At 57.0% G+C, this 57,671-nt stretch carries 54 protein-coding genes (2 of these 54 cut by a window edge); 38 read left to right on the forward strand and 16 right to left on the reverse strand.

Features of this window, described 5'->3' with window-relative positions; translation table 11 throughout:
- The 7 genes from ACP7BE_RS14960 to ACP7BE_RS14990 all read left to right on the forward strand — a co-directional run.
- On the forward strand, positions 1-253 hold the 3' portion of the coding sequence (locus ACP7BE_RS14960) for a peroxiredoxin (RefSeq protein WP_083369699.1). Its footprint begins 386 nt before the window's first position; the window shows 253 of its 639 coding nt (coding positions 387-639); the start codon falls outside the window, past its left edge; the stop codon is at positions 251-253.
- Between the two features lie 310 nt (positions 254-563).
- On the forward strand, positions 564-1,157 hold the full coding sequence (gene ssuE / locus ACP7BE_RS14965) for an NADPH-dependent FMN reductase (RefSeq protein ID WP_094999605.1): 594 nt from the start codon (positions 564-566) through the stop codon (positions 1,155-1,157).
- A 101-nt stretch (positions 1,158-1,258) separates the two neighbouring features.
- On the forward strand, positions 1,259-2,224 hold the full coding sequence (locus ACP7BE_RS14970) for a sulfonate ABC transporter substrate-binding protein (protein WP_095017915.1): 966 nt from the start codon (positions 1,259-1,261) through the stop codon (positions 2,222-2,224).
- 31 nt (positions 2,225-2,255) lie between these two features.
- Complete coding sequence (gene ssuD / locus ACP7BE_RS14975; RefSeq protein WP_016782830.1) at positions 2,256-3,404, forward strand: FMNH2-dependent alkanesulfonate monooxygenase; 1,149 nt, start codon at positions 2,256-2,258, stop codon at positions 3,402-3,404.
- A gap of 7 nt (positions 3,405-3,411) precedes the next feature.
- Positions 3,412-4,218 (forward strand): aliphatic sulfonate ABC transporter permease SsuC, encoded by an 807-nt coding sequence (gene ssuC, locus ACP7BE_RS14980; protein ID WP_016782831.1) that lies wholly within the window; start codon positions 3,412-3,414, stop codon positions 4,216-4,218.
- On the forward strand, positions 4,215-5,021 hold the full coding sequence (gene ssuB, locus ACP7BE_RS14985; protein WP_095017916.1) for an aliphatic sulfonates ABC transporter ATP-binding protein: 807 nt from the start codon (positions 4,215-4,217) through the stop codon (positions 5,019-5,021). The genes ssuC and ssuB overlap by 4 nt, the downstream gene beginning before the upstream one ends.
- A 34-nt stretch (positions 5,022-5,055) precedes the next feature.
- Complete coding sequence (locus ACP7BE_RS14990) at positions 5,056-5,271, forward strand: TOBE domain-containing protein (RefSeq protein ID WP_003444581.1); 216 nt, start codon at positions 5,056-5,058, stop codon at positions 5,269-5,271.
- A 723-nt stretch (positions 5,272-5,994) separates the two neighbouring features.
- Here the strand turns inward: ACP7BE_RS14990 and betT are convergent.
- From betT to hemF, 6 genes are all read right to left on the reverse strand, one after another.
- Positions 5,995-7,992, reverse strand: a complete 1,998-nt coding sequence (gene betT, locus ACP7BE_RS14995) for a choline transporter BetT (protein ID WP_094999601.1) — start codon at positions 7,990-7,992, stop codon at positions 5,995-5,997.
- 637 nt (positions 7,993-8,629) lie between these two features.
- A complete protein-coding gene (locus ACP7BE_RS15000; RefSeq protein WP_426106350.1) occupies positions 8,630-10,126 on the reverse strand; it encodes a hypothetical protein in 1,497 nt (498 codons plus the stop codon).
- A gap of 12 nt (positions 10,127-10,138) precedes the next feature.
- Positions 10,139-10,675, reverse strand: a complete 537-nt coding sequence (locus ACP7BE_RS15005) for a hypothetical protein (protein WP_141228134.1) — start codon at positions 10,673-10,675, stop codon at positions 10,139-10,141.
- Positions 10,676-10,961: 286 nt separating this feature from the next.
- Positions 10,962-11,288, reverse strand: a complete 327-nt coding sequence (locus tag ACP7BE_RS15010; RefSeq protein WP_426106353.1) for a DOPA 4,5-dioxygenase family protein — start codon at positions 11,286-11,288, stop codon at positions 10,962-10,964.
- A gap of 49 nt (positions 11,289-11,337) precedes the next feature.
- Positions 11,338-12,159 carry a shikimate dehydrogenase gene (gene aroE / locus ACP7BE_RS15015; RefSeq protein ID WP_095017918.1) on the reverse strand — a complete coding sequence of 274 codons (822 nt, stop codon included), beginning with the start codon at positions 12,157-12,159 and terminating at the stop codon, positions 11,338-11,340.
- 22 nt (positions 12,160-12,181) lie between these two features.
- Complete coding sequence (gene hemF, locus ACP7BE_RS15020; RefSeq protein WP_426106355.1) at positions 12,182-13,096, reverse strand: oxygen-dependent coproporphyrinogen oxidase; 915 nt, start codon at positions 13,094-13,096, stop codon at positions 12,182-12,184.
- Between the two features lie 152 nt (positions 13,097-13,248).
- Here hemF and ACP7BE_RS15025 point away from each other — a divergent pair, with 152 nt between their 5' ends.
- Positions 13,249-14,226, forward strand: a complete 978-nt coding sequence (locus ACP7BE_RS15025) for a quinone oxidoreductase family protein (RefSeq protein WP_095017919.1) — start codon at positions 13,249-13,251, stop codon at positions 14,224-14,226.
- A gap of 177 nt (positions 14,227-14,403) precedes the next feature.
- On the opposite strand, the gene ACP7BE_RS15030 is transcribed toward ACP7BE_RS15025, so the two are convergent.
- Both ACP7BE_RS15030 and dprA read right to left on the reverse strand, forming a co-directional pair.
- Positions 14,404-14,961 (reverse strand): L-threonylcarbamoyladenylate synthase, encoded by a 558-nt coding sequence (locus ACP7BE_RS15030; RefSeq protein WP_094999595.1) that lies wholly within the window; start codon positions 14,959-14,961, stop codon positions 14,404-14,406.
- 35 nt (positions 14,962-14,996) lie between these two features.
- A complete protein-coding gene (gene dprA / locus ACP7BE_RS15035) occupies positions 14,997-16,094 on the reverse strand; it encodes a DNA-processing protein DprA (protein ID WP_426106358.1) in 1,098 nt (365 codons plus the stop codon).
- A gap of 381 nt (positions 16,095-16,475) precedes the next feature.
- On the opposite strand from dprA, the gene def reads away from it, so the two are divergent.
- From def to ACP7BE_RS15060, 5 genes are all read left to right on the forward strand, one after another.
- Positions 16,476-16,982: a peptide deformylase gene (gene def, locus ACP7BE_RS15040; protein WP_016782844.1), complete on the forward strand. Its 507-nt coding sequence runs from the start codon at positions 16,476-16,478 to the stop codon at positions 16,980-16,982.
- Positions 16,983-17,189: 207 nt separating this feature from the next.
- Positions 17,190-18,140, forward strand: coding sequence for a methionyl-tRNA formyltransferase (fmt, locus tag ACP7BE_RS15045; RefSeq protein WP_094999593.1), 951 nt, complete (start codon positions 17,190-17,192; stop codon positions 18,138-18,140).
- Positions 18,137-19,447, forward strand: a complete 1,311-nt coding sequence (gene rsmB, locus ACP7BE_RS15050) for a 16S rRNA (cytosine(967)-C(5))-methyltransferase RsmB (protein WP_095017920.1) — start codon at positions 18,137-18,139, stop codon at positions 19,445-19,447. The genes fmt and rsmB overlap by 4 nt, the downstream gene beginning before the upstream one ends.
- A gap of 20 nt (positions 19,448-19,467) precedes the next feature.
- The gene (gene trkA, locus ACP7BE_RS15055; protein WP_094999591.1) at positions 19,468-20,844 is read left to right on the forward strand and encodes a Trk system potassium transporter TrkA; all 1,377 of its coding nucleotides are present in this window, start codon (positions 19,468-19,470) and stop codon (positions 20,842-20,844) included.
- Between the two features lie 10 nt (positions 20,845-20,854).
- Positions 20,855-21,166 (forward strand): tetratricopeptide repeat protein, encoded by a 312-nt coding sequence (locus tag ACP7BE_RS15060; RefSeq protein WP_094999590.1) that lies wholly within the window; start codon positions 20,855-20,857, stop codon positions 21,164-21,166.
- Between the two features lie 122 nt (positions 21,167-21,288).
- Here ACP7BE_RS15060 and ACP7BE_RS15065 read toward each other — a convergent pair whose 3' ends face one another.
- Together ACP7BE_RS15065 and ACP7BE_RS15070 are read right to left on the reverse strand one after the other, a co-directional pair.
- Complete coding sequence (locus ACP7BE_RS15065; RefSeq protein ID WP_094999589.1) at positions 21,289-22,176, reverse strand: lysophospholipid acyltransferase; 888 nt, start codon at positions 22,174-22,176, stop codon at positions 21,289-21,291.
- 183 nt (positions 22,177-22,359) lie between these two features.
- Entirely contained in the window at positions 22,360-22,917 is a 558-nt protein-coding gene (locus tag ACP7BE_RS15070) for a DNA-3-methyladenine glycosylase I (protein WP_095020604.1), read from the reverse strand.
- A gap of 81 nt (positions 22,918-22,998) precedes the next feature.
- On the opposite strand from ACP7BE_RS15070, the gene glyQ reads away from it, so the two are divergent.
- The 4 genes from glyQ (at position 22,999) to ACP7BE_RS15090 (ending at position 27,395) form a co-directional block, all read left to right on the forward strand.
- On the forward strand, positions 22,999-23,952 hold the full coding sequence (glyQ, locus tag ACP7BE_RS15075; protein ID WP_003437964.1) for a glycine--tRNA ligase subunit alpha: 954 nt from the start codon (positions 22,999-23,001) through the stop codon (positions 23,950-23,952).
- Positions 23,949-26,003, forward strand: coding sequence for a glycine--tRNA ligase subunit beta (gene glyS / locus ACP7BE_RS15080; RefSeq protein WP_426106364.1), 2,055 nt, complete (start codon positions 23,949-23,951; stop codon positions 26,001-26,003). The genes glyQ and glyS overlap by 4 nt, the downstream gene beginning before the upstream one ends.
- A gap of 4 nt (positions 26,004-26,007) precedes the next feature.
- Positions 26,008-26,547 carry a D-glycero-beta-D-manno-heptose 1,7-bisphosphate 7-phosphatase gene (gene gmhB / locus ACP7BE_RS15085; protein ID WP_165446529.1) on the forward strand — a complete coding sequence of 180 codons (540 nt, stop codon included), beginning with the start codon at positions 26,008-26,010 and terminating at the stop codon, positions 26,545-26,547.
- A 77-nt stretch (positions 26,548-26,624) separates the two neighbouring features.
- Complete coding sequence (locus ACP7BE_RS15090) at positions 26,625-27,395, forward strand: lysophospholipid acyltransferase family protein (RefSeq protein WP_094999585.1); 771 nt, start codon at positions 26,625-26,627, stop codon at positions 27,393-27,395.
- A gap of 190 nt (positions 27,396-27,585) precedes the next feature.
- On the opposite strand, the gene ACP7BE_RS15095 is transcribed toward ACP7BE_RS15090, so the two are convergent.
- A complete protein-coding gene (locus ACP7BE_RS15095; RefSeq protein ID WP_133144142.1) occupies positions 27,586-29,208 on the reverse strand; it encodes an MFS transporter in 1,623 nt (540 codons plus the stop codon).
- Positions 29,209-29,298: 90 nt separating this feature from the next.
- Entirely contained in the window at positions 29,299-30,960 is a 1,662-nt protein-coding gene (locus ACP7BE_RS15100; protein ID WP_095017924.1) for a GMC family oxidoreductase, read from the reverse strand.
- 151 nt (positions 30,961-31,111) lie between these two features.
- Here ACP7BE_RS15100 and ACP7BE_RS15105 point away from each other — a divergent pair, with 151 nt between their 5' ends.
- The gene (locus ACP7BE_RS15105; protein WP_094999582.1) at positions 31,112-31,999 is read left to right on the forward strand and encodes a LysR family transcriptional regulator; all 888 of its coding nucleotides are present in this window, start codon (positions 31,112-31,114) and stop codon (positions 31,997-31,999) included.
- 71 nt (positions 32,000-32,070) lie between these two features.
- Here ACP7BE_RS15105 and gyrB read toward each other — a convergent pair whose 3' ends face one another.
- The 4 genes from gyrB to dnaA are packed head-to-tail and all read right to left on the reverse strand — an operon-like array spanning position 32,071 to position 38,260.
- Positions 32,071-34,488, reverse strand: a complete 2,418-nt coding sequence (gyrB, locus tag ACP7BE_RS15110) for a DNA topoisomerase (ATP-hydrolyzing) subunit B (RefSeq protein ID WP_016782862.1) — start codon at positions 34,486-34,488, stop codon at positions 32,071-32,073.
- Between the two features lie 5 nt (positions 34,489-34,493).
- A complete protein-coding gene (gene recF / locus ACP7BE_RS15115) occupies positions 34,494-35,597 on the reverse strand; it encodes a DNA replication/repair protein RecF (protein ID WP_094999581.1) in 1,104 nt (367 codons plus the stop codon).
- Positions 35,598-35,618: 21 nt separating this feature from the next.
- Positions 35,619-36,722 carry a DNA polymerase III subunit beta gene (dnaN, locus tag ACP7BE_RS15120; protein WP_016782864.1) on the reverse strand — a complete coding sequence of 368 codons (1,104 nt, stop codon included), beginning with the start codon at positions 36,720-36,722 and terminating at the stop codon, positions 35,619-35,621.
- Between the two features lie 38 nt (positions 36,723-36,760).
- Positions 36,761-38,260 (reverse strand): chromosomal replication initiator protein DnaA, encoded by a 1,500-nt coding sequence (gene dnaA / locus ACP7BE_RS15125; RefSeq protein ID WP_095031564.1) that lies wholly within the window; start codon positions 38,258-38,260, stop codon positions 36,761-36,763.
- 563 nt (positions 38,261-38,823) lie between these two features.
- On the opposite strand from dnaA, the gene rpmH reads away from it, so the two are divergent.
- The 20 genes from rpmH to glmU form a co-directional block, all read left to right on the forward strand.
- Positions 38,824-38,958 carry a 50S ribosomal protein L34 gene (gene rpmH, locus ACP7BE_RS15130; protein ID WP_003213577.1) on the forward strand — a complete coding sequence of 45 codons (135 nt, stop codon included), beginning with the start codon at positions 38,824-38,826 and terminating at the stop codon, positions 38,956-38,958.
- 16 nt (positions 38,959-38,974) lie between these two features.
- Positions 38,975-39,376 carry a ribonuclease P protein component gene (rnpA, locus tag ACP7BE_RS15135; protein WP_019828646.1) on the forward strand — a complete coding sequence of 134 codons (402 nt, stop codon included), beginning with the start codon at positions 38,975-38,977 and terminating at the stop codon, positions 39,374-39,376.
- Positions 39,369-39,602 carry a membrane protein insertion efficiency factor YidD gene (yidD, locus tag ACP7BE_RS15140; RefSeq protein WP_019828647.1) on the forward strand — a complete coding sequence of 78 codons (234 nt, stop codon included), beginning with the start codon at positions 39,369-39,371 and terminating at the stop codon, positions 39,600-39,602. Before rnpA ends, yidD begins: the two co-directional genes overlap by 8 nt.
- Positions 39,603-39,615: 13 nt before the next feature.
- On the forward strand, positions 39,616-41,298 hold the full coding sequence (gene yidC, locus ACP7BE_RS15145; protein ID WP_094999579.1) for a membrane protein insertase YidC: 1,683 nt from the start codon (positions 39,616-39,618) through the stop codon (positions 41,296-41,298).
- Positions 41,299-41,378: 80 nt separating this feature from the next.
- Positions 41,379-42,746, forward strand: a complete 1,368-nt coding sequence (gene mnmE, locus ACP7BE_RS15150; protein WP_094999578.1) for a tRNA uridine-5-carboxymethylaminomethyl(34) synthesis GTPase MnmE — start codon at positions 41,379-41,381, stop codon at positions 42,744-42,746.
- 269 nt (positions 42,747-43,015) lie between these two features.
- A complete protein-coding gene (locus ACP7BE_RS15155) occupies positions 43,016-44,632 on the forward strand; it encodes an ABC-F family ATP-binding cassette domain-containing protein (RefSeq protein WP_426106372.1) in 1,617 nt (538 codons plus the stop codon).
- Positions 44,633-45,136: 504 nt separating this feature from the next.
- Positions 45,137-47,029, forward strand: a complete 1,893-nt coding sequence (mnmG, locus tag ACP7BE_RS15160; protein WP_426106374.1) for a tRNA uridine-5-carboxymethylaminomethyl(34) synthesis enzyme MnmG — start codon at positions 45,137-45,139, stop codon at positions 47,027-47,029.
- A complete protein-coding gene (rsmG, locus tag ACP7BE_RS15165) occupies positions 47,026-47,670 on the forward strand; it encodes a 16S rRNA (guanine(527)-N(7))-methyltransferase RsmG (RefSeq protein WP_094999576.1) in 645 nt (214 codons plus the stop codon). Before mnmG ends, rsmG begins: the two co-directional genes overlap by 4 nt.
- 18 nt (positions 47,671-47,688) lie before the next feature.
- Complete coding sequence (locus ACP7BE_RS15170; RefSeq protein ID WP_094999575.1) at positions 47,689-48,480, forward strand: ParA family protein; 792 nt, start codon at positions 47,689-47,691, stop codon at positions 48,478-48,480.
- 9 nt (positions 48,481-48,489) lie between these two features.
- Positions 48,490-49,362 carry a ParB/RepB/Spo0J family partition protein gene (locus ACP7BE_RS15175; protein WP_094999574.1) on the forward strand — a complete coding sequence of 291 codons (873 nt, stop codon included), beginning with the start codon at positions 48,490-48,492 and terminating at the stop codon, positions 49,360-49,362.
- A gap of 148 nt (positions 49,363-49,510) precedes the next feature.
- The gene (locus tag ACP7BE_RS15180; protein WP_003437994.1) at positions 49,511-49,918 is read left to right on the forward strand and encodes a F0F1 ATP synthase subunit I; all 408 of its coding nucleotides are present in this window, start codon (positions 49,511-49,513) and stop codon (positions 49,916-49,918) included.
- A gap of 16 nt (positions 49,919-49,934) precedes the next feature.
- Positions 49,935-50,804, forward strand: coding sequence for a F0F1 ATP synthase subunit A (gene atpB / locus ACP7BE_RS15185; protein WP_086799500.1), 870 nt, complete (start codon positions 49,935-49,937; stop codon positions 50,802-50,804).
- Between the two features lie 122 nt (positions 50,805-50,926).
- A complete protein-coding gene (gene atpE / locus ACP7BE_RS15190) occupies positions 50,927-51,184 on the forward strand; it encodes a F0F1 ATP synthase subunit C (protein ID WP_002555987.1) in 258 nt (85 codons plus the stop codon).
- 57 nt (positions 51,185-51,241) lie between these two features.
- Positions 51,242-51,712 carry a F0F1 ATP synthase subunit B gene (locus tag ACP7BE_RS15195; protein WP_094999573.1) on the forward strand — a complete coding sequence of 157 codons (471 nt, stop codon included), beginning with the start codon at positions 51,242-51,244 and terminating at the stop codon, positions 51,710-51,712.
- Between the two features lie 12 nt (positions 51,713-51,724).
- Positions 51,725-52,261, forward strand: a complete 537-nt coding sequence (locus tag ACP7BE_RS15200; protein ID WP_426106378.1) for a F0F1 ATP synthase subunit delta — start codon at positions 51,725-51,727, stop codon at positions 52,259-52,261.
- Between the two features lie 21 nt (positions 52,262-52,282).
- A complete protein-coding gene (gene atpA, locus ACP7BE_RS15205) occupies positions 52,283-53,827 on the forward strand; it encodes a F0F1 ATP synthase subunit alpha (RefSeq protein WP_086799496.1) in 1,545 nt (514 codons plus the stop codon).
- A gap of 50 nt (positions 53,828-53,877) precedes the next feature.
- On the forward strand, positions 53,878-54,738 hold the full coding sequence (atpG, locus tag ACP7BE_RS15210; RefSeq protein WP_003438003.1) for a F0F1 ATP synthase subunit gamma: 861 nt from the start codon (positions 53,878-53,880) through the stop codon (positions 54,736-54,738).
- 27 nt (positions 54,739-54,765) lie between these two features.
- Positions 54,766-56,145 (forward strand): F0F1 ATP synthase subunit beta, encoded by a 1,380-nt coding sequence (gene atpD, locus ACP7BE_RS15215; RefSeq protein ID WP_016782877.1) that lies wholly within the window; start codon positions 54,766-54,768, stop codon positions 56,143-56,145.
- Positions 56,146-56,201: 56 nt separating this feature from the next.
- Complete coding sequence (locus ACP7BE_RS15220) at positions 56,202-56,621, forward strand: F0F1 ATP synthase subunit epsilon (RefSeq protein ID WP_029611653.1); 420 nt, start codon at positions 56,202-56,204, stop codon at positions 56,619-56,621.
- 115 nt (positions 56,622-56,736) lie between these two features.
- A protein-coding gene (gene glmU / locus ACP7BE_RS15225; protein ID WP_094999572.1) for a bifunctional UDP-N-acetylglucosamine diphosphorylase/glucosamine-1-phosphate N-acetyltransferase GlmU crosses the window boundary here: on the forward strand, positions 56,737-57,671 show its 5' portion. The gene runs 433 nt beyond the window's last position; 935 of the gene's 1,368 nt are visible here — the first part of the coding sequence; it begins with the start codon at positions 56,737-56,739; its stop codon lies off the right edge, out of view.

Below are 57,671 nucleotides of genomic sequence, written 5' to 3' on the forward strand. Positions count from 1 at the left end.
GAACAAAAAAATCCGCCTGACCATTACCTACCCGGCCAGCACCGGGCGCAACTTCAACGAAATTTTGCGGGTGATCGACTCGTTGCAACTGACCGACAGCCACAAAGTGGCCACCCCGGCCAACTGGCAGGACGGTGACGAGGTCGTGATCGTGCCGTCGCTCAAGGACGAAGACGAAATCAAGCGTCGCTTCCCCAAGGGCTACCGCGCCGTGAAGCCCTACCTGCGCCTGACGCCGCAGCCGAACAAGTAAAACCAACCTCATACCCTGTGGGAGCGGGCTTGCTCGCGATGATGGCGCCGCGTTTTTTTCTGATACACCGCGCCGATCCCATCGCGAGCAAGCCCGCTCCCACAAGCATGCAACCGTGTCTTCAACAGGGTTTTTGGCCGTTTCGACGGCCTTTTTTTTGCTTTCGATTTAACAAAAAGGCATATGCATTATAAGAATAAACAAATGAATAAATATGATTTATAGATATATAAATCACCTGTTATGGTCTGTTCACTCAAGCGAAAACGCTGACAGCGAATTGCACATATTCATTCAAGGAAACGTCTAGATGCTGGTCGTGACACTCGGAGGAAGCCCAAGCCAACGTTCCCGCTCAGGAGTGTTGCTGGACCACGCCAAACGCTGGCTCAACCAGCAAGGCGTTGAAGTGGTGAGCTATCAGGTACGCGACTTTCCGGCCGAGGACTTGCTGCACGCACGCTTCGACAGCCCGAAAATCATCGACCTGTTGCAACAGATCGAAAACGCCGATGGCCTGGTGATTGCCACCCCGGTGTACAAAGCCTCGTTCAGCGGCGCGCTGAAAACCGTGCTCGACCTGCTGCCCGAACGCGCCCTGAGCCACAAAGTGGTACTGCCTATCGCCACCGGTGGCAGCATCGCCCACATGCTGGCCGTGGACTACGCCCTAAAGCCAGTACTGTCGGCACTCAAGGCCCAGGAAATGCTTCAGGGCATTTTTGCCGAAGACAGCCAGATTGCTTACGGCGAAGGCGGCGCACAAGCGCAACTGGTGCCGATTCTGGAACAGCGCCTGCAAGAGTCACTCGAACAGTTCTACAGCGCCCTGGCGCGACGCCCCAAGCCTCTGGACCCGAGCATCCTCAACGAGCGTCTGGTGACGGCTCGCTGGAGTATCTGAAACAGCATTTTTCCCACCGATAAAAGCTCCACCACCTTACTGATCCGCTAACGGCCCAGCAGGTGCTACCCGAATCCCGAACAACAAAAAAGGAGAGCGCCATGCGCCCTGTCATTTTGCGTCGTGGTCTGGTCGCACTCTTAGCTGCGGCTGTGTCCTTCGGTGCTGTTACCCAGGCCCAAGCCGATACCCTGCGCATCGGCTATCAGAAATACGGCACGCTGATGCTGCTCAAGGCCAAAGGCACGCTGGACAAGCGCCTGGCCGAGCAGGGCGTTGACGTGCAATGGACCGAATTCCCCGGTGGCCCGCAATTGCTTGAAGGCCTGAACGTGGGCTCCATCGACTTCGGCGTGACCGGCGAAACCCCGCCCGTGTTCGCCCAGGCCGCCGGCGCCGACTTGCTCTACGTCGCCTACGAGCCACCAGCCCCCACCAGCGAAGCGATTCTGGTGCCCAAGGATTCGACCATCACCTCGGTCAAAGACCTCAAAGGCAAAAAAGTCGTCCTCAACAAAGGCTCCAACGTGCACTACCTGCTGGTGCGCGCCCTTGAAGACGCCGGCCTTAAATACACCGATATCCAGACCGTGTTCCTGCCCCCCGCCGATGCCCGTGCTGCCTTTGAACGCGGCAGTGTCGATGCCTGGGTAATCTGGGACCCGTACCAGGCTGCCGCCGAACAACAGCTGCAAGCGCGCACCCTGCGTGACGCCAGTGGCATCGCTGATAATCATCAGTTCTATCTGGCTACCAAGCCTTATGCCGAACAGCACCCCAAGGTGATCGAAACCCTGGTCGATGAAGTACGCACTATTGGCGAATGGGCCAAGGCCCACCCCGAGGACGTGACAAAACAAGTCGCACCACTGCTGGGCCTGTCTCCTGAGATCACCCTCACGGCGGTCAAGCGCCAAGGCTACGGCGCACAGTTTCTGACCCCGGAAGTGGTCAACGCGCAGCAAAAAATCGCCGACAGTTTTTACCAGCTCAAGCTGATCCCCAAGCCGCTGGTTGTGAAAGACGTGATCTGGACGCCCCCGGCCAATCTGGCCAAAGCCAACTAACGCTTGCTGCCCCTAATTAGGAGACCACTCCATGAGCCTCAATATTTTCTGGTTCCTGCCTACCCACGGTGATGGCCATTACCTTGGCACCTCCGAAGGCGCCCGCGCCGTTGACTACGGTTACCTGCAACAAGTCGCGCAGGCTGCTGACCGCCTGGGCTTTGGCGGGGTACTGATTCCTACAGGTCGTTCGTGCGAAGACTCATGGCTGGTGGCGGCATCGCTGATTCCGGTAACCCAGCGCCTGAAATTTCTCGTAGCCCTGCGCCCGGGCATTGTGTCGCCCACCGTTGCAGCGCGTCAGGCCGCGACCCTGGACCGTTTGTCCGGTGGCCGCGCCCTGTTCAACCTGGTCACCGGCGGCGACCCGGAAGAGCTGGCCGGTGATGGTTTGTTCCTCAGCCACGAAGAGCGTTATCAGGCCTCGGTAGAGTTCACCCGCATCTGGCGCCGTGTGCTTGAAGGCGAAACCGTGGACTACGATGGTGAACACATCACCGTCAAAGGCGCCAAGCTGCTTTACCCGCCGATTCAGCAACCGCGTCCACCGCTGTATTTCGGCGGGTCTTCGGAAGCCGCACAGGATCTGGCCGCCGAACAAGTGGAAATGGTTCTGACCTGGGGCGAGCCACCGGCTGCCGTTGCAGAAAAAATCGAACAGGTGCGCGCCAAGGCCGCCAAATTGGGCCGCACCGTACGTTTCGGCATTCGTTTGCACGTAATTGTGCGTGAAACCAACGAGGAGGCTTGGAAGGCCGCCGACAAACTGATCTCGCATCTGGACGACGACACCATCGCCCGTGCCCAGGCCTCGCTGTCGCGCTTTGACTCGGTGGGCCAGCAGCGTATGGCCGCCCTGCACGGCGGCAGCCGCGACAACCTCGAAGTCAGCCCTAACCTGTGGGCAGGCGTGGGCCTGGTACGGGGCGGCGCTGGTACGGCGCTGGTCGGGGATGGTCCGACCGTGGCCGCACGGGTTCAGGAATACGCCGACCTGGGCATCGACACCTTTATTTTCTCCGGTTACCCGCACCTGGAAGAGTCCTACCGTGTGGCCGAGTTGTTGTTCCCGCACCTGGATATCGAACGCCCGGAACTGCCAAAAAGTGCAGGCTACGTGAGCCCGTTTGGCGAAATGGTCGCCAATGACATCCTCCCTAAAGCCGCGTCGCAGAGCTGAGGTCGCCATGAGTTCAGGCAAGGCCTCGGGCCTCAAAAATATCGGTCACACCCTGGCGCCCTGGGCCTTGCCGGTCTTGCTGCTGGCAGTGTGGCAGCTGTCCGTGTCAGCGGGCTGGCTGTCGACACGCATCCTGCCCGCCCCCAGTGCCGTGATCACGGCCGGCGTCGAGCTGGTGCGCAGTGGCGAAATCTGGAAACACCTGGCCATCAGCGGCTGGCGCGCCGGGCTCGGCTTTGTGATCGGTGGCAGCATCGGTCTGGCGCTGGGCTTTATCACCGGCCTGTCGAAATGGGGTGAACGCCTGCTCGACAGCTCGGTGCAAATGATCCGCAACGTGCCGCATCTGGCGCTGATTCCGCTGGTCATCCTGTGGTTCGGCATCGACGAGTCAGCGAAGATTTTTCTGGTGGCGCTGGGGACTTTATTCCCGATCTACCTCAACACTTACCACGGCATCCGCAACGTTGACCCGGCGCTGGTGGAAATGGCGCGCAACTATGGCCTGTCCGGTTTCAGCCTGTTCTGGCAGGTGATCTTGCCGGGCGCGCTGCCGTCGATCCTGGTGGGTGTGCGCTTTGCCCTGGGCTTTATGTGGCTGACCTTGATCGTGGCCGAAACCATCTCCGCCAGCTCCGGCATTGGCTACCTGGCGATGAACGCCCGGGAGTTCCTGCAAACCGACGTGGTGGTGCTGGCGATTGTTTTGTACGCAGTGCTCGGCAAACTGGCCGACACCGCAGCCCGGGGGCTGGAGCGCATCTGGTTGCGCTGGCACCCGGCGTATCAAGTGGTTAAAGGCGGTGCAGCATGACAGCTCAACAACCTCCACGTTTGCGCCAGGGCATACCGTTGGCCATCAACGGCTTGCAGAAGGCCTTCGGTGAGCGCCTGGTGCTACGTGATATCAACCTGCATATTCCGGCAGGGCAGTTTGTCGCCATCGTAGGCCGCAGCGGGTGCGGCAAAAGCACCCTGATGCGTTTGCTGGCCGGCCTGGATCAGCCCACTGCAGGCCAGTTGCTGGCCGGTAGTGCGCCCCTGCAAGAGGCCCGTGAAGACACGCGCCTGATGTTTCAGGAAGCGCGTTTACTGCCCTGGAAAAAAGTCATCGACAACGTGGGCCTGGGCCTTAAAGGCGACTGGCGGCCAAAGGCGCTCAAGGCACTGGAAGAAGTCGGCCTGGCCGAGCGCGCCAATGAATGGCCGGCAGCACTCTCGGGCGGTCAGAAGCAGCGCGTGGCCCTGGCCCGCGCCCTGATCCACCAACCGCGCCTGCTGCTGCTTGACGAGCCGCTGGGCGCGCTGGATGCCCTGACCCGCATCGAAATGCAGCAACTGATTGAACGCCTGTGGCGCCAGCATGGTTTTACCGTATTGCTGGTGACCCATGACGTGAGCGAAGCCGTTGCGATTGCCGACCGTGTCATTTTGATTGAAGAAGGCCAGGTAGGGCTGGACCTCACGGTCGACCTGCAACGCCCACGGCTACGCGGCTCGCATCGCCTGGCGGCACTGGAAACCGAAGTACTGAACCGTGTTCTTGCACTGCCTGGCTCGCCACCTGAGCCGGAACCCGTTGCACCGCTGCCTACGCAACTGCGCTGGGCGCAATAAACCCACTTTCTATCCCAAGACAGGAATCGACACCATGACCATTAAAGCCATCAACGTTCGCAACCAGTTCAAAGGCCACATCAAGGAAATCGTACTGGGCGACGTGCTGTCGGAAATCGACGTACAAACGGCGTCGGGCATCGTGACTTCGGTGATCACCACCCGCTCGGTCAAGGAGCTGGAGCTGGTGGTCGGTAGCGAAGTGATCGCGTTCGTAAAGTCCACTGAAGTGTCCATCGCCAAGTTGTAAATCATGGGTGATTCACAGCCCCGAACGGCGTAAGCCCTTCGGGGTTTTTTGTGCCTGAAAATCGCCCTCAAATCCTGGGGGTCATGGCTGTGGCCGCTCATCAGCGATAAACAGCGCAACAAATTCTTGGCCGCCTGAGTGCGCTGCTCGGCACAGGCCAGCAGGGCAGATACAGAGGCGCGGGGATCGATCAATAAAACGTGGGAACCGACGGGATTGTCGGTTTGGGGAACGTACTGGGACATGCTTTAACTCCTAAGAAAAGGAGCCACCTCAATCAGCTTGCACGCAGAAAGAGGGTAGCAATTGTGCGCGGGTGTGCAAGACCGGTCCCAGATAACCCGGCAGACCCGAAGATCTCCCGCGCACAACCGCCATAACGCCGATTGCAGGCGCAAAGCCTACCAAGCGAAATGAAAAGTTGGAAATCTGAGAGTCAGGCTTGCACGCCTGATCGCTGATGTTCAGCGATGGAGCGGACTATAGGCAGCCCGCCTGGGGCATCACAATAGGGTAACGCGGGTGAAAGCCCGATCCCACATAAGTGCGCGAAAGGTCTGTAGAAATCGCAGCGCCTGCATCGCGAGCAAGCCCGCTCCCACAGGTTTGACGAGCATCCACACATGGTGAGAACACCCAAAACCTGTGGGAGCGGGCTTGCTCGCGATGGCATCAGCCCGGTGACTCAGGCCATCACAGCAGCCTGAATCACCACCAAACCAATCAGCGCACCAAATGCAAGAACTGCAGATGGCGTTCGTACTGGTCGAGGATGTCGTTGATGATCTGCTCTTTGGTGTAGCCCGTCAGGTCGTAGTCCTGGCTGCCTTCGGCCAGATGCACTTCAGCACGGTAGTAACGGCGATTACGCAGTTGCTCCTTTTTGCCGAAGCCACCCCGGGCGAAGGACGGCGTGAAGTAGCCACGCATCTGCACCTGGTAGATAAACGGATGTTCATCCCCATGACCGATTTCCAGGCTCACGTTGTCGTTGGCCGGGTCTGGCTGGGTGACAACGTTAAGGCCTTTCTCCCGGAACACAGCGCTCACTTCTTCAATCGCCGGGCGCACGGTGGTGTCCATAAAGCGGTACACCTCGTCCCGCGACGGGAAGTGCACGGCCTGGCTCAAGCGCTGGCGCCAGCCACCACGACGCGAGTGCGAAACGGGTGCCAGGGAGTGGGTCTGCGCAATCTTCTTCTGCGACTCAAGGTAGAACGCCTTGTGCAGGCCCCACATCATCAGCAGCAAAATCAGCGAGAACGGTAACGAGGTCAGTACTACCGCTGACTTGAGCGCATCGATACTGCCTGAGAACAGCAGCGCACTGGTGACCAGCGCAGTCATCGCGCCCCAGAACACCCGCAGCCATTTCGGGCCGTCTTCGTCCGCGTTATTGCCACGGGCCGAGAGGGTGGACAGCACCACAGTACCGGAGTCAGCCGAGGTCACGAAGAACACGAAGCTGATAAACACCGTCACCGCGATAACGGTCTTGCTCCACGGGTAGGTCTCAAGCAGCAGGTACAGCGTACGCGACGGGTCATCGATAGCCGACTGGCCGAGGGCAACCATACCGTGGTTGAGCACCTGGTCGATGGCGCTGTTGCCGAAAATAGACATCCACGCCAGGGTGAAGCCCAGTGGAATCAGCAGCACGCCGAACACGAACTCGCGGATGGTCCGGCCACGGGAAATACGCGCAATAAACAGGCCTACAAAGGGCGACCATGCGATCCACCAGGCCCAATAGAACACGGTCCAGCCGCCCAACCAGTCACTTGGCTTGTCGTAGGCATACACATCGAAACTCTTGGTGGGCAGTGCACCCAGGTAGTCACCGATGTTCTGCACCAGAGTGTTGAGCAAGTGCTGGGTGGGGCCGGCGAACAACACAAACAGCAGCAGGGCACAGGCCAGCAGCATGTTGATGTCGGACATCACCCGCACGCCCTTGTCGACACCGGCAATGGCCACCAGAATCGCGGCGCCCATCATCAACGTGATGAGGCCCACTTGCACCCATTGGGTATGGGGCATGCCGAACAGGTAGTCGAGGCCGGAATTGAGATGCAGCACCCCAAAGCCCATGTCGGCGCCCAGGCCGAACACCGTGGCGATAATGCCGAAACCATCCACCGCATAACCGATGGGGCCGTTGATGCGCTTGCCGATCAGCGGGTAGAGCGCCGAGCGCAGCGCCAGCGGCAGGTTATGCCGGTAGGCGAAGTAGGCCAGCGCCATGCCGACGAACGCGAACACACCCCAACCGTGCAGACCCCAGTGCAGGAACAGCAGCTGCATGCCCTGGCGCGCAGCCTCGGCATTGCCGGCCGGGCCCTGCGGCGGGTTGAGCATATGGGTGAGGGGTTCGGACACACAGAAGAAAAATAGCGTGATGCTGATCCCGGCGGCGAACAACATGCCCGCCCAGGACAGGTAACTGAACTCGGGTTCGTCGTGGTCGGCACCGAGCTTGATCTTGCCGTAGCCGGACAAGGCGGTGACGACCACGAAGATCAGATACAGGGTCATCGCTAACATGTAGTACCAGCCGACCGTGTTGGCCGCCCAGTTTTGTGCGGCCAGCAGCCATTCGCCGGCAGCGGCAGGCATGGCGATGACCACCACACCGAAGATCAGGATAAACGCGGCGGCAAAGTAGAACACCGGCGGGTTCATGCGGATCGAGGACGTCTCGGACGTGATCGGTACACTCATTGGATGTGCACCTTATAGAGGTAAAACGGGATCAAAAAGAGCGGATTCGGCAAGGGTTAGCCTCCTGTTGTGAGCGGGCAGCGGACCACCGGTTTAACTTGAACAAGCATTCAAGTTAAACATGGATGGCCTTTCAGCACTAATCGCTGCCCGCAGCTGCACGCCTGATACGTTAGCTCATGGCAAGGTATGACACATGGCCATGATCATCGTTCAGCCTTTATAGCGTGGGGCTATCAGGGGGGAGAGGCGGCAAAAGAAAACGGGAATTTCGGGCGCTGAAAAAAAATCCAAAAAAAATGTTCGCAGAAGCGCAGTGATCAAAAAATAGACTGATTTAGACGCCGATCAGTAGTGCCTCAGGAGGAAAGTACCGACGAATTTACAGCAGAGGGGGGGACCCTATTGATTGAAGTGGTCCCAGAGACTTATCTCGCATTGGCGCCCGCAATCTACAAGCACCAATACGAACAAACAGAGATTCACAAAGAACACCTGATAATGTTACCCGATTACAGTTATCAAAAATTTAAGACTACAAACACTCTCTTTCATACATCGAAGTTAACAATAGAACCTAGATAAAAATCAATCGACAGATAAATCATGCTTTCTTTCAACGGATATTTATATCAATTTAACTTTTCAATGTCTCTGCCGATGGCTCATCGGGAGTTATCGTCGAGAAATTAACGGCCACTGCTTCTTTAATTTCACCCTTTTGAGTAAAACCACTGACACCTACAATATCATTACCATTTCGAGCATCTGCTAATGGCCTTGTATAGTTCAGATCAATCTGTGAAATACTTAACTCGTCCAGCGAATGTAACTCGCTTGTACCAGTCGACTCAATCCTGCTTTGGCCATCATGATTGGCATCAACCCAAACCCTCACATCGCCCCAGCGTTCATCCTGGTTATCAAATTTAAGGTCTTTGTTGCTATCCAGGCTGCGCAGTGCATCAAATGCATTATCAAAGTTCTTTTTACTCGGAGAATCTCGGCTTCCTTGTTCGGCACCAAAATACTCTGACATCAACTCCGAGACATTATCAATTTTTCCGTTTCCATCAAGGTCCAAAACAACCATACCTTCGTCAGGGCTGCTCCACCCCGTTTGCACCTTCTCGCCGTCGTTGTTCATGTCGAAATGAACAGGAGAGGCATGAGGGTTGGTGAGTTTTGCTCCGGCCCCACCCAGATCCAAAATCAAAGGGTCTACTTTGTTTTCTAAGGCGCATTTCATTCTTGCAATTTGTTCTGGCGTTATATAGTTGAGACCTCCAACACTTTCCAAAGAAATATCAACATTAGCAGCTGGCCTTTCGATATTTGTCACAGGTACCCCTCCGCCTGTGCTGTAGCCGTTCGATGCAGAAGTAGCGCCACCTGGCCCCCCACTTCCGCCACTGTCAAGACTACCAGCCGTACCGTTACTTATACCGCCACCTGGAACTACAGACAGTGAAATATCAACCTCTACACCTTTTACTAATAAATCTTCAAATACTATTTTTATTACAATAGGTATAATCATTGAGGCATTGCCAAAATACTTTTCGAAAATCATCCCGATAGCAGCGGCATTTTGTATAAATACCGTGGCATAATTTTCCATTTGCTCTAAAAAGTTACGGCCCGGAATCTCAACGTAATTATGCCCTAGTCCACCCCCCCACACAGGAAACTCATCACCGAGCGTCCCGGCCCATTGCCATGGTTCCAAACCTAAGTATTTTACTGCGGCTTGCACGTCTCTTTTGATCACATCTTTAATTGGCAAAATGCCTTTAGCGTGAATAAAATCCGCAATAACTTGGTGGGCTAATCTGTCAGAAGCATTTTTATACATACGCGAAGTGAATTTCCTTCCGGAGCGCTCAACTGCATATCGCATGGAATTGGAAACCAGTTCGCTTGCAAAGCTTCCGTCAATATTATTGATAGATTTTGCAGCCATAAGCCAGTTAGCCGTCATCAACATCTGGTCTCTCACTTCGCCATCGGCCTGGTTGGCAATGGCTTTTTGAGCAACATTATATAAGTAATGGTATCCTCCCGCGTAGTCTTTCACGGCGAGTCTACGTTCCAGGTATTTGATATCCGCGGGTGCCAGAGGTATTTGCACCATATTGGCGCCTCCTTAATTAATTAAAAAACGATCCAGAAAATTCAACACAAAAACATCGGCTTCTTTAAGGTTGGAAATCTCACGGCTAAACAAATAGTCAATCCCAAAAGTACTTTTGTACGCTCTTTTTCCCATATAAATCAGGTCCCACTCATATATATATGCATTGCTTCCATCACGGCCCGCAACTCTATAAGTCTTTTCACTATCCTCTAACAGTTCAACCCCATCAAAAGACGCAATGGTTTTTAATGTTCGGGTGGCTCGATTTATATCAAACGGAGGAACGGATATAGGAAATAAAACTAACACCATTACATTGTTAGATTTATTTTTATAATCAACCAACTTCATGGAAGGATACTCAACACGAAGAGTGACCACGCTTTCACCGTTAAAATCAATAAGCTCGCAATCCTTATCCGAAACATCAAAGGAAAAAACACTGATATTCGTTTTTTCATTAACAAACGTGCAAGCTGCATGGGCGGGCATTGAGCCCCAAGCAAACACCAGTGATATAAGCCCACCTTGAAGATATCTACGCACTACCAGCCTCCAATATTACTGATGTATCGCCATTTCCACAGGAGTAATAAATATAGCGACCAACAAAATTCAATCTTCATAGCTCAGCGCGGAACATGGTTTTTGGACGTGTCATTTCCATACCCCATCCAAGAGCGAGATTAAAAACCTTAACGCCCTGAAAACTTTAGGCCTGGTACCAAAATATGACCACAGCGAAGCCGCCGTTCTTAATGTCGGATATTTCCGTAACTAAAAATAGTATGTAGGAGAGGGTTAAACAGGGCGCAGAACTGCGCGCCCCCGTTTAAAAAACAGACAAGTCCAGCGGCCGAATCGCGCCCATCCAGATAGCATGGTCGGTGTGGTCCAGCAGGTCGTTGCCGGTATCGGGATGCAAAAACACCACCAGACCGTGCCGGTAGAGCGCCAGCCACGGCAGGACGATGCCGATCAGTTCAGGGCCGAAAGCCAGCTGGCAGCTCCAGTCCGGGTGCGGGCCAACCGGGCGTTCGTGGACGCGGCCCATGGTGACGCCAAACAGTCGCTTGGCCTCTTCGCCCAAGGCACGCGCCTGGTCGATGGTCGAGGCGTCGAAATAGAGGTGGGCGTGGTAGCCCTTGATTCGGTGCATAAGTACCTCTTGCCCTCACCCCGCCCTCTCCCGGAGGGAGAGGGCTGCTTTAAAGCGCCAGCAACCGGCGCAATTCAGCCAGCGCCGGTGCAGTATCCGGACGCACCCCGCGCCACAGATAAAACGCCTCGGCGGCCTGTTCGGCCAGCATGCCCAAACCATCCATCACCTGACCCGCGCCATGCCCGCTGGCCCACACGCAAAACGGCGTCGGCTCCTTGCCATACATCATGTCGTAGCACAGGGTTTTACCCGGCTCGATCAGGCTGCTGGCAATGGGGGGCAGTTCGCCGCTCAGGCTGGCCGAGGTGGCATTGATGATCAGGTCGACCGGCTCGTGCAGCCAGTCAAAACCGCTTGCAGCCACCGGGCCCAGGTCGCTGAACAACTCGGCCAGCAACTCGGCTTTTTCAACGGTGCGGTTGGCGATGGTGACCGAGGCCGGCCCTTCAGCCAGCAGCGGCTCCAGCGCACCCCGCACCGCACCGCCCGCGCCCAGGATCAGGATGCGCTTACCCTTGAGGCTGAAACCGGCATTGACCGTCAGGTCGCGCACCAGCCCTGCACCATCGGTGTTGTCCCCCAGCAAAACGCCATCGGCCAATTTGCTCAGGGTGTTGACCGCTCCTGCTCGCTGGGCCCGAGCTGTCAGTTGATCCGCCAGGCGGTAGGCGTCTTCTTTGAAGGGCACTGTCACATTGGCGCCACGCCCCTGCAGGAAAAACTCCGTTGCGCAGCCAGCAAAATCATCCAGTGGTGCCAGCAAGGTGTCGTACTGCATGGCCTGGCCAGTTTGCTCGGCAAACAGGCGATGCAGCACCGGGGATTTGCTATGGGCAATCGGGTTACCAAAAACAACGTAACGGTCCATCAGGCAAGCTCCTCGGGCAGTGTCAGGCGTTGGCCAACCAGTCGCGGTCTTGCAGGAAGTAATCCGTCAGGCGCGCTTCCGGGCTTTCCGGTTCCGCTTTCCAGTCATAAGCCCAGCGCACTTGCGGTGGCAGGGACATCAGGATCGACTCGGTGCGACCGCCCGATTGCAGGCCAAACAGGGTGCCACGGTCATAGACCAGGTTGAATTCCACATAGCGTCCACGGCGGAATTCCTGGAACTCACGCTGCTGGGCAGTGTATTCGTCGTTTTTGCGGCGCTGAACGATCGGCAGGTAGGCGTCGATATAGGCATCACCAATGGCGCGAATAAAAGCGAAACAGGTGTCGAAATCCCACTCGTTCAGGTCATCAAAAAACAGGCCGCCAATACCACGGGGCTCATTGCGATGCTTGATATGGAAGTAGGTGTCGCACCACGCCTTGTAGCGCGGGTACACATCGGCACCAAATGGCGCACAGGCCTGCTCGGCCACGCGGTGCCAGTGCACGCAGTCTTCTTCAACGCCATAGTAAGGGGTGAGGTCAAAGCCGCCACCGAACCACCAGACCGGTTCTTCGCCTTCTTTCTCAGCGATAAAAAAACGCACGTTGGCGTGGGACGTTGGTACATGCGGGTTGTGCGGGTGGATCACCAGCGACACACCGAGGGCTTCAAAGCCACGGCCCGCAAGTTCAGGGCGATGAGCACTGGCCGACGGTGGCAGGCCGCTGCCGAACACATGGGAAAAGTTGACGCCGCCTTTCTCGATGACGTGGCCGTTTTCGATTACACGGGTACGACCGCCACCACCCGCCGGGCGCTCCCAGGCGTCTTCAACGAACTGGGTGCCGCCGTCTTCCGTTTGCAATGCTTTGCAAATGCGGTCTTGAAGGTCGAGCAGGTAGGCTTTTACAGCCTCGGTGCGAGTAGTCATGACATCACCTTAAATCGGGCAAAGCGACGCGGCGTGCGGGGCCGGCGGCAAAGGGGGGCTAGCATAACACCGCACTCCGGCTCACCGCAGTTGACGAAGATCACGCTTCAGCGTTGGATGGTGGCTTCGTGAAATGAGCGAGGACAGTGCAGATGGCAAAGCGTATCCAGTTTCGGGCCCACGGCGGCCCTGAAGTGCTTGAGTATGTCGATTACCAACCCGCCGAGCCGGGCCCACAGCAAGTTCGGGTGCGCAATCAGGCCATCGGTCTGAATTTCATCGATACCTATTACCGAGGTGGCTTGTACCCGCTGGCTGAACTGCCGTCCGGGCTGGGCAATGAAGGTGCGGGGATCGTTGATGCGGTGGGCAGTGACGTGCGCAATGTGAACGTCGGCGATCGCGTCGCTTACGGCACCGGGCCGCTGGGGGCATACAGTGAACTGCACGTTTTGCCTGCAGCCAATGTGGTGAAACTGCCCGAGGATATTTCCTTTGAGCAAGCCGCCGCAGTGATGCTCAAGGGCCTGACAACCCAGTACCTGCTGCGTCAGACCTACGAACTCAAAGGGGGTGAAACCATCCTGTTCCACGCTGCTGCAGGCGGGGTAGGTTCGATTGCCTGCCAATGGGCGAAAGCCTTGGGCGTGAAATTGATCGGCACGGTCAGCTCAGCCGAAAAAGCCGCCCACGCCAAAGCTCTGGGCGCGTGGGAAACCATCGACTACAGCCACGAGGATGTTGCCAAGCGTGTACTGGAATTAACCGACGGCAAGAAGTGCCCGGTGGTTTACGACGGTGTAGGCAAGGACACCTGGCTAACGTCACTGGACTGCGTAGCACCACGTGGGCTGATGGTCAGCTTTGGTAATGCTTCAGGCGCGGTAACGGGAGTCAACCTGGGGATCTTGTCGCAGAAGGGCTCGCTGTATGTCACTCGACCGACGTTGGCGTCCTACGCCAATAGCGCCGAAAACCTGCAAGCGATGGCCGATGAGCTGTTTGCGATGATCCGCAGCGGTGCAATCAAGGTTGATATCAGCCAGCGTTTTGCGTTGGCTGATGCGGCCAAGGCGCAGACGGAACTGTCGGCGCGCCGAACCACGGGATCGACGATTTTGTTGCCTTAAAACAAATTCGTAGCAGCTGCCGTAGGAACGAGGCTGCGTTCGGCGGCGCAGCCGTCGTAAAACCAGACACTGTGGTCGTTCAGAAAAATCTCGGACTCAGGTTTTACGATTGCTTCGCAACCGGACGCAGCCTCGTTCCTTCGGCAGCTGCTACAAGATCGGTTGGGCTGCAACTCATTACGCCGGGCGTACGATTTTGCCGCTAGCCAGGTCGCGGATCAGGCTCGGGTTTTTACGTCCACCCAAGTTGCCACCCAACACATGGTCGATTTGCCCACGGAAATACTGCTCCACTTTCAAGCGAGTACGCGCTGCCGGCAAACCTGCCGGGTTGGCTGAAGTCGAGACAATCGGCCCCACCAGCGCGCACAGTTCGCGCACCAGCGGGTGATCGCTCACGCGCAGCGCCACCGTATCGTGTACCCCGGTGATCCACTCGGGCAGCAAGCCCTGATGCGGCACCAGCCAGGTGTTCGGCCCTGGCCAGGTACTGGCCATGCGGTCGATCCACTCCTGGGGGAAGTCTTCAAACAGGAAGTCGAACTGGTGAATGTTGTCTGCCACCACAATCAGACCTTTATCCACAGGCCGCGATTTGATCGCCAGCAGCCGCTCGACCGCGTCTTCATCCCATGGGTCGCAGCCCAGGCCCCAGACCGCCTCGGTCGGATAGGCAATCACCGCGCCTGCGCGAATGGCTCTTGCAGCTTGTTGGACGCGCCAGGTGCTGATCATTGAATGTCTCCAGATATGTGCTGCGCGCAGTGTACTTAGCTGGCGCGAGCAAACCAACGCCCACCCTCGAGTACAACATGCCCCGCCAGTTCAAGCTCGGTCAGAGTAGCCAGCAATCGGGGCAAATCCCAACCGCTGATATTGGCCAATGCTTCGCTGGTATAGGGCGCTGCCTGCAACAATTGCACTAATGGATGACAGCTTGGAGTAAACATTTCTGTTGTGGGCAACGGCATCGAGCGCCAGCCACGCAGGCCTTCGAGAATGTGCTCAACGGTCTCGACAAGCGTAGCGCCATCACGGATCAACTGATGGCAGCCACGCGCCCCAGGGTGGTGGATGGAACCGGGCATGGCGTACACCTCGCGCCCCTGCTCTGCGGCGAGACGGGCAGTAATCAGCGAGCCGCTGGACACGCTGGCCTCGACCACCAGCACGCCAAGGGACAAACCGCTGATAATGCGGTTACGCCGCGGGAAGTTGGCGGCTTGGGGCCCGGCGTCCAGAGGAAACTCCGATACCACGGCGCTACCGTTGCAAATCATTGCGTCTGCCAATGCCCGATGGCGCTGTGGATAAAGTTTTTCCAGGCCCGTCCCCAAAACCCCCACTGTCTGCCCGCCAACGTCCAGAGCAGCCTGATGCGCTGCGCCATCAATCCCCAGCGCCAGCCCGCTGGTAATCACAAAACCGGCGCCAGCCAGGCTGCGGGAAAAGGCGGTCGCGGTGTCCAGCCCAGGCCTCGAAGCGCGTCGGCTACCGACCATCGCCAACTGCGGTTTTTCCAGAGTTGACGGCTCTCCCGCCACGAATAACAGCGGCGGGGCATCGCTCAATTCGCTTAACAGCGCCGGGTAATCGGCCTGATCGTGCAGCAGCACATGGTGTCTGGAGCGCTCAAGCCAGCGCAATGCAGCGCTGGCACCCTCACGGACTTCAGGGCCGCGCCGCGCCTGGGCACAACCCTCGGGCAGCCCCAGGGCACGCCAGGCGCTGGCAGGTGCGCTGAGCGCCGAACTGGCCGAGCCAAAGGCTCTGAACAGGCTGTAATAACGCCGTGGCCCAACGTCGGGCAAACGGTGCAAACGCAAGCGGGCCTCCAACTCTGCTGGGGATATTTCTGAGGGTGGCATAGGATCATCCTTGATCGGTTATTCCATCTGGCTGTAAGGAACAAGCTGTGGATAACTCTGTTGACAAGTTGTTTGGCTAACGATGAAAAGTACCGGGTTGATCCCCTTGGCAGAACTTGAAACGCCAATGGGAAACCCAACATTAGTTGAACGTCGCCTGGAGGCCGGGCAGGTTGGTTTCAAATTGAGACATGCACAGGTGCAGCCCGGCAGCTAGTCGTTTCATCCGTGGGTGAATCCCTTTATTATGTGCTCTCGCGTGAAACGCCTGAGCCCGAGCGGGCTCTCTCTGAAGGAGACGTTTTGCACAGGTTGCTCGAGTCCCCAGGACCCACCTGACAACCGTTTTTGAATCTTTCACACAGTGCACCAAACAAACTTATGGCTATTTTGAACATCCTCGAATTCCCAGACTCGCGTCTGCGTACCATCGCCAAACCCGTGGCGGTTGTGGACGACGAAGTCCGTCAGTTGATCGATGACATGTTTGAAACCATGTACGAGGCGCCAGGTATCGGCCTGGCCGCGACCCAGGTCAACGTGCACAAACGCATCGTGGTCATGGATCTGAGCGAAGACCGCAGCGAACCGATGGTGTTTATCAACCCCGAGTTCGAGATCCTGTCCGACGAGATGGGCCAATACCAGGAAGGCTGCCTGTCGGTACCGGGTTACTACGAGAACGTTGATCGCCCGCAGCGCGTCAAGATCAAGGCGCTGGACCGTGACGGCAAACCTTTCGAAATGATCGCCGAAGGCCTGTTGGCGGTGTGCATTCAGCATGAGTGCGACCACCTCAACGGCAAGCTCTTCGTCGATTACCTGTCTACGCTCAAGCGCGACCGGATCAAGAAGAAACTGGAAAAACTGCACCGCCAGAACGCTTGATCGGTATAAAACGCACAACACTCCCGAACTGGCAGGGACCCGATGTGGGAGCGGGCTTGCTCGCGATCGGGCCAACACGGTTCTGCTGATACACCGGGTAGCCCTCATCGCGAGCAAGCCCGCTCCCACATGAAAATGAGCCAGCCGGTCCGTTCGCTGGCTCATTGCCGTCAGTTCCCGCGCCCCCCTATTCCAAGTGAGTATTCCATGACTGAGCCACTGCGCATCGTCTTTGCCGGCACCCCAGAATTCGCCGCCGAACACCTCAAGGCACTGCTAGACACGCCTTACGAGATCGTCGCGGTCTACACCCAGCCGGACCGTCCGGCAGGGCGCGGGCAAAAGCTGATGCCAAGCCCGGTCAAACAGCTGGCGCTGGAGCACAACATCACAGTGATGCAGCCACCCACCCTGCGTGCCCCTGAGGCCCAGGCCGAACTGGCTGCACTCAAGCCGGACCTGCTGGTGGTGGTGGCCTACGGCCTGATCCTGCCGCAAGTGGTGCTGGATATTCCGCGCCTGGGCTGCATCAACAGCCACGCCTCCTTGCTGCCACGCTGGCGCGGAGCAGCGCCGATCCAGCGCGCCATCGAAGCCGGCGACAGTGAAAGCGGAGTGACCGTAATGCGTATGGAGGCGGGTCTGGACACCGGCCCCATGCTGCTCAAGTCCGTGACCGCAATCACCGCCGATGACACCGGCGGCAGCCTGCACGACCGCCTGGCCGAACTGGGCCCACCGGCCGTGATCCAGGCCATTGCCGGTCTGGCGGCGGGGACGCTGCAAGGTGAAGTCCAGGATGACAGCCTGGCGACCTACGCCCACAAGTTGAACAAGGACGAAGCGCGCATCGACTGGAGCCGCCCGGCCGTTGAGCTGGAGCGCCTGATCCGCGCCTTCAACCCGTGGCCGATCTGCCACAGCACGCTCAATGGCGAAGCCCTCAAAGTACTGGCCGCAAACCTGGCTGACGCTCAAGGTGCACCGGGACAGATTCTCGCCGCCAGCAAGGACGGCCTGATCGTGGGTTGCGGTGAAGGCGCCTTGTGCCTCACACGCCTGCAATTGCCTGGTGGCAAAGCGCTGAACTTCAGTGATTTTTTCAACAGCCGCCGTGAGAAATTCGCCGTCGGTACAGTTTTGGGTGCCGCACAATGAATCCTCGTCTGGCCGCCGCCAAAGCCCTGACTGCCGTGCTCAACGGCAAGGCATCGCTCAACAGTTCGTTGCCGCTGCAACTGGACAAGGTTGAGGTACGTGACCGCGGTCTGACCCAGGATCTGGCCTTCGGCACCGCGCGCTGGCAGCCACGCCTGTCGGCGCTGGCCAACAAGCTGCTGCAAAAACCGTTCAAGGCCGCCGACGCTGACGTCGAGGCATTGCTGCTGGTCGGTTTGTATCAACTGCTCTACACCCGCATTCCGGCCCACGCCGCCATCGGCGAAACCGTAGGTTGCGCCGACAAACTGAAAAAGCCGTGGGCCAAAGCCCTGCTTAACGCCGTATTGCGCAATGCACAGCGAGAAAGCGAAGCCTTACTGGCTGAGCTGGAGCGTGACCCGGTGGTGCGTACTGCGCACCCACGCTGGCTGCAAAAATCCCTGAAGGCTTTTTGGCCTGAGCAATGGGAAGCCATCTGTGCAGCCAACAATGCGCACCCGCCGATGATCTTGCGGGTCAACCGTCGCCATCACAGTCGTGATGCGTATCTGCAGTTGCTGGTTGAGGCAGGGATCGAAGCTCAACCTTGCACCTTTAGCCAGGACGGCATCGTGCTGGCTGCGGCCTGCGATGTACGCAATCTGCCAGGCTTTGCCGAAGGCTGGATCAGTGTCCAGGACGAAGCCGCCCAGCTGGCTGCCGATTTGCTCGATCTGGCCCCGGGCCAGCGTGTACTCGACGCCTGCTGCGCCCCCGGCGGCAAGACCTGCCACATCCTGGAAGTCGAGCCCAAGCTCGCCGGCGTGGTAGCCGTGGACCTGGAAGCCAAGCGCCTGGTGCGCGTTCGCGAGAACCTTGAACGTCTGGGCCTGAGTGCCGAGTTGATTGCGGCTGACGGCCGCGATACCGCAACCTGGTGGGACGGCAAACCATTCCAGCGCATTTTGCTGGATGCGCCTTGCTCAGCAACGGGTGTTATCCGCCGTCATCCAGACATCAAGCTGACACGCCAACCGGACGACATCGCCGCACTCGCCACCCTGCAAGGCGAACTGCTGGACGCGATGTGGCCAACCCTGGAAGTCGGTGGCATCTTGCTTTACGCCACCTGTTCGACGCTGCCGACCGAAAACACCGAGGTGATCGAAGCGTTTCTGGCCCGGACACCGGGTGCCCGCGAGCTGGATATCGCCGGTCAGTTCGGTATCAAACAACCCCACGGCCGCCAGTTGCTGGCGCAAGAAGGTGGGCATGACGGTTTCTATTACGCCAAACTGATCAAGATCGCTGCCGCACGCAGCTAACGGTTCCAGGAAATGACGGCATGAAAATCATCATCCTCGGCGCAGGCCAGGTCGGCGGTACGCTGGCAGAACATCTGGCCAGCGAAGCCAACGACATCACCGTGGTCGACACCGATGGCGAACGCCTGCGCGACCTGGGTGACCGCCTCGACATCCGCACCGTGCAGGGCCGCGCCTCGCTGCCCAATGTGCTGCGCCAGGCGGGTGCAGATGACGCCGACATGCTGGTGGCCGTGACCAACAGCGACGAGACCAATATGGTCGCGTGCCAGGTGGCCTACACGCTGTTTCACACCCCGACCAAAATCGCCCGTGTACGAGAAGCGGCTTATCTGACACGCGGCGAGGAGTTGTTTGATAACGACGCCATCCCGGTCGACGTGCTGATCAGCCCCGAGCAGGTGGTCACCAACTACATCAAGCGCCTGATCGAACACCCCGGTGCTTTGCAGGTGATCGACTTTGCCGAGGGCAAGGCGCAGTTGGTCGCGGTCAAGGCGTATTACGGTGGCCCGCTGATTGGCCAGCAATTGCGCCAGCTACGCGAGCACATGCCGAATGTGGATACACGAGTCGCGGCGATTTTCCGACGCGATCGGCCAATTACACCCCGTGGCGATACCATCATCGAGGCTGACGACGAAGTATTTTTCATCGCCGCCAGAGCCAATATTCGCGCAGTAATGAGCGAAATGCGCCGCCTTGACGAAAGCTACAAGCGTATTGTCATTGCTGGCGGCGGACAGATCGGCGAGCGCCTGGCCGAGGCCATTGAAAGCCGTTACCAGGTCAAAATCATAGAGATGAATCCTGCACGTTGCCGCTATTTGTCCGACACGCTCGACAGTACAGTTGTGCTGCAAGGTAGCGCCTCGGACCGCGACTTGATGCTCGAAGAGAACATCGCCGATGCCGACGTGTTCCTGGCCCTGACCAACGATGACGAGGCCAATATCATGTCCTCGCTGCTGGCCAAGCGCCTGGGCGCGAAGAAGGTGATGACCATCATCAACAACCCGGCCTATGTGGACCTGATCCAGGGTGGCGAAATCGATATCGCCATCAGTCCGCAGCTGGCCACCATCGGCACCTTGCTGGCCCACGTACGCCGTGGCGATATCGTCAGTGTGCACTCACTGCGCCGCGGTGCGGCGGAGGCCATCGAAGCCATCGCCCACGGTGACTCCAAGTCGAGCAAGGTGATTGGCCGCAGCATCGGTGAAATCAACTTGCCACCGGGGACCACGATTGGCGCGATCATTCGCGACGAAGAAGTGCTGATCGCCCACGACTCTACCGTCATCAATGCCGGCGACCATGTCATCCTGTTCCTTGTGGATAAAAAGCATATTCGCGACGTAGAGAAGCTGTTTCATGTGGGCTTGAGTTTTTTCTAAGGAGTCAGGGATGCTGGAATCACTGGAAAAGATGCTCGCCAAGGGTGTGGATAACTCATTGCTGCGCTTTGGCCTGGGCAAGGGCTATCTGGACCTTGGGGATAACTTGAAAGCGGCGGAGCATCTGCAGCGTTGCGTCGGCTTTGACCCCAAGTATTCGGCGGCCTGGAAGCTGCTGGGCAAGGCGCAGCTGGCGGCGGGGGATCGTGCGGCAGCGCGGGCGGCATGGGAGCAGGGGATTGCAGCGGCTCAGGCCCATGGCGACAAGCAGGCCGAGAAAGAAATGACGGTGTTTTTGAAGAAGCTGGATAAGTCGCAGTAATTCATCCAGCTTCATATTGGGAACTTGATGTGGGAGCGAGCCTGCTCGCGAAGATCGTTAGATAATCGCGGCGCTTGTGAAACCTTCGCGAGCAGGCTCGCTCCCACGGGATGCATGTCTGGTCAGTACCAGCGCGCCTCACCCGGCGGACGCTTCTTGAAGCGCTTCATGCTCCACATGTACTGGCTCGGGTACGCCCGCACATACTTCTCGACCACCTTGCTCATGGCCGCGCACGAGGTCGCCGTATCGGTGCTGTACATCTCTTCGGGCGCCGCTTCCAGAATCACTTTGAAACCCGAACCGTCGGGCAAGCGCAATGCGTGGAGGAACACGCCCACCGCTTTGCCGCCCGCCAGCATATTGGGCACAAACTTGCTGGTCAGGGCCATCGTGCCGAGGAACGGCACAAAAATTCCGGCTGACTCAGCGGGCTCCGGATCTGCCGGAATGCCCACCTGACCACCTTTGCGCACCTCCTTGATCACGCTCAGGATGCCTTCTTTGGTCGATGCCGCCACGCGGTTGCCCAGCTGAACGCGTTGCTTTTGCAGCAATTCATCCACAGCCTTGAGCTTGGGCGGGCGGTAAAAAATGATCGGCTTGCACTGGCTGCAATAGAAGTGGTTGAGCACTTCCCAGTTGCCCAGATGGCTGGTGATGCCTACCACGCCCTTGCCTGAGGCCAGGGCGTCCTTGAGCACGTCCAGACCTTCGACTTCACGCACCAGGTCAATCGAACGCTGGGCCGGCCAGATCCAGGCGCACGCGCTCTCGGTCAGGCTTTTACCGATGTCCTTGAGGCTCTGGCCCACGAGTTGCTCACGGGCGACCGGGTCCATTTCGGGGAAGCATTTGGCCAGGTTGATCCGCACCACATCGCGCGAACGATTAGGCAGTTTCCACATCAACCAGCCAATGGCCGAGCCCACGCGTTGCACCGCGCTCCACGGGAGCATGGCAAACAATCGCAAAGCCCCGACCAGCAAGGCGCCTTTAAACTTTTCCACAGAATAATCTCTCGAAAGCACTCGTAGCAGCTGCCGAAGGCTGCGTCCGATTGCGAAGCAATCGTAAATGCTGAGTGCTTGATTTTACTGACACATCGCAGGGCCTGACTTCACGACGGCTGCGCCGCCGGACGCAGCCTTCGGCAGCTGCTACGGGTTATGCGTGTGGCGAAAAAAGACATTCTAACCGCCGTTGGCCAGTTCCGCGTAACGGTCGCAATACGTGGCATGGTCCATAACCATGCCGCTGGCCTGCATAAAGGCGTAGCAAATGGTCGGGCCGACGAACGTAAAACCGGCTTTTTTCAGGCCTTTGCTCATGGCTTCGGCCTCTGGCGTCACCGCAGGGAATTCATGGCGTTCAGTAAAGTGGTTGATCTTCGGTTTACCACCCACAAACGACCATAAAAACTCCACCGGGTTGTCCAGAGCCAGCCAGGCCCGGGCATTGCGTCGTGCTCCGGCCACCTTGAGACGGTTGCGGATAATCCCCGGATCCTGCAACAAAACCTCGATTTCAGTGTCCGTCATAACTGCCAAACGCTGCACATCAAAGCCAAACATGACCTTGCGATAGTGCTCGCGCTTCTTCAAAACCGTGATCCATGACAAACCTGCCTGGAACCCTTCGAGCAATAACAACTCGAACAGCCCATGCGCATCGCGCAACGGCACGCCCCACTCTTGATCGTGATAAGCGGCATACAGCGGATCTTCTGAACACCAGAAGCAACGTGGCATATAGGCTCCAGGGGGTGGAGGGGCGACCGAATCGGGTATACTCCCGCTCTTTAAATCGCAGCCCAAGAAACAGGTGAATTTGTGAGCCAGCCTACGCCAGCAGTGCGTACCTTCCAAGACTTGATCCTCGCCCTCCAGCAATACTGGGCCGAGCAAGGTTGTGTGGTGCTTCAGCCCTACGATATGGAAGTGGGCGCCGGCACATTCCATACCGCCACGTTTTTGCGCTCTCTGGGCCCGGAAACCTGGAACGCCGCTTATGTGCAGCCCAGTCGTCGTCCGACTGACGGCCGCTACGGCGAAAACCCGAACCGTTTGCAGCACTACTACCAGTTCCAGGTGGTTTTGAAGCCAAACCCGCCAAACTTCCAGGAGCTGTACCTGGGTTCGCTGAAACATATCGGCCTGGACCCACTGGTACACGATATCCGTTTCGTAGAAGACAACTGGGAATCGCCAACACTGGGCGCCTGGGGTCTGGGCTGGGAAATCTGGCTCAACGGTATGGAAGTCACCCAGTTCACCTACTTCCAGCAAGTAGGCGGCATTGAGTGCTACCCGGTTACCGGCGAAATCACCTACGGCCTTGAGCGTTTGGCTATGTACCTGCAGGGCGTGGATTCTGTCTACGACCTGGTATGGACTGACGGCCCGTTCGGCAAAGTGACCTACGGCGACGTGTTCCATCAGAACGAAGTCGAGCAGTCGACTTACAACTTCGAACACGCCAACGTCGACAAACTGTTCGAACTGTTCGATTTCTATGAAAGCGAAGCCAAGCGCCTGATCGAACTCGACCAGCCGCTGCCGTTGCCAAGCTACGAAATGGTGCTCAAGGCATCCCACACGTTCAACCTGCTGGATGCCCGCCGCGCCATTTCCGTGACCGCGCGTCAGCAATACATCCTGCGTGTGCGTACCCTGGCGCGTTCGGTGGCTCAGGCCTACCTTGAAGCTCGCGCCAAGCTGGGCTTCCCGATGGCTCCGCCGGATTTACGTGATGAAGTGTTGGCTAAGTTGGAGGCAGCACAATGAGTGCTCAAGATTTTCTGGTTGAACTGGGCACTGAAGAACTGCCACCAAAAGCCCTCAATACCCTAGCTGATGCATTTCTCGCCGGGATTGAAAAAGGCCTGCAAACAGCCGGTCTGAAATTCAGCGCGAAAAAAGTCTACGCCGCACCGCGCCGCCTGGCCGTTCTGCTGACCCAGCTGGAAACCCAGCAGCCTGACCGCAGCATCAATATCGACGGCCCGCCACGTCAAGCTGCTTTCGATGCCGAAGGCAACCCGACCCAGGCAGCCCTTGGCTTTGCCAAAAAATGCGGTGTTGAGCTGAGCGAAATCGACCAGAGCGGCCCGAAACTGCGTTTCAGCCAGGTGATCGTCGGCAAGCCGACCGCCAGCCTGCTGCCGACCATCGTTGAAGACTCGCTCAATGACCTGCCGATCCCCAAGCGTATGCGCTGGGGCGCGCGCAAGGTCGAGTTCGTACGTCCAACCCAGTGGCTGGTCATGCTGCTGGGCGACGAGGTCATCGATTGCACGATCCTTGCGCAAAAAGCCGGTCGTGAGTCCCGTGGCCACCGCTTCCATCACCCGGAAAACGTGCGCATCAGCGCCCCGGCCAACTACGCCGAAGACCTGCGCAAAGCCTACGTGCTGGCCGATTTCTTTGAGCGTCGCGAGCTGATTTCCAAGCGTGTGGCCGAGCTGGCGACGATGCAGGAAGGCAGCGCTATCGTGCCGCCGGCCCTGCTCGACGAAGTGACCGCGCTGGTTGAATGGCCGGTGCCGCTGGTGTGCTCGTTTGAAGAGCGCTTCCTGGACGTCCCGCAAGAAGCCCTGATCACCACCATGCAGGACAACCAGAAGTACTTCTGCCTGCTGGACGTCGATGGCAAATTGCTCCCGCGCTTTATTACCGTGGCCAACATCGAGAGCAAAGACCCGCAGCAGATCATCTCGGGTAACGAGAAAGTGGTTCGCCCGCGCCTGACCGATGCCGAGTTCTTCTTCAAGCAAGACAAGAAGCAAAAACTCGAGAGCTTCAACCTGCGTCTGCAAAACGTGGTATTCCAGGCCCAACTGGGCAGTGTTTACGACAAGGCTGAGCGTGTTTCGAAACTGGCGGCATTCATTGCCCCGCGCATTGGCGGTGACGCACCGCGTGCCGCCCGTGCCGGTTTGCTGTCCAAGTGCGACCTGGCCACGGAAATGGTCGGTGAGTTCCCGGAGATGCAAGGCATTGCCGGTTACTACTACGCGCTGAATGACGGCGAGCCTGAAGACGTCGCCCTGGCGTTGAACGAGCAGTACATGCCGCGTGGCGCGGGCGCGGAGTTGCCGAGCACCCTGACCGGTGCTGCAGTGGCCATCGCCGACAAGCTCGACACCCTGGTGGGTATTTTCGGCATTGGCATGTTGCCTACAGGCAGCAAAGACCCGTACGCACTGCGTCGTGCAGCGCTGGGTATCCTGCGCATCCTGATCGACAAGAAACTCGACCTCGACCTGACTGAAGCAGTGAAATTCGCTGTCAGCGCTTTCGGGGCCAAGATCAAGCCGGCCGGTCTGGCAGATCAGGTTCTGGAATTCATCTTCGACCGCCTGCGTGCGCGTTACGAAGACGAAGGCGTGGACGTGGCCACTTACCTGTCGGTACGTGCCCTCAACCCAACGTCGGCGCTGGACTTCGATCAGCGCGTGCAAGCCGTACAAGCGTTCCGCCAGTTGCCGGAAGCCGCTGCACTGGCCGCCGTGAACAAACGCGTTTCGAACCTGCTGAGCAAGGTTGAAGGCACGGTTTCGACCCACGTTGAAGCCCGCTATTTCGACAATGCTTGTGAGTTCTCGCTGTTCTCGGCCATCCAGAAGGCCGACGAGGCCGTACAGCCAATGGCTGCTGCCCGTCAGTACAACGAAGCCCTGACCCGTCTGGCCTCGTTGCGCGAGCCGGTGGATGCGTTCTTCGAAGCGGTGATGATCAACGCAGAAGACCCGAGCGTGCGGGCTAACCGCTACGCCTTGCTGGCCCGTCTGCGTGGCCTGTTCCTGGGTGTTGCCGATATTTCACTGCTGGGCTGAGGGGTTGCCGTTGAAACTGCTGATTCTCGATCGGGACGGAGTAATCAATTACGACTCCGACGCTTACATCAAGTCAGTCGAGGAGTGGCAACCACTGCCCGGCGCGATCGAGGCCATTGCGCAGTTGAGCAAGGCCGGCTGGACAGTCGCCATCGCGACCAACCAGTCCGGCATTGCCCGCGGCTACTATGATGTTGCCACGCTGGACGCCATGCACGCCCGCTTGCGGGCGCTGGTGGCAGAGCAGGGTGGCGAGGTCGGATTGATTGTCTATTGCCCACACGGACCTGACGCGGGTTGCGCTTGCCGTAAGCCCAAACCTGGCATGTTGCAAACGATTGCCAACCATTACGGCGTTGATTTGGCCCAATGTTGGTTCGTCGGTGACAGTTTGGGTGACTTGCAGGCTGCGCAAGCCGTCGATTCTCAGCCAGTTTTGGTAAAAACCGGAAAGGGCCTACAGACATTGGCCAAAGAGTTACCGGTTAATACTCTAGTATTTGACGATCTGGCGGCAGTCGCCGCAGAACTTATCCACAAATAAAGCATGTTCGAACACTGGCCTGCACGTTATGCGCTGGCCTGTTCCCTTATGCTTTATCCGCAACGGTAAAAGCCGCTATGTCGATACTGCAGGCCATCAGAACCTTCTTCTTTTACCTGCTGCTGGGCACCAGCTCTCTGCTGTGGTGCTCGCTGAGCTTTTTTGTCGCTCCGTTTTTGCCATTCCGTGCGCGCTATCGGTTTATCAATGTTTACTGGTGCCGCTGCGCGCTGTGGCTGACACGGGTGTTCTTGAAAATTGACGTTCGGGTTACGGGCGCAGAAAACATCCCGCAACGACCGTGCGTGATTCTGGCCAACCACCAAAGTACCTGGGAGACGTTTTTTCTCTCGGCCTACTTTCAGCCGTTGAGCCAGGTACTCAAACGCGAATTGCTGTATGTGCCGTTTTTTGGCTGGGCGATGGCGATGCTGCGCCCGATTGCCATCGACCGTGACAACCCCAAGGCTGCGCTCAAGCACATTGCAAAAAAGGGTGATGAGCTGCTCAAGGACAACATTTGGGTGCTGATCTTCCCGGAAGGCACCCGCGTGCCGTTTGGCCAGGTGGGAAAATTTTCCCGGGGAGGCACGGCCCTGGCGGTCAACGCCGAACTACCGGTACTACCGATTGCCCACAACGCGGGCAAGTTCTGGCCCAAGACGGGCTGGGCGAAAAAGGCTGGCACCATCGAGCTGGTCATCGGTGAACCGATGTACGCCAACGGCAGCGGTCCACGGGCCATTGCCGAGCTGAACGACCGGGTACAGGCCTGGAACGAGCAGGCTCAGCGCGACATGGGTTCGTTGCCACCTATAGCTAAACCTTCTGAAACGATTGTGAACTAAGCAAATTGTGGATAACTTGTGCACAAGTTTTCTTTTTTTGTGAAAAAACAGACGTAAGCCTATGATTTTCATGCTTATTTCAGACTGTAAGTTTTCACCTAAATACGTGCATAAGTTTTTCTAAGCGCAAAAAAAACCGGCTTATATCAGCCGGTTTTTTTGTGCCTGGCAGCCCGCTCAGGGGCTGACATTAGACCTTGTCGATATCCACATTCCTCGTTTCCTTGAGGCACAGCATGCCCACCACCAGACTGACCCCGGTGATCACCACCGGGTACCACAGGCCATAGAAGATATCCCCAGTGTAGACCACCAGTGCAAACGACACGGTGGGCAGAAAACCACCGAACCAGCCGTTGCCGATATGGTAGGGCAGGGACATTGAGGTGTAGCGGATGCGAGTCGGGAACAGCTCTACCATCACGGCTGCCAGTGGGCCGTAGGTCATGGTGGCAATGAGTGTCAGTAGTACCATCACCAGTACAACCATTGGCTGGTTGACCGCGCCTGGATCAGCCTTGGCCGGGTAACCCGCTTCGGTTATCGCTGCGCGCATGGCCGCTTCGTCAAAACCGCTGATTTTCTGTTCACCTACCGACACTTGAACTTCAGCGCCCGGTGCAGCCGACTGTGAGGTATACGGCAAGCCCTGCTTCACCAGGAAGGTTTTAACCTTGTCGCACGGGCTGTCAAAACGTGCCTTGCCTACCGGGTCAAACTGGAAGGTGCAGGTGCCCGGGTCGGCCATGACCACAATCGGTGATTGACGGCTGGCGGTATCAATCTGCGGGTTGGCGTAATGGCTCAATGCTTTGAACAGCGGAAAGTACAGGACTGTGGCCAATAACAGGCCAAGCATCAGGATCGGCTTGCGCCCCACACGGTCAGACAGCCAGCCGAAGAATATAAAGAACGGTGCCCCGATTACTACGCTGATAATCAGTAAGAGATTGGCCTGGGCCGGGTCCATCTTGAGCATCTGTGTCAGGAAAAACAGCACATAGAACTGCGCGGTATAGAAGGTTACCGCCTGGCCAGCGTTGATACCGAACAGGGCAATCAGCACGATCTTGAGGTTTTCCCATTTACCGAACGATTCGCGGATCGGCGACTTGCTGGTTTTACCTTCGGCTTTCATTTTCACGAACGCTGGCGACTCGTGCATGCTCATGCGAATCCAGGTCGAGATGCCCAGCAGCACGATGGACAGCAGAAACGGCAGGCGCCAGCCCCAGACTTCAAACTGGTCACCGGTCAGGTACCGGCAACTCAGCACCACCAGCAGCGACAACAACAAACCCAAGGTGGCAGTCGATTGAATCCAGCTGGTGTTGAAGCCACGCTTGCCCGGTGCGGCGTGTTCAGCCACGTAAGTGGCTGCACCGCCGTATTCACCGCCCAGCGCCAGCCCCTGGAGCATGCGCAATACCACGAGCATGATCGGGGCTGCGATACCGATGCTGGCGTAGGTCGGCAACAGGCCGACAGCGAAGGTCGATAAACCCATCAAGATGATGGTCATGAGGAAGGTGTATTTACGCCCGATCATGTCACCCAATCGACCGAACACCAGTGCCCCGAAGGGTCTCACCAAAAAGCCTGCGGCGAAGGCCATCAAGGCAAAAATAAACGCCGTGGTGTCGTTGACCCCAGCAAAGAACTGCTTGCTGAGCACGGTGGCCAAAGCGCCATACAAGAAAAAGTCATACCACTCGAAAACGGTCCCGAGGGATGACGCAAAAATGATCTTGCGCTCTTCGCGCCCGGTCGTTCCTTTGACGGTAGCCGCCTGTTGTGCAAGTGCGTCTGACATGTGCAAAGTCCTCGGCCCTATGGGCCACAGTGATTATTGTTGTTGTCCACTGTCGGTTCCGGATGACTGCGCCCGAAACCACGATCGCCTTCAGGCGACCGGTATAGCTGCCGTGCGGTTAACGCCTGCTGTGTACTGCGGTGTTTCAAGCGAAGCCTGCAAAATCAGCTGCGCGGCTTTTTCGCCAATCATCAGGGTCGGAGAACAGGTATTACCCGACACGATGCTGGGCATGATCGAAGCGTCTGCCACCCTCAAACCCGGTACCCCATGAACGCGCAATTGGGCATCGACCACTGCCTCGGCGTCCTGGCCCATGCGGCAAGTGCCCACGGGGTGAAAAATCGTCGTACCAATACGGGCAGCTGCGTCGTATAGCTCTTGTTCGGTCTGCAAGTCCTTGCCTGGCAGATATTCCTCAGGGGTAAAGGCCTGCAGAGCTGCGCTGGCCACGATACGCCGAGTCAGGCGTATGGCATCGGCTGCTACCTTCAGATCATCAGGGTGGCTCAGGTAATTGGGGTCGATCAGCGGTGCGTCATCCGGGTTTGCCGAACGGATATCCACGCGCCCCCGGCTTTTTGGTCGCAAGTTGCACACCGAGGCGGTAAAGGCCGGGAAGGTGTGCAGCGGCTCGCCAAAACGCTCAAGGGACAGCGGCTGGACGTGGTATTGCAAGTTGGCAGATAACTGATCAGGGTCGGACTTGACGAACGCCCCCAGCTGACTGGGGGCCATCGCCAAAGGACCACTGCGGTCGTAGGCATATCGCAGGCCCATGCCGACTTTACCCCACACGCTATTGGCGACCTGGTTGAGGGTTCGGGCCTTGGTCAGTTTGAAGATCAAGCGTAACTGCAAGTGGTCCTGCAAATTCCCCCCCACCCCGGGCAGCTCATGCAGCACAGTTATCCCCAGGCTTTCGAGCAAAGGCCGCGGGCCAATACCCGAGCGCTGCAAAATGCCAGGAGAGCCAATCGAACCGGCGCAAAGGATAATCTCGCAACCGGCCGTGAAGGTATGCTGTGCGCCTTGCCAGCGCGCACTGACCTGGGTGGCCCGGCCGTTTTCAAGCAGCACTTTGTCGACTTGCACGTCGGTCAAAACCGTCAGGTTGGGGCGCTTGAGTATCGGCCGCAGAAAAGCCTTTGAGGCATTCCAGCGCACACCGGAGCGCTGGTTGACTTGAAAGTATCCACAGCCCTGGTTATCGCCACCGTTGAAATCGCTGACGCTGGCAATTCCGCTTTGCGCGGCGGCGTCACGAAACGCGTCGAGAATCGGCCATGAATAGCGCTGCTGCTCAACCCGCCACTCACCTTCACTGCCATGCAGCTCAGAATTGCCGGCAAAGTGCTTTTCGCTGCGTTTGAACAATGGCAATACGTCATCCCAGCCCCAGCCCGAATTGCCCAACTCGGCCCAGCGGTTGTAATCACCCGCCTGGCCGCGCATATAAATCATGCCGTTGATGGACGAGCTGCCGCCCAAGACCTTACCCCGTGGGTAGCTCAGGCTGCGACCTTGCAAACCGGCCTGGGTTTCGGTCTTGAAACACCAGTCGGTGCGCGGGTTACCGATGCAATACAGGTAACCCACAGGAATATGGATCCAGGGGTAGTTATCTTGCCCGCCCGCTTCGAGCAGCAACACGTTGTGGCGAGGATCGGCAGACAGCCGATTGGCCAGCACTGAACCTGCAGGCCCGGCACCCACGATGATGTAGTCGTACACCTTGTTGGCTGATGGCATGTATCACCTCGCGCCTTTTATTTATTGTTCTTGTCCTACACCATCCTATTGATTATTTTCGTGTTGCAAACGCGAGATTTCACCCATGGCTTGTGCGTTTTTGCACAGTCATCCGTAAGCCACATCTGATGTAGCGCTCTGGGGGTTGATCATGTTCGACTGGAATGACATGCGGTACTTCCTGGAGTTGCAGCGCAGCGGACGTTTACTCACCGCCGCCAAGCGCCTGAACACCACCCATAGCACCGTTGCCCGGCATATTGAGAGCATCGAGCAACACTTGGGCGCGGCTTTATTTGTGCAATATGCCCAGGGGTACGAACTGACCCCGGCCGGGCAAGCCTTGCTCAAACATGCCGAAGCGATGGAAAACGTCGCACTGCTGGCCCAGGAAGAAATCAACCAGTCCCTCACCCCCTTGGGCAAAATCCGTCTGGGTGTCACCGAGGGCATTGGCATCATGTTTATCACCTCGCGACTGCGGGGTTTGTTTGAGCGTTATCCAGGTCTGGAGGTGGAACTGGTCGCAGTACCGCGCTTCGTCAGCATCCTCAACCGCGAAGCAGAAATCAGTATTCATCTGGACCGTCCCAACGCCGACCTGTTGATAACTCGCAAACTCACTGACTACCGGCTCGCGCTCTATGCCAGCCGCCTTTATCTGGACAAGGCGCCGCCTCTGAACAGCCGCGACGATCTGGCCAACCACTACTGGATCGGCTACGTCGACGACCTGTTGTTCAGTCAGGAGCTGCTGTTCCTCAATACCTTCTGCCGCACCCCGACCGTGACCTTTCGCAGCACCAGCGTCATTGCCCAGCAACAAGCCGCTCGCGCCGGCCTGGGTATCGCCGTATTGCCCAACTACATGGCCGCTGACGACCCCGACCTGGTGCGTGTATTGCCGGGCGAGTCTGTGCAACGCAGTTACTGGATCAGCACCCGCCGTGAACTGCACAAATCCGTAAGGTTGAGGGTGGTGTGGGATTTTTTACTGGAGTTGTGCCGCGAGGAGAGGGCGGTGCTGTTGGCGCCATAGTCATTTTTTAGCCATTAAAAAAGGCCAACGCTGAGCGTTGGCCTTTTTGGGTACTGCGGGTCAAAACAGGATCAGAAATCCAGGTTGGACACTGCCAGTGCGTTGCTCTCGATGAATTCACGACGTGGTTCTACAGCATCGCCCATCAAGGTGTTGAAGATCTGATCGGCGCCGATCGCGTCTTCGATGGTGACTTTCAGCATGCGACGCACGCTTGGGTCCATCGTGGTTTCCCAGAGCTGATCCGGGTTCATTTCACCCAGACCTTTGTAGCGCTGGATGGTGTGACGCTTGGTGCTTTCAGCCATCAACCAGTCCAGTGCTTCCTTGAACTCGGTCACTTGCTTGCGACGTTCGCCACGCTGGATATAGGCACCTTCATCCAGCAGGGTGCTCAGTTGAGCGCCCAGGGTCACAACGGTTTTGTAATCGTTGCTGCCGAAGAAGTCGCGGTTGAAGGTGATGAACGTCGAGTGGCCGTGGGAGATCAGTTCGACCTCTGGCAACCAGACATTACGCTCACGGTCTTCACGCAGGCTGGCTTTGTAGACCAGGCCCGATTTCTCGACCAGACGCAGACGCTCTTCAAACTTGGCCATCCAGTCCTGCATGGCAGCGTGGTCACCCAACTGCTCAAGGCTTACAGCCGGCAGGTAGATGAAGTGCTCGGTCAGCTCCTGAGGGTACAGGCGCGACAAACGCTTGAGGGTCTTCATCACCATGCGGAAGTCGTACACCAGACGCTCCAGTGCCTCACCGGAGATGCCAGGAGCATCTTCGTTCAGGTGCAGGCTGGCATCTTCAAGAGCCGACTGGGTCATGTACTCTTCCATGGCCTCGTCGTCTTTGATGTACTGCTCTTGCTTGCCCTTTTTCACTTTGTACAACGGTGGCTGGGCGATGTAGATGTAGCCACGCTCGATCAGCTCCGGCAACTGACGGAAGAAGAAGGTCAGCAGCAGGGTACGGATGTGCGAACCGTCAACGTCAGCATCGGTCATGATGATGATGTTGTGATAGCGCAGTTTGTCGATGTTGTACTCTTCGCGGCCGATGCCACAGCCCAGCGCAGTGATCAAGGTGCCGACTTCTTGCGAAGAGATCATCTTGTCAAAACGGGCTTTCTCGACGTTGAGGATTTTACCTTTCAACGGCAGGATGGCTTGGGTACGACGGTTGCGACCCTGCTTGGCGGAGCCGCCAGCAGAGTCACCTTCCACCAGGTACAGTTCGGACAGAGCAGGGTCTTTTTCCTGGCAGTCAGCCAGCTTGCCCGGCAAGCCCGCGATGTCCAACGCGCCTTTACGACGGGTCATCTCACGGGCTTTACGTGCAGCTTCACGAGCACGGGCTGCGTCGATCATCTTGCCGACAATCAACTTGGCTTCGTTCGGGTGTTCCAGCAGGAAGTCGGAGAAGAACTTGCCCATTTCCTGTTCAACAGCGGTCTTCACTTCGGAAGACACCAGCTTGTCTTTAGTCTGCGAGCTGAACTTTGGATCCGGCACTTTCACCGAGATGATCGCAGTCAAGCCTTCACGGGCGTCATCACCGGTGGTGGCGACCTTGTGCTTCTTGGCCAGGCCTTCAGCTTCGATGTACGTGTTGAGGTTACGCGTCAGGGCAGAGCGGAAGCCCACCAAGTGCGTGCCACCATCGCGCTGTGGAATGTTGTTGGTGAAGCACAACAGGTTCTCGTTGAAGCTGTCGTTCCACTGCAGGGCGATTTCTACGCCGATGCCGTCTTCACGCTGAACATTGAAGTGGAACACCTGGTTCACAGGGTTCTTGTTGGTGTTCAGGTAATCAACGAATGCACGCAGGCCACCTTCGTACTTGAACAGCTCCTCCTTGCCGCTGCGCTCGTCCTTGAGGACGATACCCACACCGGAGTTCAGGAAGGACAGTTCACGAATCCGCTTGGCCAGGATGTCCCAGCTAAAGTGGATATTCTTGAAGGTTTCAGCCGAAGGCTTGAAGTGGATCTGCGTACCCGTGGTTTCGCTTTCACCCACAATAGCCATAGGCGCCTGAGGAACACCGTGGACGTAGGTCTGTTCCCAGATCTTGCCACTGCGGCGTACAGTCAGGACCAGCAGTTCGGACAGGGCGTTTACCACCGAAACACCTACACCGTGCAAGCCGCCGGATACTTTGTAGGAGTTGTCATCGAACTTACCGCCGGCGTGCAGCACGGTCATGATGACCTCGGCTGCAGATACGCCTTCTTCTTTATGCACGTCAACCGGAATACCGCGGCCGTTATCGCGCACGGTGATGGACTCGTCCGGGTGGATCGTGATGGTGATGTCGTCGCAATGGCCAGCCAGCGCTTCGTCGATGGAGTTGTCGACTACTTCGAACACCATGTGGTGCAGACCGCTGCCATCGTCAGTATCACCAATGTACATACCGGGACGTTTGCGTACGGCATCAAGGCCTTTCAGCACTTTAATGCTCGTTGAGTCGTACGTGTTTTCTTCGCTCAATGCCTTCACTCCCGATGGTCGTGGGTCTGGGTGATACAGCCCTGTTCCACGTGGAACAGGGCAACTGGCGTTTCCGTCTGCCAGCCTTCCCTCAATAATTCGTGGTCTACACAGGTAATGAATACCTGGCAGCGTAAGTCTTCCAACAAGCGACACAGTGCGTTGCGATGCTGCTCGTCCAGTTCGGACGGCAAGTCATCCACCAGATAAATACATTGGCCTCGCCGGGCCTGGCTGACCAAGTGCCCCTGAGCGATGCGCAGCGCGCAGACCACCAACTTCTGCTGCCCCCGCGACAAAATATCTGCGGCGTTATTTGCACCCAGCTTAAGGCGCAAATCAGCACGTTGTGGCCCCGCCTGGGTATGCCCCATTTGCTGGTCCCGGTGGACAGACGCGGCGAGTACAGCACTCAGCTCACGGTCTTTATCCCAACCACGGTAATAGCTCAGCGTTAACCCCTGGAGATCCAGCAGCTCGCTCAGGGTCTGCTCAAAGACTGGTTTCAAGGCTTTGATGTAGGCGCGGCGGTATTCATCAATTTCAGCACTGGCCAGGCACAGTTCCCGGTCCCAGGCCGCTTGTGAAACGGCGTCGAGTGTACCATGCCGCAGCCATGAGTTCCGCTGCCGCAGGGCCTTCTGTAGCCGCTGCCAGGTCGACATGAACCGCGGTTCAACATGGAACACGCCCCAGTCGAGAAATTGCCTGCGGATCTTTGGGGCCCCTTCAAGAAGTCGGAAGCTGTCCGGGTTGATCAATTGCAGCGGAAGTATCTCGGCCAATTGCGCAGCACTGCGCGCATTCTGGCCGTCGATACGAATCTGGAACTCCCCCTGACGATCCCGCGAGACACCCAGTGCACTGTGTCCGCCTTCTGCCAGTTCTACCTGACCAAAAACTGTACAGCTCTGCTGCTCATGCTGGATAACGGGGTTCAGCCGCACACTGCGAAACGACCGCGCCAACCCTAGCAGGTGGATAGCTTCCAGCACGCTGGTTTTGCCGCTGCCGTTGGCGCCGTACAGAATATTGATGCGGGGGGAGGGGGAGAAGGTCACCGGGTGCAGGTTACGCACCGCGGTGACTGTGACACGACTGAGGGACATCTAGCGTGGGCTGTGCATAAGTTACAGGCGCATCGGCATGACAACGTAGGCCGAGTCGTCGTTGTCCGACTCCTGGACCAGGGCGCTGCTGTTGGAGTCCGACAGGATCAGACGCACTTGTTCAGTGGTCATGACGCCCAGTACGTCCAGCAGGTAGCTCACATTGAAGCCGATCTCCAGGGAGCCGCCGTTGTAATCAACGCCAACTTCTTCTTCCGCTTCTTCCTGCTCCGGGTTATTGGCCTGGATTTTCAGCTGGCCATTGGCCAGTTGAAGGCGAATACCGCGGTACTTTTCGTTGGACAGGATCGCGGTACGGCTGAACGCTTCACGCAGTGCCTGACGGTCACCGATCACCACCTTGTCACCGCCTTTAGGCAGAACGCGCTCGTAGTCCGGGAACTTGCCGTCTACCAGCTTGGAGGTAAAGGTGAACTCGCCGGTGGTCGCTCGGATATGGTGTGCACCCAGAACGATGCTCACTTCGCCGTCTGGCTCGGTCAGCAGGCGCGCCAGCTCGAGGATACCCTTGCGCGGTACGATCACCTGGTGACGGTCTGGTTGGCCGATATCGGCTTTCATCGAGCACATGGCCAAACGGTGACCGTCGGTAGCTACGGCACGGATGATCCCGGCCGACACTTCCAACAGCATACCGTTGAGGTAGTAACGAACGTCCTGCTGGGCCATGGCAAAGCTGGTGCGCTCGATCAGACGACGCAACTTGCTCTGCTGCAGGCTGCAGGTCAGCGAACCCGGACCTTCTTCAACCGTCGGGAAATCGTTGGCCGGCAACGTCGACAGGGTAAAGCGGCTACGGCCTGCCTTGACCACCAGTTTGTTGTCATCAAGTTTGATGTCGATCAGTGCATCGTTGGGCAGGCTTTTGCAGATATCCATCAGCTTGCGCGCAGGCACGGTGATTTCGCCTGGCTCGGCCGGCTCTTCAAGTTGCACCCGACCGACCAGCTCGACTTCAAGGTCAGTACCGGTCAGCGACAGTTGCTGGCCTTCGACAACCAACAGCACGTTGGACAATACCGGCAAGGTCTGGCGGCGTTCTACTACGCCGGCGACCAGTTGCAGGGGTTTCAACAGGGCTTCGCGTTGAATGGTGAAATGCATGGTCTAGTCCCTTGCCTTAATAAGCTGCGCTGGTGTCATCAGGTTGTCAGAGTTCGCAGCAGGTTCTTGTAGTCCTCGCGGATGTCCGCGTCGGATTCCTTGAGTTCGTTGATCTTGCGGCATGCGTGCAAAACCGTGGTGTGATCGCGACCGCCAAACACATCGCCGATTTCCGGCAGGCTGTGGTTGGTCAGTTCCTTGGACAGTGCCATGGCGACCTGGCGTGGTCGCGCTACCGAGCGCGAACGGCGCTTGGACAATAAGTCCGAGATCTTGATCTTGTAGTACTCGGCCACGGTGCGCTGGATGTTATCCACAGAGACGAGTTTGTCTTGCAGCGCCAGCAAGTCTTTTAGGGACTCGCGAATCAGCTCGATGGTGATGTCGCGGCCCATAAAGTGCGAGTGAGCGATAACGCGCTTGAGCGCGCCTTCGAGCTCACGCACGTTGGAGCGAATGCGCTGGGCAATAAAGAAGGCTGCATCATGGGGCAGATCAACCTTGGCCTGATCGGCCTTCTTCATCAGGATCGCTACGCGGGTCTCTAGCTCCGGCGGCTCGACGGCAACCGTCAGTCCCCAGCCAAAGCGCGACTTCAGACGCTCTTCGAGGCCTTCGATTTCTTTCGGGTAACGGTCACTGGTCAGAATCACTTGCTGACCGCCTTCAAGCAGGGCGTTGAAGGTGTGGAAGAACTCTTCCTGGGACCGTTCCTTGCGCGCAAAGAATTGAATGTCATCGATAAGCAAGGCATCGACCGATCGGTAGAAGCGCTTGAACTCGTTGATGGCATTGAGCTGCAGGGCTTTAACCATATCAGCTACAAAACGCTCGGAATGCAGGTACACGACCTTGGCATTCGGGTTCTTCTTTAACAGGTGGTTACCCACCGCGTGCATCAAGTGAGTTTTACCCAGACCTACGCCGCCATAAAGGAAGAGCGGGTTGTAACCATGCTTGGGGTTATCCGCCACTTGCCACGCCGCAGCGCGGGCCAGTTGGTTGGACTTGCCCTCGACGAAGTTTTCAAAGGTAAAGGTGCGGTTCAGGTAGCTGGTGTGCTTCAGGGCACCTTCAACCTGAACGGTGCGCTGTTCGGCGCGCACGGGTGCTTGCTGCGAGCTGGCGCCTGCCATCGGGTCGAAGCTGGCACGCGAAGGCTCTTCGCTGGCGGGCTCGGACTGCTTGGGCGCGGGTGCAGAGACTGCAGGCGTAGGCGCGCTCGGCGCCGGGGCTTGTTGAGAAGCCGATGCAGCCAAGGGCGCATTGGGGGCAGCACGAGGCGCCGAGCTGCGTTTGCTGCCTATTAACAAGGACAACGCTGGCGCCATGCCATTGCTGTGCTCATTCAACAGTTCAAGCAAACGGCTCAGGTATTTTTCGTTAACCCAGTCGAGAACGAATCGGTTGGGTGCATACACACGCAACTCGTCGCCTTCGGCTTCGACCTGTAGTGGACGGATCCAGGTGTTGAATTGCTGGGCAGGCAGCTCATCGCGCAAAAGCTCCACGCACTGCTGCCAAAGTTCCACTGACACGGATATCCCCTAAGTTGAAAGCCGGTGAGGCAAAAACAGGCGCCATTGTAGCGACCGCCGCCCCACTTATCCACATGTAGCTGACCTGCATATAAGGCGTTGACAGGCTTTTTACTGTGAACAAAGCGACAAATGGTATGTGCATAAGGTCTGTGGATAAGCGGGCCTGAGCTCGTTGCACAAGTGGGGGTAAAACTCTGTGCATAACACGGCTGTGGATAAGTAGCCCTTTCATGCACAGCTTTTCCGAGGGTGCAGCACAGGCAAAGCACCGCTTGTGGACAACCTTTCTGTTCTCTGAAAACCTTGCTCTACAAGGGCTGCATAGAGTTATCCACAGCAGAACGGCTCTATAAGAGTAGTAAGTTCTTTAAAAGAGCTTTAAATACTTCGTTTTTTTATTTCTATAGTTGGCAGGCACAAGACTGGTGCAAAACGGCAAACATCTATTTAGCAGTAAACGTTGGTTGGAAATTGACCTATCGGCTTGCATTCTCTAGAATCGCCGGTCTCTTAAAACGGGGGCCATTCCGGCCCGTTGTGGACGAACCAGGTAGCACGACATGAAACGTACTTTCCAACCAAGCACTATCAAACGCGCCCGCACTCACGGTTTCCGTGCTCGCATGGCTACTAAAAACGGCCGTGCAGTCCTGTCGCGTCGCCGCGCCAAAGGCCGTGCACGTCTGGCAGTTTGATAATCAGACAATGGTGGTGAGTCAGGACTTCAGTCGGGAAAAGCGGTTACTCACTCCCCGACATTTCAAGGCAGTCTTTGACTCCCCCACCGGCAAGGTTCCGGGGAAAAATCTCCTGCTCCTTGCGCGTAGCAACGATCTTGATCACCCCCGCCTGGGGTTAGTGATCGGGAAAAAGAGCGTAAAGCTCTCCGTTGAGCGCAATCGCCTTAAGCGTTTGATGCGTGAATCGTTTCGTCTCCACCAGGATTTACTGGTTGGTTGGGATATCGTTATCGTCGCGCGCAAAGGTTTGGGTGACGTAGAGAACCCCGAATTGATTCAGCATTTCGGCAAACTCTGGAAGCGTCTGGCCCGTAACACGCCAGTTCCAGCGGTTAAAACCGAAACTGTAGGGGTAGGCAGTCCTGATGCGTAAACTGGCACTCGTTCCGATCCAGTTTTATCGTTATGCCATTAGTCCTTTGATGGCCAGCCACTGCCGTTTCTACCCCAGTTGTTCCTGCTACGCGTTGGAAGCCATCGAAAATCATGGCCTTCTGCGCGGCGGCTGGCTGACCTTTCGTCGTTTAGGTCGCTGTCACCCGTGGAATCCCGGTGGTTACGACCCGGTTCCACCTATCCCTACCTCCCGTTCTTCTTGATGGCCGAGTAATCATGGATATTAAACGCACGATCCTGATCGTCGCTCTCGCAGTCGTGTCCTACGTTATGGTTCTGAAATGGAACCAGGACTACGGCCAAGCTGCCCTGCCGACTCAGAATGTTGCCGCCAGCACCACCGCACCGGCTTTGCCCGATACGGTTTCAGGTAACAACGTTGCAAACAGTGCCGATGTACCCAGCGCCAATACCGATACCAGCACACCGACTGAAACCCCGGTGGCTGCAAGCAAAGACCTCATCCACGTAAAAACGGATGTTCTGGATATCGCGATTGATCCACAGGGTGGTGATATTGCCCAGCTGCGTCTGCCGCTTTATCCACGTCGCCAGGATCACCCGGATGTTCCTTTCCAGTTGTTCGATAACGGCAACGAACGCACCTATCTGGCCCAAAGTGGCCTGACAGGCGTTGATGGCCCGGACGCCCGTCCGTCAGGTCGTCCTGTTTTCAGCACCGAGAAAAAGACCTACGAACTGGCCCCAGGTCAGGATCAACTGGTTGTTGATCTGAAATTCAGCGAAAACGGCATCAACTACATCAAACGTTTCACGCTCAAGCGTGGTTTGTACGATGTACAAGTCAGCTATCTGATTGATAACGAGAGCGGCAAGCCGTGGAACGGCAACCTGTTCGCGCAATTGAAGCGTGATGCCAGCTCCGATCCTTCTTCCAGCACCGCCACCGGTACTGCGACTTACCTGGGCGCTGCCCTGTGGACAAGTGCAGAGCCGTACAAAAAAGTGTCGATGAAAGATATCGACAAGGCTCAGCTGAAAGAAACCGTACAAGGCGGCTGGGTTGCCTGGTTGCAGCACTACTTTGTGACCGCGTGGATCCCTCAGAAAGGCGATAACAACGTCGTTCAGACCCGCAAAGACAACCAAGGCAACTACATCATCGGTTTCACTGGCCCAACATTGACTGTTGAACCGGGCAAAACCGCTGAAACCAGCGCTACGTTGTACGCCGGTCCGAAAAGCCAGGGTGTACTCAAAGAGTTGTCCCCAGGCCTGGAACTGACGGTTGACTACGGCATCCTGTGGTTCATTGCCCAGCCTATCTTCTGGCTGCTGCAACATATCCACAGCCTGGTCGGTAACTGGGGCTGGTCGATCATCTTCCTGACCATGCTGATCAAAGGGATCTTCTTCCCTCTGTCGGCCGCCAGCTACAAGTCGATGGCCCGCATGCGCGCTGTGGCACCAAAACTGGCCGCTCTGAAAGAGCAGTTCGGTGATGACCGCCAGAAAATGTCGCAAGCGATGATGGAGCTGTACAAGAAAGAGAAGATCAATCCACTGGGCGGCTGCTTGCCGATTCTAGTGCAGATGCCGGTCTTCCTGTCCTTGTACTGGGTACTTCTGGAAAGTGTTGAAATGCGCCAGGCGCCGTTCATGCTCTGGATTACCGACCTGTCGATCAAAGACCCGTTCTTCATTCTGCCGATCATCATGGGCGCAACCATGTTCATCCAGCAGCGTCTGAACCCGACTCCGCCGGATCCGATGCAGGCCAAGGTGATGAAGCTGATGCCAATCATCTTCACCTTCTTCTTCCTGTGGTTCCCGGCTGGTCTGGTGCTGTACTGGGTTGTGAACAACTGCCTGTCCATCGCTCAACAGTGGTACATCACGCGTAAAGTCGAAGCGGCTACCAAAAAAGTCGCTGAGTAACTTACTCTGATACGCGCCACTCAAAACGCCCCCTAGTGGGGCGTTTTGCTATCCGTCACTTTTGTTTTGAGGCCTGTTTTATGAGTGTTCCGGCAGAGACTATTGCTGCAGTAGCGACCGCCCAAGGCCGAGGTGGTGTGGGGATCGTACGTATTTCCGGCCCACTCGCCCGTGTTGCGGCCAAAGCGTTCAGCGAACGCGAACTAAAACCGCGCTATGCCCATTACGGCCCTTTTTACGGCGACAACCGCGAAGTGCTGGATGAGGGCATAGCGCTCTACTTCCCCGGGCCCAACTCCTTTACCGGCGAAGATGTCCTTGAACTGCAGGGCCACGGCGGTCCGATTGTTCTGGATATGCTGCTGCAGCGCTGCATCCAGTTGGGCTGCCGTTTGGCCCGTCCGGGGGAGTTCAGCGAGCGGGCCTTTTTGAATGACAAGCTCGACCTGGCCCAGGCCGAGGCGATTGCCGACCTGATCGAGGCAAGTTCTGCACAGGCTGCGCGTAACGCATTACGTTCCTTGCAGGGTGCTTTCTCTCAACGTGTGCATAACTTGACCGAGCAATTGATCGGTTTGCGTATCTATGTCGAAGCAGCGATTGATTTCCCGGAAGAAGAAATCGACTTCCTCGCCGATGGCCATGTGCTCGGTATGCTCGACAAGGTTCGTGAAGAGTTATCCACCGTACAGCGCGAAGCCGGCCAGGGTGCTTTGCTGCGCGACGGCATGACCGTGGTGATTGCCGGGCGGCCCAATGCTGGAAAATCGAGCCTGCTCAATGCCCTGGCCGGGCGTGAAGCGGCGATCGTGACCGAAATCGCGGGTACTACCCGTGATGTGTTACGCGAACATATCCACATCGATGGCATGCCATTGCACGTTGTCGACACCGCAGGTCTGCGCGACACCGATGACCAGGTTGAGAAAATTGGCGTGCAGCGCGCACTCAAGGCCATTGGTGAAGCTGATAGGGTATTGCTGGTGGTTGATGCCACGGCACCGGAAGCTGATGACCCGTTTGCCCTGTGGCCAGAGTTTCTTGAACAACGCCCGGATCCGGCGAAGGTGACCTTGATCCGCAACAAGGCGGATCTAAGCGGTGAAAATGTAGCCCTTGAAGTCAGTGAAGATGGCCATGTCACCATCAGCCTGAGTGCCAGATCTACAGAAGGCCTGGACCTGCTGCGGGAACACCTCAAGGCATGCATGGGCTATGAGCAGACCTCGGAGAGCAGCTTCAGCGCACGCCGCCGCCATCTGGAGGCATTGCAGCACGCCAGCAAGGCACTTGAGCATGGCAGGGCACAACTGACCCTGGCGGGTGCAGGAGAGCTATTGGCCGAGGATTTGCGCCAGGCACAGCATTCCCTTGGCGAAATTACCGGGGCATTCAGTTCGGATGACCTGCTGGGGCGGATCTTCTCCAGCTTCTGTATCGGTAAATAACCCTCGTAGCAGCTGCCGTAGGAACCAGGCTGCGTTCGGCGGCACAGCCGTCGTAAAATCAGATACTGTGGTGTGCCATTTAAAACCGGAGCTCAGGATTTACGACGACTACGTCGCCGAACGCAGCCTCGTTCCTACGGCAGCTGCTACAGTTATCCACATTCACACGAGGTATTAGTCCGATGCGCCATTGATGCCGCCGCGATGCTTGCGGCCAGTTCTTGATTCCCCTGCAACAGGGGGTAGATCTGTGCATCTCTGGAGTGCGTATGGCTCACGTTACCTCTGTAACGCTGCAAGGCGTTTCTTATCATCTGCCCGATGGCAGTTCCCTGTTTTCAGATATTGATCTGCATCTCGACCAGCGCCGCACCGGCCTGGTAGGGCGCAATGGTGTGGGCAAGAGCATATTGGCGCGCATCATGGCAGGGGATATCTTGCCCTCAACCGGCCACTGCATCCGTCATGGCACGGTGTATTACCTGACGCAGCACGTCAGCCATGACCCCAATCACACCCTTGCCGAGCTTGCTGGCGTGCAACCAGTCATTAGCGCCCTTGAGCGAATAGAGCGGGGCAGCAGCGCCCAAGCGGACTTTGACTGTGTGGGCGAACGCTGGAATATCCGCCAGCAACTGCTCGATCAGCTAAGCCGCAACAAGCTTGCACACCTGACCCTTTCGACTCCTGCATCAGCACTCAGCGGTGGCGAAGCCATGCGCGTGGCTCTGCTGGGCGCCTTTTTGTCGAAAGCCGATCTGTTGATCCTGGATGAGCCCACCAATCATTTGGATCACCAGCTTCGACTTGCCCTGCATGAACAGTTGCAGCAGTGGCCAGAAGGATTACTTGTTATCAGCCATGATCGCGCCTTGCTGGAAAATATGGAGCGCATCGTTGAGCTGTCACCACAGGGCCTCACCAGTTACGGCGGCGGTTACTCGTTTTATGCACAGGCAAAAACCGGGCAACTGCAAGCGGCGCAACAACAGCTGGCGGCATACCGGCTGGAGCGCACGCGTCAGGAACAGACCCTGCGTGAGCAAAGAGAAAGTCTTGAGCGCAAACAATCCCGTGGCCGGAAACAGGCCGCTGACGCCAATCAGGCGAAGATTTTGCTGGGCCGGCAAAAGGAGCGCAGCCAGGCCAGCAGCGGTAAGTTGCGGGTACAGCAGGATGCGGCTCGCGAGCAATTATCTGTGCAGGTCCGTCAGGCTGCGAATCAGGTAGAAGAGCAGCAGGCCATCTTTATCTCTGCCCCGCAGCCTTGCTCTGGCTCGCCGGCTCAAATTGCCGAGTTGATAGAGGCCCGCCTGCCTTATGGGGCGCAACAACTGCGCAGGATCAATCTTGCCGTTACGCGAGGCCAGCGCATTGCCTTGACCGGCCCGAACGGCTGCGGCAAGTCGACCTTGCTCAAGGTATTGGCCGGGCAACTAACGGTTGTTTCCGGTCAGGCCAGGACCCTGGTCACCAGCACTTACCTCGACCAGCACCTGGGCGTTTTGGAACCGGCTCGGTCAGTTCTTGAGCAGTTGCAGTCACTTAACCGGCAACTGAGTGAAGGAGAATTACGTACCCGGCTGGCGCAATTGGGCCTCAATGCCGATCGTATCAACCTGCCATCCCATCGGCTCAGTGGCGGTGAACGCTTGAAAGCGGCGATGGCCTGCGTGTTTTATACACAATCCCCACCACAGCTGTTACTGCTCGATGAACCGGCCAATCACCTGGATCTGCCTTCCGTTCAAGCCCTGGAAAGCATGCTCAAGCATTACCCGGGCACTCTGATCGTTACCTCACACGATGATGTGTTTCTGGCCGCAATCGGAATTACCCACAGGCTCATGGCCTCACCCACAGGCTGGCTGCTTTGCCCCGTCTAACGGGGCTGTTGGCTACCGTTTATCACATTAATCATTGACCGAACGTCCGACCGCTTGCCGGATTGCACCTTCAAGCGTTTTTCGGCTGCCTGTTTATTGGCTCGAAAGCACCCAAACACGGGAATAAGCCCTGTGCATAACTGGCCCTCAGGTCAGTGGGTAAGTAGGTCTGAAAACTGAAGATAACCACCCCTGTGGATAAGCACCTGTTTTACCCACAGGCTTAAAGCACTTATCCCAACCCCTCATTAGTGCATAACCACAGACTTTTGATCCTCTGTACAGTACGTAAAATATAGCCTGTAGCAATCTATCCACAGAAAGGTGCCTCAGTAGAAATAAACATAAAAACAAAGCTTTATAAATTTCTTCTCTATTTATTTATCTATCTTGCCCTTATCCACAGCTGGTTAAATTTTGTGCAAAGGGTTCTTTAAGAAGGGCGAAGTCCCTATACTTCGCGGTCTATCCAAAAAACCCCTAGTAACAGGCACGAGGTGCGTGGTGAATTTCCCTTCCCGTTTTGCAGTGATCGTCATCGGCGGCGGTCACGCCGGAACCGAGGCTGCACTTGCTTCAGCACGTATGGGTGTGAAAACCCTGCTGTTGACCCACAACGTGGAAACCCTCGGGCAAATGAGCTGCAATCCTGCAATTGGCGGGATTGGTAAAAGCCATCTGGTTAAAGAAATCGATGCCCTTGGCGGCGCGATGGCGATAGCCACCGATAAAGGCGGTATTCAGTTCCGCGTACTCAACGGACGCAAAGGCCCGGCAGTACGGGCGACCCGTGCACAGGCCGACCGCATCCTGTACAAGGCCGCCGTACGCGAAATCCTGGAAAACCAGCCCAACCTGTGGATATTTCAACAGGCCGCTGATGACCTGATCGTTGAACAGGATCAAGTCCGTGGCGTAGTGACCCAGATGGGCCTGCGTTTTATGGCTGATGCCGTGGTTCTGACCACAGGCACTTTCCTCGGTGGACTTATCCACATCGGCATGCAGAATTACTCGGCCGGTCGGGCCGGTGATCCACCTTCGATTGCCCTGGCACACCGTCTGCGTGAACTGCCCCTGCGAGTCGGTCGCCTGAAAACCGGGACGCCACCGCGTATCGATGGCCGTTCTGTGGATTTCTCGGTGATGACCGAGCAACCGGGTGATACACCGATTCCTGTCATGTCGTTCATGGGCAACAAGGAACAGCACCCGGCCCAGGTCAGCTGCTGGATTACCCATACCAACGCCCGCACTCACGAAATCATTGCCTCCAACCTTGATCGTTCGCCGATGTATTCAGGCGTGATCGAAGGTATTGGCCCGCGTTACTGCCCGTCGATTGAAGACAAGATCCATCGCTTTGCCGACAAGGAAAGCCATCAGGTCTTTATCGAGCCGGAAGGTTTGACCACGCACGAGCTGTACCCGAACGGGATTTCCACCTCCTTGCCGTTCGACGTGCAAATCCAGATCGTGCAATCGATTCGCGGTATGGAAAACGCCCATATCGTGCGCCCGGGCTATGCCATCGAGTACGATTACTTCGATCCACGCGACCTGAAGTACAGCCTCGAAACCAAGGTGATTGGCGGCTTGTTCTTTGCCGGGCAAATCAACGGCACCACCGGTTACGAAGAAGCCGGCGCCCAGGGTTTGCTGGCTGGCGCCAACGCGGCATTGCTCGCTCAGGGCAAGGAAAGCTGGTGCCCGCGCCGGGATGAGGCGTACATCGGCGTATTGGTCGACGACCTGATTACCCTGGGTACTCAAGAACCGTACCGGATGTTCACTTCCCGCGCCGAATACCGCCTGATCCTGCGCGAAGACAACGCCGACATGCGCTTGACTGAAAAAGGCCGCGAACTGGGCCTGGTCGACGACGCTCGTTGGGCGGCTTTCTGCACCAAGCGCGAAAGCATCGCGCAGGAAGAACAACGCCTCAAAAGTACCTGGGTTCGTCCGGGTACCGAGCAGGGTGATGCCATTGCTGCCAAGTTCGGCACACCGCTGACCCATGAATACAATTTGCTCAACCTGCTGACCCGCCCCGAAATTGATTACGCCGGCCTGGTTGAAGTGACCGGGCAGGGGGCAGAAGACCCGCTGGTTGCCGAGCAGGTTGAGATCAAAACCAAGTACGCCGGTTATATCGATCGTCAACAAGACGAAATTGCCCGTCTGCGTGCCAGTGAAAATACCAAGCTGCCTGTGGATATCGATTACACGACCATCTCCGGTCTGTCGAAAGAGATTCAGAGCAAGCTGGGCGCAACACGTCCCGAGACCCTGGGCCAGGCTTCGCGTATCCCGGGTGTGACCCCTGCGGCAATTTCCCTGTTGATGATTCACCTGAAAAAGCGCGGCGCTGGCCGCACGTTGGAGCAAAACGCTTGAGTTCGCTGGTAACCGCACAACACGCCGAAGAGTTATCCACAGGTGCACGCCAGCTGGGCGTCGCACTGACCGAGCATCAGCATCAGCAATTGCTGGGTTATCTGGCCCTGTTGATCAAATGGAACAAGGCTTACAACCTCACGGCTGTGCGTAACCCGGACGAGATGGTGTCGCGTCATTTGCTCGACAGTCTGAGCGTGATGCCCTTCATCGAAAATGGCCGTTGGCTGGATGTGGGCAGTGGCGGCGGCATGCCGGGTATTCCCCTGGCGATCCTGTTTCCCGAGTCGCAAGTGACCTGCCTGGACAGCAACGGCAAGAAAACCCGTTTCCTGACCCAGGTAAAACTCGAGCTGAAGCTGGATAACCTGCAAGTTATCCACAGTCGCGTCGAAGAATTCCAGCCTGAGCAGCCTTTCAACGGAATTGTTTCCAGGGCTTTCAGCAGCATGGAGAACTTCAGCAACTGGACGCGCCACCTTGGCAACAGCGAAACCCGCTGGTTGGCAATGAAGGGCGTTCATCCGGCCGATGAGCTGGTAGCATTGCCGTCTGATTTTCGTCTCGATGGCGAACACGCCTTGACCGTTCCGGGTTGCCAAGGCCAACGCCATCTGCTGATACTGCGCCGCACGGCATGATTGGGAACGCAAGCAAGAATGGCTAAGGTATTCGCAATAGCGAACCAAAAAGGTGGTGTGGGTAAAACCACCACCTGTATCAACCTCGCAGCATCGCTGGTCGCGACCAAGCGCCGCGTGCTGCTCATTGACCTTGATCCACAGGGCAACGCCACCATGGGTAGCGGTGTGGATAAACACGGTCTTGAGAATTCGGTCTACGACCTGTTGATCGGTGAATGCGACCTGGCCCAGGCCATGCACATCTCCGAGCACGGTGGTTACCAGTTGCTTCCCGCCAACCGCGATTTGACCGCAGCTGAAGTCGTGCTGCTCGAAATGCAGATGAAGGAAAGTCGTCTGCGTACAGCGCTGGCCCCGGTTCGCGAAAGCTACGATTACATCCTGATCGATTGCCCGCCATCGTTGTCGATGCTGACCTTGAATGCCCTGGTGGCGGCCGATGGGGTGATTATCCCCATGCAGTGCGAGTACTTTGCACTCGAAGGCCTGAGCGACCTTGTGGATAACATCAAGCGCATCGCCGAGCTGCTCAATCCGAACCTGAAGATCGAAGGCCTGCTGCGCACCATGTACGACCCGCGCCTGAGCCTGATGAACGACGTGTCGGCCCAGCTCAAGGAACACTTCGGCGAGCAGCTCTACGACACCGTGATTCCGCGCAACATCCGCCTGGCCGAAGCGCCAAGCTATGGCATGCCAGCGCTGGCGTATGACAAAAATTCCCGTGGCGCGATTGCTTACCTTGCCCTGGCGGGCGAGCTGGTTCGTCGTCAACGTCGTTCTACCCGCACGCCTCAGCCAACTTAAGGAATTTCCATGGCCGTCAAGAAACGAGGTCTCGGACGCGGACTGGATGCACTCCTGAGTGGTCCTACGGTCAGCTCGCTGGAAGAGCAAGCGGTCAAGGTTGATCAAAGCGAACTGCAGCACCTGCCCCTGGACCTGATCCAGCGCGGCAAGTACCAGCCTCGTCGCGACATGGATCCGCAGGCGCTTGAAGAACTGGCCAGCTCGATCCGCACCCAGGGCGTGATGCAACCGATCGTGGTGCGCCCGATCGAAGGTAACCGCTTCGAGATCATCGCCGGTGAACGTCGCTGGCGCGCCAGCCAACAGGCTGGCAAGGACACGATCCCGGCGATGGTCAAAGACGTGCCGGACGAAACCGCCATTGCGATGGCGTTGATCGAGAACATTCAGCGTGAAGACCTCAATCCGATCGAGGAAGCTGTCGCCTTGCAGCGTTTGCAGCAAGAGTTCCAGCTGACTCAACAGCAAGTCGCCGACGCTGTGGGTAAGTCCCGGGTGTCTGTGGCTAACTTGTTGCGATTGATTTCGTTACCGGAAGTGATCAAGACCATGCTGTCCCACGGTGACCTGGAAATGGGTCATGCGCGGGCATTGCTCGGTTTGCCTGATGCTCAGCAGGTTGAAGGGGCGCGACACGTTGTCGCACGAGGCCTGACGGTACGTCAGACTGAAGCCCTGGTTCGCCAGTGGTTGAGTGGCAAACAGGAACCCGCGGAACCGGTTAAAACCGATCCGGACATTGCCAGACTCGAACAGCGTCTGGCTGAGCGGCTGGGCTCTGCGGTGCAGATCCGCCACGGAAAGAAGGGAAAAGGCCAGTTAGTGATTGGTTACAATTCCCTGGATGAGCTGCAAGGAGTGCTTGCTCACATCCGCTGAAACAATTCCTCATGTAGCGCGCAGTCGGAAATCACTACCTGACAGTTGAATAGGGGCTTCGTCGCCCCTATACTCTGCGCGCATTTTGTCGGCACAAATTATGCCAAGTTTTCTGTTTTTGGTAGCCGACCTTTGAGGAGCAGTTGTGATGGAAACCCGCACGCCAAACCGCTTGCCGTTCCATCGCTTGGCGGTTTTTCCGGTTTTGCTGGCTCAATTTGTCGTTTTATTGCTGGCTGCTCTGGGGCTCTGGCAATGGCATGGAGTCGTCGCCGGATATTCAGGACTCTGCGGAGGCCTGATAGCTTTGCTACCCAATGTGTATTTTGCTCACAGGGCTTTTCGGTTTTCCGGCGCCCGAGCAGCGCAAGCCATCGTCCGGTCGTTTTACGCCGGTGAGGCAGGCAAGTTAATTTTGACGGCAGTGCTGTTCGCGCTGACGTTTGCAGGTGTGAAGCCATTGGCGCCGTTAGCAGTATTCGGTGTCTTCGTGCTGACCCAACTGGTCAGTTGGTTCGCTCCCCTGCTAATGAGAACAACACTTTCGAGACCTTAGGGCGTTTGAGGCAACCATGGCAGAAACAACCGCTTCGGGCTATATCCAGCACCACTTACAGAACCTGACCTTTGGGCAGCTACCTGATGGCGGCTGGGGCTTTGCCCACACCGTTGCAGAAGCTAAAGCAATGGGCTTTTGGGCGTTCCACGTCGATACCCTCGGCTGGTCGCTGTTTGTTGGTCTGATTTTCATCCTCGTATTCCGCATGGCGGCCAAGAAGGCAACTTCCGGTCAGCCAGGCGCACTGCAGAACTTCGTTGAAGTACTGGTGGAATTCGTTGATGGCAGCGTAAAAGACAGTTTCCACGGTCGCAGTGCAGTAATCGCACCGCTGGCGCTGACCATTTTCGTGTGGGTGTTCCTGATGAACGCCATCGACTTGATCCCGGTTGACTGGATTCCTCAGTTGGCCATCTTGATCACTGGCGATGAACACTTCCCGTTCCGTGCCGTACCGACGACTGATCCAAACGCGACCATGGGCATGGCCCTGTCGGTGTTTGCACTGATCATCTTCTACAGCATCAAGATCAAGGGCATCGGTGGCTTTATCGGTGAACTGACCCTGCACCCATTCGGCAGCAAGAACATTTTTGTTCAGGCGCTGCTGATTCCGGTGAACTTCCTGCTCGAATTCGTGACGTTGATTGCCAAGCCTATTTCGTTGGCTCTGCGTCTGTTCGGCAACATGTACGCTGGCGAGCTGGTGTTTATCCTGATCGCCGTGATGTTCGGCAGCGGCCTGCTTTGGCTTAGCGGTCTGGGCGTGGTGCTGCAATGGGCGTGGGCTGTATTCCACATCCTGATCATCACCTTGCAAGCGTTCATCTTCATGATGTTGACCATCGTCTACCTGTCGATGGCACACGAAGATAATCACTAAGATCCGCTTCGGCGAATCTGGTGCTCCTCTCACCTTCGGGTGAGAGGGCGTCGCAAAATGATTTTGTTTTACCGCTTTAATCTAAAAACCTAAACCATACGACGTAAAAGTCGGGAGGAAAGATGGAAACTGTAGTTGGTCTAACCGCTATCGCTGTTGCACTGTTGATCGGCCTGGGCGCACTGGGTACCGCAATTGGTTTCGGCCTGTTGGGTGGCAAGTTCCTGGAAGGCGCAGCGCGTCAACCAGAAATGGTTCCAATGCTGCAAGTTAAAATGTTCATCGTTGCCGGTCTGCTCGACGCCGTAACCATGATCGGTGTTGGTATCGCACTGTTCTTCACCTTCGCTAATCCTTTCGTTGGTCAACTCGCTGGCTAATCACTCGAATTTTCGAGTTGATTAGAGTGATGGACAACGAACGAGCGAGGTGTTGGCGTGAACATTAATGCAACCCTGATTGGCCAGTCCGTTGCGTTCTTCATTTTTGTACTGTTTTGCATGAAGTTCGTGTGGCCTCCGGTCATCGCGGCATTGCAAGAACGTCAGAAGAAGATTGCGGCTGGACTGGACGCTGCTAACCGAGCAGCTCGCGACCTGGAGTTGGCCCAAGATAAAGCGGGTCAACAACTGCGCGAAGCTAAGGCTCAAGCAGCTGAAATCATTGAGCAAGCCAAGAAACGCGGTACTCAGATCGTAGACGAAGCCCGTGAACAGGCTCGCGTTGAAGCTGACCGTGTGAAGGCTCAGGCTCAGGCCGAGATCGAACAGGAACTGAACAGCGTCAAAGACGCCCTGCGTGCCCAACTGGGTACCCTGGCTGTTGAAGGCGCAGAGAAGATCCTGGGTGCCACAATCGATCAAAACGCGCACGCGGAGCTGGTTACTAAACTGGCTGCTGAAATTTAAGCGAGGGCGATCATGGCAGAATTGACCACGTTGGCCCGACCTTACGCTAAGGCAGCCTTCGAGCACGCCCAGGCCCACCAGCAACTGGCCTCTTGGTCAGCCATGCTCGGCCTGGCTGCAGCAGTGTCGCAAGACGACACTATGCAGCGCGTGCTCAAGGCCCCGCGACTGACGAGCGCAGAAAAGGCCGTCACGTTTATTGACGTGTGCGGCGACAAGTTCACTGTAGAAGCACAGAACTTCATCAACGTCGTTGCCGAAAACGACCGTCTCCCGCTGTTGCCGGAGATCGCCGCTCTGTTTGACCTGTACAAGGCCGAACAAGAGAAGTCGGTAGACGTTGAAGTCACCAGTGCTTTTGCATTGAACCAAGAACAGCAAGACAAACTCGCCAAGGTTCTCAGTGCACGACTCGACCGGGAAGTGCGCCTGCAAGTTGCGGAGGATGCCAGCCTTATAGGTGGTGTCATCATCCGCGCCGGCGACCTGGTTATCGATGGCTCGGTTCGCGGGAAACTCGCAAGCCTTGCCGAAGCATTGAAATCTTGAGTTTGAAGGGGCAGCAGAGCAATGCAGCAACTCAATCCTTCCGAAATAAGTGAAATTATCAAGGGCCGCATCGAAAAACTCGATGTGACCTCCCAAGCCCGTAACGAAGGCACTGTCGTCAGCGTATCTGACGGTATTGTGCGGATTCACGGTCTGGCCGACGTAATGTACGGCGAGATGATCGAGTTTCCGGGCAGCGTCTTCGGTATGGCTCTCAACCTCGAGCAAGACTCTGTAGGTGCCGTAGTACTGGGCGCATACACGACTCTGGCCGAAGGCATGAGCGCCAAGTGCACTGGCCGCATCCTGGAAGTTCCGGTTGGTAAGGAACTGCTGGGTCGCGTTGTCGACGCACTGGGTAACCCTGTTGATGGCAAAGGTCCACTGGGCAACACCGAGACTGATGCAGTCGAGAAAGTTGCTCCAGGCGTGATCTGGCGTAAGTCGGTAGACCAGCCTGTACAGACTGGCTACAAGGCTGTCGATGCCATGATCCCTGTCGGCCGTGGCCAGCGTGAGCTGATCATCGGTGACCGTCAGATCGGTAAAACCGCTCTGGCGATCGACGCGATCATCAACCAGAAGAACAGCGGCATTTTCTGTGTATACGTAGCGATCGGTCAGAAGCAATCGACCATCGCCAACGTGGTTCGCAAGCTGGAAGAAAACGGCGCGCTGGCTAACACCATCGTCGTTGCTGCCAGTGCTTCCGAATCCGCAGCGCTGCAGTTCCTGGCACCGTACTCCGGTTGCACCATGGGCGAATACTTCCGCGACCGCGGTGAAGACGCGCTGATCGTTTATGACGATCTGTCCAAGCAAGCAGTGGCTTACCGCCAGATTTCCCTGCTGCTGCGCCGTCCACCAGGCCGTGAAGCTTACCCAGGCGACGTGTTCTATCTCCACTCCCGTCTTCTGGAGCGCGCATCCCGCGTATCCGAAGAATACGTAGAGAAGTTCACCAACGGCGCAGTGACCGGCAAAACCGGTTCCCTGACCGCACTGCCGATCATCGAAACCCAGGCTGGCGACGTTTCCGCGTTCGTTCCGACCAACGTGATTTCCATCACCGACGGTCAGATCTTCCTGGAATCGGCCATGTTCAACTCCGGGATCCGTCCTGCAGTGAACGCCGGTGTTTCGGTATCCCGTGTGGGTGGTGCCGCTCAGACCAAGATCATCAAGAAGCTGTCCGGTGGTATCCGTACCGCTCTGGCTCAGTACCGTGAACTGGCAGCATTTGCCCAGTTCGCTTCTGACCTGGACGAAGCGACCCGTAAGCAACTTGAGCATGGTCAGCGCGTTACCGAGCTGATGAAGCAGAAGCAATACGCACCAATGTCGATCGCTGACATGGCGCTGTCGCTGTATGCCGCTGAGCGTGGGTTCCTGACTGACGTCGAAATCACCAAGGTCGGTAGCTTTGAACAAGCGCTGATTGCTTACTTCAACCGCGATCACGCCGAGCTAATGGCGAAGATCAACGTTAAAGGTGACTTCAATGACGAAATCGACGCTGGCATCAAAGCCGGTATCGAGAAGTTCAAGGCCACCCAAACCTGGTAAGCCGCAGCGGGAGCCGCAAGGCTCCCGCTTGCTAACCTGATAGGTGTTACATGGCAGGCGCAAAAGAGATTCGCAGTAAGATTGCGAGCATCAAAAGCACGCAAAAGATTACCAGCGCCATGGAAAAAGTGGCGGTCAGCAAAATGCGCAAGGCACAAATGCGCATGGCTGCTAGCCGTCCTTATGCGGAGCGTATCCGCCAGGTTATTGGGCATTTGGCCAACGCCAACCCGGAATACCGCCACCCGTTCATGATCGACCGCGAAGTTAAGCGTGTGGGTTATGTGGTTGTGAGCAGTGACCGTGGTTTGTGCGGTGGTTTGAATACCAACCTGTTCAAGGCTTTGGTCAAGGACATGGCGGTAAACCGTGAAAACGGCGTCGAGATTGATCTGTGCGTGGTCGGCAGCAAAGGTGCGGCATTTTTCCGTAACTTCGGCGGTAACGTCGTCGCTGCTATCAGCCATCTGGGTGAAGAACCGTCGATCAATGATTTGATCGGCAGCGTTAAGGTGATGCTGGATGCTTACCTGGAAGGCCGTATTGACCGCCTGTCCGTGGTATCCAACAAGTTCATCAACACCATGACGCAACAGCCTACTGTGGAGCAATTGATTCCACTGGTGGCGACCCCGGATCAAGAACTCAAGCACCACTGGGACTATCTCTACGAACCGGATGCCAAAGAGCTGCTAGACGGCTTGATGGTGCGTTACGTGGAGTCGCAGGTGTACCAGGCGGTGGTCGAGAACAGTGCAGCTGAACAAGCTGCGCGGATGATCGCAATGAAGAACGCCACTGATAACGCCGGTGACTTGATCAGCGATTTGCAGCTGATCTACAACAAGGCGCGTCAGGCTGCGATCACCCAAGAGATCTCGGAAATCGTCGGCGGCGCTGCCGCGGTTTAACGGTTCAAATATTCAGAGGATCCAGCTATGAGTAGCGGACGTATCGTTCAAATCATCGGCGCCGTGATCGACGTGGAATTTCCACGCGAAAACGTACCGAGCATCTACAACGCGCTGAAAGTACAAAGCGCGGCCGGAACCACTCTGGAAGTTCAGCAACAGCTGGGCGACGGCGTGGTTCGTACCATTGCGATGGGTTCCACCGAGGGCTTGAAGCGCGGTCTGGAAGTCACCGACTCTGGCGCAGCCATCTCCGTTCCAGTAGGTAAAGCTACCCTGGGCCGGATCATGGACGTTCTGGGCAACCCGATCGACGAAGCTGGCCCGATTGACACCGAAGAGCGTTGGGGCATTCACCGCCCAGCACCGTCCTTCGCTGAGCAAGCTGGCGGCAACGACCTGCTGGAAACCGGTATCAAGGTTATCGACCTGATCTGCCCGTTTGCAAAAGGCGGTAAGGTTGGTCTGTTCGGTGGTGCCGGTGTAGGCAAAACCGTAAACATGATGGAACTGATCCGTAACATCGCCATGGAACACAGCGGTTACTCTGTGTTTGCTGGTGTGGGCGAGCGTACCCGTGAGGGTAACGACTTCTACCACGAGATGAAGGATTCCAGCGTACTGGACAAAGTGGCACTGGTTTACGGTCAGATGAACGAGCCGCCGGGTAACCGTCTGCGCGTAGCACTGACCGGCCTGACCATGGCCGAGAAGTTCCGTGACGAAGGTAACGACGTACTGTTGTTCGTTGACAACATCTACCGTTACACCTTGGCCGGTACTGAAGTATCCGCACTGCTGGGCCGTATGCCTTCGGCAGTAGGTTACCAGCCGACTCTGGCTGAAGAGATGGGTACTCTGCAAGAGCGCATCACTTCGACCAAAAACGGTTCGATCACTTCGATCCAAGCGGTATACGTACCTGCGGATGACTTGACTGACCCGTCGCCTGCGACCACGTTTGCCCACTTGGACGCTACCGTCGTTCTGTCCCGTGACATCGCTTCCCTGGGTATCTACCCAGCAGTAGATCCACTGGATTCGACTTCGCGCCAGCTGGATCCGAACGTAATCGGCCAGGAACACTACGACACCGCTCGCGGCGTTCAGTACGTGTTGCAGCGTTACAAAGAACTGAAGGACATCATTGCGATCCTGGGTATGGACGAGCTGTCGGAAACCGACAAGCAGTTGGTATCCCGCGCTCGTAAGATCCAGCGTTTCTTGTCTCAGCCGTTCTTCGTGGCTGAAGTCTTCACTGGCGCTTCGGGTAAATACGTTTCCCTGAAAGACACCATTGCTGGCTTCAAAGGCATCCTCAACGGTGACTACGACCACCTGCCAGAACAAGCGTTCTACATGGTCGGCGGCATCGAAGAAGCGATCGAGAAAGCCAAGAAACTGTAATTCCAGCGCCCGGCAACGGGCGCTAATCAGGTTGAGGCAATCAGATGGCTAATATGATGACAGTCCATTGCGATATCGTCAGTGCGGAAGGAGAAATCTTTTCCGGTCAGGTCGAGATGGTGATTGCGCACGGCAGCCTGGGTGATCTTGGTATCGCTCTGGGTCACGCTCCGCTGATCACTGAACTCAAGCCGGGTCCGATCCGCCTGATCAAGCTGGGCGGGGAATCGGAGGTGTTTTACATCTCCGGTGGTTACCTCGAGGTTCAGCCGAACATGGTCAAGGTTCTTGCCGACACCGTGCAACGTGCTGCCGACCTGGATGAAGCCTCCGCTCAGGAAGCCGTAAAGGCTGCCGAGAAGGCACTGAACGAAAAAGGCGCAGATTTCGATTACGGATCTGCTGCTGCACGTCTGGCCGAAGCCGCAGCTCAGCTGCGCACCGTCCAGCAAATCCGCAAGAAGTTTGGCGGCTAAGCCTCCTGTCTTATTGTGTGATTGATTAAAAAGGGTAGCCTCGGCTACCCTTTTTCTTTTTCCGCGAAATACTTTTTGGTCGCAACCGCTGACCACCCAGGATTGGTAGCCAGTCATGTCTCTCGATATCGTTATTCTCGCCGCAGGTCAGGGCACCCGCATGCGTTCTGCCCTGCCCAAGGTTCTGCACCCCGTGGCAGGCAACTCTATGCTTGGCCATGTTATCCACAGCGCTCGTCAGCTTGAACCGACCCGCATCCACGTCGTCATTGGCCACGGAGCCGAACTGGTGCGTGAACGCCTGGCTGCTGATGACCTGAACTTTGTGCTGCAAGACAAGCAACTGGGTACCGGCCATGCCGTGGCTCAGGCGCTACCATTTCTGACCGCAGAAAACGTGTTGATCCTGTACGGCGATGTACCGCTGATCGAGGTCGAGACCCTGCAACGTCTGCTCAAGCAAGTTGGCCCCGAGCAACTGGGCCTGCTGACTGTCAACCTGGCCGACCCGACTGGTTATGGTCGTATCGTGCGTGATGCGGATGGCAAGGTGTGTGCGATTGTTGAGCACAAGGACGCAACCGAAGCCGAACGTACAATTACCGAAGGCAACACCGGGATCCTCGCCTTGCCGACCCGTCGCCTGGCTGACTGGATGAGCCGTCTGTCGAACAACAACGCACAGGGCGAATACTATCTGACCGACGTTATCGCCATGGCGGTTAGCGATGGTTTGGTCGTGGCCACCGAGCATGCCCTTGACCCGATGGAAGTGCAGGGCGCCAACGATCGTAAACAACTCAGTGAGCTGGAACGTCATTACCAGTTGCGCGAAGCCCGTCGCCTGATGGCCTTGGGTGTGACCTTGCGTGACCCGGCGCGTTTCGATGTGCGCGGTGAAGTCACCGTGGGTCGTGATGTGCTGATCGATATCAACGTGATTCTTGAAGGTCGCGTGGTTATTGAGGACGACGTGGTCATCGGTCCGAATTGCGTAATCAAGGACAGCACCTTGCGCAAAGGTGTTGTGGTCAAGGCCAATAGCCATCT

Source organism: Pseudomonas sp. TWR1-1-3 (genome assembly GCF_049896805.1).
Taxonomy (GTDB): Bacteria; Pseudomonadota; Gammaproteobacteria; order Pseudomonadales; family Pseudomonadaceae; genus Aquipseudomonas; species Aquipseudomonas bubulae.

Bases quoted from the DNA above. Each gene is read 5' to 3' on its own strand.
- atpG (WP_003438003.1), top strand. From the start codon at position 53,878: ATGGCAGGCGCAAAAGAGATTCGCAGTAAGATTGCGAGCATCAAAAGC.
- mnmE (WP_094999578.1), top strand. From the start codon at position 41,379: ATGAGTGTTCCGGCAGAGACTATTGCTGCAGTAGCGACCGCCCAAGGC.
- trkA (WP_094999591.1), top strand. From the start codon at position 19,468: ATGAAAATCATCATCCTCGGCGCAGGCCAGGTCGGCGGTACGCTGGCA.
- ACP7BE_RS15155 (WP_426106372.1), top strand. From the start codon at position 43,016: ATGGCTCACGTTACCTCTGTAACGCTGCAAGGCGTTTCTTATCATCTG.
- ssuB (WP_095017916.1), top strand. From the start codon at position 4,215: ATGACAGCTCAACAACCTCCACGTTTGCGCCAGGGCATACCGTTGGCC.
- ACP7BE_RS15025 (WP_095017919.1), top strand. From the start codon at position 13,249: ATGGCAAAGCGTATCCAGTTTCGGGCCCACGGCGGCCCTGAAGTGCTT.
- ssuE (WP_094999605.1), top strand. From the start codon at position 564: ATGCTGGTCGTGACACTCGGAGGAAGCCCAAGCCAACGTTCCCGCTCA.
- ACP7BE_RS15060 (WP_094999590.1), top strand. From the start codon at position 20,855: ATGCTGGAATCACTGGAAAAGATGCTCGCCAAGGGTGTGGATAACTCA.
- yidC (WP_094999579.1), top strand. From the start codon at position 39,616: ATGGATATTAAACGCACGATCCTGATCGTCGCTCTCGCAGTCGTGTCC.
- rpmH (WP_003213577.1), top strand. From the start codon at position 38,824: ATGAAACGTACTTTCCAACCAAGCACTATCAAACGCGCCCGCACTCAC.
- atpB (WP_086799500.1), top strand. From the start codon at position 49,935: ATGGCAGAAACAACCGCTTCGGGCTATATCCAGCACCACTTACAGAAC.
- ACP7BE_RS15030 (WP_094999595.1), bottom strand. From the start codon at position 14,961: ATGATCAGCACCTGGCGCGTCCAACAAGCTGCAAGAGCCATTCGCGCA.
- betT (WP_094999601.1), bottom strand. From the start codon at position 7,992: ATGAGTGTACCGATCACGTCCGAGACGTCCTCGATCCGCATGAACCCG.
- ACP7BE_RS14990 (WP_003444581.1), top strand. From the start codon at position 5,056: ATGACCATTAAAGCCATCAACGTTCGCAACCAGTTCAAAGGCCACATC.
- rsmB (WP_095017920.1), top strand. From the start codon at position 18,137: ATGAATCCTCGTCTGGCCGCCGCCAAAGCCCTGACTGCCGTGCTCAAC.
- ACP7BE_RS15090 (WP_094999585.1), top strand. From the start codon at position 26,625: ATGTCGATACTGCAGGCCATCAGAACCTTCTTCTTTTACCTGCTGCTG.
- fmt (WP_094999593.1), top strand. From the start codon at position 17,190: ATGACTGAGCCACTGCGCATCGTCTTTGCCGGCACCCCAGAATTCGCC.
- def (WP_016782844.1), top strand. From the start codon at position 16,476: ATGGCTATTTTGAACATCCTCGAATTCCCAGACTCGCGTCTGCGTACC.
- dprA (WP_426106358.1), bottom strand. From the start codon at position 16,094: ATGCCACCCTCAGAAATATCCCCAGCAGAGTTGGAGGCCCGCTTGCGT.
- dnaN (WP_016782864.1), bottom strand. From the start codon at position 36,722: ATGCATTTCACCATTCAACGCGAAGCCCTGTTGAAACCCCTGCAACTG.
- ACP7BE_RS15200 (WP_426106378.1), top strand. From the start codon at position 51,725: ATGGCAGAATTGACCACGTTGGCCCGACCTTACGCTAAGGCAGCCTTC.
- ACP7BE_RS15095 (WP_133144142.1), bottom strand. From the start codon at position 29,208: ATGTCAGACGCACTTGCACAACAGGCGGCTACCGTCAAAGGAACGACC.
- ACP7BE_RS15070 (WP_095020604.1), bottom strand. From the start codon at position 22,917: ATGCCACGTTGCTTCTGGTGTTCAGAAGATCCGCTGTATGCCGCTTAT.
- ACP7BE_RS15105 (WP_094999582.1), top strand. From the start codon at position 31,112: ATGTTCGACTGGAATGACATGCGGTACTTCCTGGAGTTGCAGCGCAGC.
- ssuD (WP_016782830.1), top strand. From the start codon at position 2,256: ATGAGCCTCAATATTTTCTGGTTCCTGCCTACCCACGGTGATGGCCAT.
- ssuC (WP_016782831.1), top strand. From the start codon at position 3,412: ATGAGTTCAGGCAAGGCCTCGGGCCTCAAAAATATCGGTCACACCCTG.
- ACP7BE_RS15175 (WP_094999574.1), top strand. From the start codon at position 48,490: ATGGCCGTCAAGAAACGAGGTCTCGGACGCGGACTGGATGCACTCCTG.
- atpE (WP_002555987.1), top strand. From the start codon at position 50,927: ATGGAAACTGTAGTTGGTCTAACCGCTATCGCTGTTGCACTGTTGATC.
- ACP7BE_RS15180 (WP_003437994.1), top strand. From the start codon at position 49,511: ATGGAAACCCGCACGCCAAACCGCTTGCCGTTCCATCGCTTGGCGGTT.
- yidD (WP_019828647.1), top strand. From the start codon at position 39,369: ATGCGTAAACTGGCACTCGTTCCGATCCAGTTTTATCGTTATGCCATT.
- ACP7BE_RS15000 (WP_426106350.1), bottom strand. From the start codon at position 10,126: ATGGTGCAAATACCTCTGGCACCCGCGGATATCAAATACCTGGAACGT.
- atpD (WP_016782877.1), top strand. From the start codon at position 54,766: ATGAGTAGCGGACGTATCGTTCAAATCATCGGCGCCGTGATCGACGTG.
- aroE (WP_095017918.1), bottom strand. From the start codon at position 12,159: ATGGACCGTTACGTTGTTTTTGGTAACCCGATTGCCCATAGCAAATCC.
- ACP7BE_RS14970 (WP_095017915.1), top strand. From the start codon at position 1,259: ATGCGCCCTGTCATTTTGCGTCGTGGTCTGGTCGCACTCTTAGCTGCG.
- hemF (WP_426106355.1), bottom strand. From the start codon at position 13,096: ATGACTACTCGCACCGAGGCTGTAAAAGCCTACCTGCTCGACCTTCAA.
- ACP7BE_RS15100 (WP_095017924.1), bottom strand. From the start codon at position 30,960: ATGCCATCAGCCAACAAGGTGTACGACTACATCATCGTGGGTGCCGGG.
- atpA (WP_086799496.1), top strand. From the start codon at position 52,283: ATGCAGCAACTCAATCCTTCCGAAATAAGTGAAATTATCAAGGGCCGC.
- recF (WP_094999581.1), bottom strand. From the start codon at position 35,597: ATGTCCCTCAGTCGTGTCACAGTCACCGCGGTGCGTAACCTGCACCCG.
- ACP7BE_RS15170 (WP_094999575.1), top strand. From the start codon at position 47,689: ATGGCTAAGGTATTCGCAATAGCGAACCAAAAAGGTGGTGTGGGTAAA.
- ACP7BE_RS15220 (WP_029611653.1), top strand. From the start codon at position 56,202: ATGACAGTCCATTGCGATATCGTCAGTGCGGAAGGAGAAATCTTTTCC.
- glyS (WP_426106364.1), top strand. From the start codon at position 23,949: ATGAGTGCTCAAGATTTTCTGGTTGAACTGGGCACTGAAGAACTGCCA.
- ACP7BE_RS15010 (WP_426106353.1), bottom strand. From the start codon at position 11,288: ATGCACCGAATCAAGGGCTACCACGCCCACCTCTATTTCGACGCCTCG.